The organism is Chryseobacterium herbae (assembly GCF_025154075.1).
Lineage (GTDB): Bacteria > Bacteroidota > Bacteroidia > Flavobacteriales > Weeksellaceae > Chryseobacterium > Chryseobacterium herbae.
The window spans coordinates 729034-786704 of sequence record NZ_JAOAMU010000001.1; the positions used below are offsets into that span (position 1 = coordinate 729034).

Below are 57671 nucleotides of genomic sequence, written 5' to 3' on the forward strand. Positions count from 1 at the left end.
AGATTCTGATATTCCTCTTCGTTATTAACACCATTGACGTAATCCTGTTGTACATGCACAAGCTCATGAGCAATATTATATTCTGTAGAAAGCTTAAGTTCAAGACCGGAAAGAGGAGTAATGGCAGCAACCTCTGTTCCTATCAAAATAAAATCCTTGGTTGTAGTACCGCCTCTGTCAAAAATCCCGATGACAAAACTAATCTGTGGACCATAAAATTGGGGATATACTTCTTTAAAAGACCAATACAATTTTGCCATATCATAATTCTGTGTTGCAATTTCTAAAGTAAGTTGGCGCACACTATTCCAGCGTGGAGTATTTTTATGAATACTTTTCAAATAATCGGAAGCATTCATTTTATCCATCTTTAGAAGAGCTTTCAGAGCAGGACTTGCTTTTTGCAAATAATTTGAATTGATAATTTGAATCTGTTTTAATGAATCCTTAGATTTTTGTACCTGATCATATGCTTTCCAAAAATTGATGACATCATTATTTGATATCGTTTTTTGAGAATAGCCGGATAATGTTGAAAACAAAAATAATAAGGTGATAAAGTATTTCATTAGGATTCTTTGTACCAAGATAAAACATTTAAATATATCACTCAAAATACATTATAATTATCTCTCTTTTAATTGATAATCGTGTGTTTTTATGTTGGATAACCGCAAAGACACTAAAGTTTTCTCACCTCCTTTATGTTGATAAGGCGCAAGGATTTCATCTCCGATAAAATTGAATACCGCCGTCATTGCGAGGAGCACAGCGACGAAGCAATCTCATCATCTTGTTAAAAATTTTTGATTTTCTTGCACCTTAAAAAAAGGCTTGATAGTTAAATCCTTTGCGTCATTGCGTTAATCCAATAAGATTTTGCTTTTCCTAAGGTGGCTTATCGTTGTAAGGCCAACAAACCTTATAGGTTTATATAAAAACAATACTTAAGTTTTCTGCTTTGAGATTGCTTCGTCGCTTCGCTCCTCGCAATGACAAAAATACATTCTTTCAGGAAATCTTGATTTTCTTGCGCCTTATCCATCAGATGATGCTTGAAATTCTTTGCGCCTTGCGTTTATCCAACAACAAATAAACTTTACTTCATCTACACCATTCAAAACATAGCATAAAGTTATTTACAAATCGCTTAAAAACATTAAATTTGCATCTTATCAAAAATTTGATAGTTTTAAAAGCAAAGCAATACTATGACATCACAAGAGATACGTCAAAAATTTTTAGATTATTTTAAAAGTAAAGACCACCTTATCGTTCCTTCAGCGCCTATCGTGTTGAAAGACGACCCTACCCTTATGTTTTCCAACTCAGGAATGACACAGTTCAAAGATTTTTTCTTAGGCTACAAAACGCCTACGGCCCCAAGAATTGCCGATACACAGAAATGTCTTAGAGTTTCCGGGAAACATAATGACCTGGATGATGTGGGAAGAGACACGTACCACCATACCATGTTTGAAATGTTAGGAAACTGGTCTTTTGGTGATTATTTCAAAAAAGATGCTATTGCTTTTGCCTGGGAATTACTGACTGAAGTGTTCGGAGTTCCAAAAGAAAATTTATATGTAACTATTTTCGAAGGAGATGCTTCTGAGAATCTTGAAAGAGATCAGGATGCTTACGACTTCTGGAAATCTCATATTTCGGAAGACAGAATTATCAATGGAAACAAAAAGGATAATTTCTGGGAAATGGGTGAAAGCGGACCGTGCGGACCGTGTTCAGAAATCCACATCGACCTTAGAACGCCGGAAGAAAAGGCTAAAGTTTCAGGACTTGATCTTGTCAACAATGATCATCCACAAGTGGTAGAAGTTTGGAACCTGGTTTTCATGGAGTTCAACAGAAAGGCTGACAAATCTCTTGAAAAGCTTCCTGCACAGCATGTGGATACAGGAATGGGCTTCGAGCGTCTTTGTATGGCACTTCAGGGAAAATCTTCGAATTATGATACTGATGTTTTCACACCGCTTATCGCTAAGGTGGAAGAGCTTTCAGGTAAAAAATATACAGGAATTCTAGAAGACGAAAAAGATATTGCGATCCGTGTTGTGGTAGACCACATCAGAGCCGTTTCTTTTGCAATCGCTGACGGACAGCTTCCTTCCAACGGAGGAGCAGGCTATGTTATCAGAAGAATTTTAAGAAGAGGAATTTCTTATTCTTACCGATTCCTAGGAATGAAAGAACCTTTCCTTTTTGAATTGGTTGCTGTACTTAAAGATCAGATGGGATCAGTCTTCCCGGAATTGGAAAAACAAGGAAAATTAGTTACTGAAGTGATCAAAAGTGAAGAAGATTCATTCCTGAAAACGATTGAAAACGGACTGATCAGAGTTGAGAAATTAATTGAGCAGACAATTGCAGACGGTTCAAAAGTTTTACCAAGCGAAGAAGTTTTTGAATTATATGATACATATGGTTTCCCGGATGATTTAACGAGAATTATTGCAGAGGAAAAAGGTCTTACCATTGATGAAGCAGGATTTAAAGTGGAAATGGAAAAGCAAAAGCTTCGTTCCAAGGCCGATTCTGCTCAGAAAGTATACGACTGGGTAACTTTAGAAACAAAGCCTGAAAACTTTGTAGGCTACGACCAGATTGAATCTGAAACCTACATTACAAGATACAGAAAAGTAGAAAATAAAGACGGAGAATTTTACCAGGTGGTATTAAGCAGTTCTCCTTTCTATCCTGAAGGCGGTGGCCAGGTGGGAGACAAAGGGGTTCTGGAAAATGCTGTTGAAAGCTTTGAAGTTTTAGAAACTAAGAAAGAAAACGGACTGATCATTTCTCTGATCAATGGTCTTCCGAAAGATGCAGGTGCTGTGTTCTATGCTAAAGCTGATGCTACGGATAGAAAAAACTCTCAGGCGAATCACTCTGTCACTCACCTTTTGCATGAGGCATTAAGAGAGGTTTTAGGAACACATGTAGAGCAGAAAGGTTCTTACGTAGGTCCTGATTATCTTCGTTTTGACTTCTCTCACTTCAATAAAATGACAGAGGATGAATTGGCGTTGGTAGAAGAAAAAGTAAATCACAAGATCAAAGAGAGCATTGCTTTACAGGAATTCAGAAGCATTCCTATTCAGGAGGCTTTGGATAAAGGAGCTATGGCTTTGTTTGGTGAAAAATATGGAAACAGTGTGAGAATGATCCAGTTCGGAAGCTCTAAAGAACTTTGTGGTGGAACTCACGTAAAAAATACCATTGAAATCGGTCATTTCAAAATTACTTCCGAAGGTTCTGCAGCAGCAGGGATCAGAAGAATTGAAGCTATTTCCGGGGATAAATCTGAGGAATATTTCAAAAACTTAGAACACCAGATCCTTGAGCTTTCTCAATTGCTGAAATCTAAAGATGTGGTAAGATCCATTGAAAAACTGATCGATGAAAATGCATCTTTAAAATCTGAAGTGGAAGCCCTTAAAAGGGAAAAAGCAAAAGGTGAAATCGGTGAATGGAAAAATGCTTACGAGCAGAAAGGCAACAAACAGCTATTGGTGAAGAAAACTTCTCTGGATGCAGGTTCTGTGAAAGACATTGTATTCCAACTGAAAAAAGAAACCCCAAGTTCAGTAACGATTATTCTTTCCGATGCGGATGGAAAACCAATGATCACTGTGGGAGTTTCTGATGATCTGGCAGGAGAATATCAGGCAGGAGCCATCGTAAAAGACCTGGCAAAAGAAATCCAGGGCGGCGGCGGCGGAAATCCGGGCTTTGCAACAGCAGGAGGTAAAAATCTTGACGGTTTAGAAAATGCTTACCAAAAAGCTTTGAATATTTAGGATTAATCATCCTTTTATCATAAAACATTAAAAACTCCTGAAATTTTCAGGAGTTTTTTTATTTATAACCATTCTAATTATTGATCTTATCTTAACAAACCATTACCTAAACTTAAACTATTTGTTTCCTCCTATTAAAATATAATTCACAATAGACTATTAGTTTTGCTACAATCGAAATTCAAAAAAGTAATTATGAAAATTAACAAAACTATCGGAGCTCTATTCTTCGCTGCTATGGCCTTTCAGAGCTGTAACGATGACAATAATGACGGGCAGGAAACTACTCCTGTCAATCAGAATATTAAAATTGAAAACTTTTCACAGGAACCAGCCTTCGTTTATGGAATGACGGGTTTTGAAAACCTGAATATTACGACTTTGATTTCCAGTTCCGATGTTCTTTCCGGAACACCCAATTTTGTGTTTGCAGGTCAGCCGGACGGAATGGGAATTATGAAAGACCCCAATTCGGATGGTTACTTAATGATTACCAACCACGAGATCACTCAATCTGTATCAAGAGTTTATTTAGATAAAGCATTCAAACCTGTAAAAGGAGAATACATCCTGAACGGGATCGGAGGTATGACCAGATTATGTTCTGCTACCCTTGCGACTCCGGAAACCCACGGATTCAGCGCATTCCTTACTGCCGGTGAATCCGGTGAAGAAAGTATGGTTCATGCCATCAATCCACTGGCAGCGGCTTCTCAGGCATCCGACCAGACAAGAGTAAAACCTGCTTTGGGTAAAGCTTCTATGGAAAATGCAGTTCCTCTTCCTAAAGATATTTCAGGCGGAAAAACGTATATTATGATCGGTGAAGATCAGTCTTATTCTTCATCCCATCAGTCTGCAGGACAGCTGATCATGTATGTTTCCAATACACAGGGAGATCTTGAGAACGGAAAATTATATGCATTAAAGAGAACCAACAACAACTATACGGAAACCGATATGGTAAAAGGAAGTTCTTATGATGTAGAATTTGTAGAGATTTCCAATGCTAAAAATTCAACCGGAGCACAGATCAATCAAAAGAATATTGACAATAATGCGATCCGTTTTTCAAGAGTTGAGGACGTAGATTACAGAAAAGGAGCTGGAAAAGGAAGAGAAATTTACTTTACAGCAACGGGAGAATCTTCAGACGGTGTGACTCCGAAACCGGGATTAACCATGTGGGGAAGAGTGTACAAGCTTGTTCTTAACGACAACAATATGCTGGCAGGAAAACTGGAAGTGGCTGCGGAAGGAGATTCCAATCCGGGACATAACCTGATCAATCCTGATAATCTTTGTGTAACTGAGAACTTCGTTTACATTCAGGAAGACGGGGATTCTTATTACACGGCAGCAGCCCACGATTCTTATATCTGGCAGCTGAATATTGCTACAAAACAATACAAGCCGTGGCTGAATATGAAACACAACAGATTGGATACGGCATGGCAGACCGCGTACAACCAGTCCGGGACACTTCAGAAGTTCGGTTCATGGGAATATGGAGCGATGGTTGACATCTCAGATATCATCGGGGTTCCGAATACCTTTACGGTAAACATCCACTCTCATACATGGCAGAAAGATAAGTTTAAGAATGCTGACGGTGCGGGTGTAAATACCAATAAGGAAGGCGGTCAGATCGTTATCATCAGAAACGTAGAGAAATAGTTTTAGATATCCCATAAAAACCAAAGTATCAGCGGAGAATTTCCGTTGGTACTTTTTCATGCTTATGAAAATATTCTTCAAATATCCGGTACTTGTTATACTATCCATTGTAGCTGTTCTATTTGTTCTTTTTCAGTGTAAAACAGACAAACATCAGCCCATCAATGAAGATCTGAGTGTTGTAAAAAATGAAATAGCCAAAACCAATACTTCCTTTGAAAAACAGATTAATGAACTCATAATTCTTGTTTCAAAGAATGCCGACGAAAAGACCATAAAGAGGAAATTCGAGGAACTGAGAATCACCTATAAAAAAATGGAATGGGCGGTTGAATATTTCCTGCCGAATTCAGTGCGGTTTATCAACGGTCCTGCCCTTTCAGAAATTGAAATGGACGAGCATACCGAACTAGAACCGGAAGGTCTTCAGGTTCTGGAAGAACTCTTCTACCTTTACACTCCCGAAAACAAAGAAGAAACGATTCGGTTTCTGAAGAAGCTGATCAATAAAAGCAATACCATTAAAACCAACTTTCAGGCGATCTCCATCAGTAAAGACCAGGTTTTTGATGCAGCAAGACAGGAGATCTTCAGGATTTCAAGTTTGGGAATTTCAAGTTTCGATACCCCGATATCAGGAACATTTTTGAAGGAAATGCCTTATTCTCTGGAAGCTGTTCAACTGACTTTACAACAGATTTCTACGGATCAGTCAAAAGATAAGGCGCTGAAAAGTATTAACACCGCTATTAATTCGGCCATCACTGCGCTGAAAAAAAATACGGACAGAAATACCTTTGACTATGTTAATTTCATTCCGGATCATCTGAATACAATTTCTTCTTTACTCCTGGAATTTAAAAAGCAGGAAAACATTCCGGACATTGAGGTGACCACTGCTTTAAGTAAAAATGCAGCCACTTTTTTCTCGAAAAATGCTTTCAATCCCAATGCATTTATTCCCGGAAAAGAATTCGCGTTCTCTTATGAAAAGGCGGCTTTGGGCAAAAAACTCTTCAGCGACAAAATTCTTTCCAACAGCAACAACAGAAGCTGCGCCACCTGTCATATTCCGGAAAAAGCTTTTACAGACGGACTTGCCAAATCTATGTCGCTTGACAATGCAGAACTTCAGAGAAATGCACCTTCATTGAATTATGCAGGGTTTCAGCACGGACAGTTCTGGGATATGCGAAAAGATGACCTGGAAGGCCAAAGTTCAGATGTGATCTCCAACAAGGAAGAAATGCATGGTGACCTGAATGTTATTTTGGGTAAAATTAATCAGGATCCGGCGTATCTTCCGGCATTCAAAAAGATTTACAAGACTCAGAAAGCGGAAACCTGGCAGCTTCAGAATGTATTGGCCACTTACATCCGTTCTTTGGCGAAATTCAATTCTAAATTTGATCGATACATGAGCGGAAACCGTTCTGCGATGACGGAAAATCAAAAACAGGGATTCAATCTTTTTGTAGGAAAAGCCCAATGTGCATTGTGTCATTTTATTCCTTTGTTTAACGGAACCGTTCCCCCTAATTTCAAAAAAACGGAACAGGAAGTACTGGGAACTGGTACCAATGGAGAGAACAAGATGTTTGATCAGGATCTGGGAAGGGGAAAATTCCATGAAACTGTAGCGGCATTACAACATTCATTTAAAACTCCTACCCTCAGAAACATCAGCAAAACAGCTCCCTATATGCACAACGGAGGCTATAAAACCCTGAAAGAAGTCATGAATTTTTATAATAAAGGCGGCGGAAAGGGCTTCGGATTTAAAGTGGACAATCAGACGCTTTCTGACGGTCCTCTTCAATTGACAGATCAGGAAATGGATAAGATCATCGACTTTATGGGTGCATTGGATGATCAATAAACGGAGTGGAATTTTACATTTGATTTTTTATTAATAGGTAGATTTTTTCAAACATTAAAAAGTTTAGATATTTGTTCTTCCATAGTTTTTAAGAGTAGGTCTTTCACCAAATTAAGCAGAATGCCGAAGATATGGGAGATATTCTTAATCAATCTTCAAAATATACGCTAAGAATCTTAACTTCTTAATGTTTAAAAACCACAGTTGAAAATCAAGTTTATGTCTTATAACAGTTTTACTCTATTTTTCTATCTGAAACTTAGATGAAATCAATGTATTAACAAATCATAAAAACTTTCTCAACACAAGAAATATTACTACTTTTGACCTAGTTTTTGCATGAAAAGGTTTTTAGTCTTACTGTATTTATTAATATATTTCTTTGGTTACTCTCAATCAAAGATCAGGGTCATTGACGAAACTGACCAAAAGCCTATCTCCAACGCCAAAATTTCCTGCGAGGGAAAAATTCTCGGCTTTACAGATATTCAGGGTACCTTGGAATTTAAAGCATCATGCAGTACCATTGAGATCCAGGCGGAAAGATACGACAAAGAAACAGCAGCCGTAGAAGCTGACATGGAAGTTTCTCTGCTGAAAAAAGCATCAAAAACAACTGATATTGAAGAGGTCGTCATTGAAGACCGGAGTGACCCGAGAGCTATTGAGATTCTAAAAAAAGTGAACAGGCTTTTTAAAGACAATTCACCGAAAAGTTTAGAGTCCTATACATTCAAATCTTACGAAAAAATGTCTATGGACATTGATCAGGACAGTATTACGCAGTTCAATAAGTTTTTTAATGACACCGAGTTTTTCAAGAAAAGAAGAGAGAAGGATTCACTAAATAATATCTCAGCCAAACATATCTTTTCAAAAAGCAAACTCTTCCTGTGGGAAAGAGCCCAGGAGTTTTTATATTCCCAAAAATACGGAGAAAAGGTCAATATCCTGGATAACAGAATTTCCGGCCTCAAGCAACCGATCTACGAAATGATCGCCATGCAGCAAAGCAACAGGGATAAAATTCCGAACCAGATCAAGCAGGAAAACAGAGGACTTTACCGTTTTTTTCTTTCGGATACCATTGAAGTAAGTGGCAGAAAAACTTTTGTGATCCGTTTCCGTGAGGTGAATTACAAAAAACCGGATAAAAGGAGAAAGTATAACGGTGCCATCTATGTAGACACCGAGACCTACGGAATCCAAAAGATTGAAAATTTCAGCAAGAACAAAAACGACGGTATCATTACCAGCACCTGGGTTTTCTACAATAATAAATGGTTTCTCGCTCAGGAAAAAGTAAAACTCAGAATGAGCAGAGTGGCCATGGAAGAGGAAAACAAAGAAAAAACGGAAGAACATCCTGAGAAGAAAGACAGGACCAGTTTCGGGACGTATGCTTTCCTGACTTCCACTTATTTTGATTTCAAATCTCCTATTGAAGAGCAACGTAATGATTTTAAAGGCTATACTTTTTCGGTAAAAAATGCTGACGGACATCTTCTGGACCGATACCGAACCGACCTACTCACAGAAAGGGAAAAAAACACCTACACAACGATTGACAGTCTGGGCAAAAAGTATAATATTGACAGCAAAGCGAAGATTCTGACAGGTCTCATCAATGGGCAGATCAGGGCGGGCATCGTAGATTTCGCAGTGGATGAAATTGTGAATTACAACTTGTATGAAGGCTTCAGGCTTGGTTTAAAAGCAAAAATGAATGAAACCTTCAATCCTTATTTCTCACCGGATTATTATTTCGCATACGGTTTTAAAGATGATAAATGGAAATACGGAATCGGTCTTGATATGAAGACGACACTGGATAAAAATTCATTCTTCAGAATCGAATATTATAATGATGTGACGGCATCGGGCGAGTTCTACAGAAGACTGTGGAATTTTAAGATGAGAATGATGAACTACGGAAATAATATCAATAACGATAAGTATTATCATTTCAGAGGAGCTTCCCTGTCTTATCTGAATGATGTGACGAATGGACTGACATTGGTTTTTGCAGCGAAAAGAAATATTGAAGAAGCTAAGTTTGATTACGAATTCCGAGGAAGAGGCGGTGAATTTGATAATTTTAACACCTTATTTACTTTAAAGTATTCCCCGAACTCCACGAATATCATGACCCCTCAGGGAAAATCCATCATCGATCAGAAATATCCTGAGCTGTATTTCAACTATGAGCAGAGTTATAAAGTTTTGGGCGGAGATTTCAATTATACGCGTTTTGACGCCCTGTTCGTCCACAACTTTAAGACGATGCTCGGAACTACCGGGTTCAGGCTTTACGGAGGAGTGGTATTGGGTGAAGCACCTATCTGGAAGCATTTTACGATGAATGGACTGGCTTCCACGAGAAAGGATTTTAATTTCAACCTTACGTCTTACCTTGGTTTTGCTACGCTGGAAGGAGGAAAGTATTACAATGATAAATTCGTTGCTTATTATTTCACCCATAAACTTCCTTTGTACTTCAAAAGTTTCGGACAGAATATTTCGAGCTTTGATTTTGTATTAAGAGGAACCATTGGAGATATGAAGCATCCGGAATACCATCAGTTCAGATTCAGAAAACTGGATCACCTGTATCAGGAAGTGGGTCTTGAGTGGAATAATTTCCTGTCTAGTTACTTCAATTTAGGACTGTTCTATAGAGTCGGATACTATACCACGCCTAATTTTAAGCAGAATTTTGCGATTCAGTTTAAGCTGAAACTATTAGAATTTTAAAACAACATTTATAAATACATAAAAAACGAAACATGCAGAGAATAGAAATAAAAGCGGAACAGTTTTTTGAATTATTAAGACTGAAAGATACCCCGATGTGGGAAATTTTCGCACAGATGATCGATGGTAATGAAAAGGAAATTATATTTCTTGACAATGAAGATAAGGTCCTTTTTAACTATGTCCTGCCTGCTGATAAGGAAAAACTGGAGGAAGACAGAAAGGAGTTTTCAAAACAGTTCTCAGATAAATTGGCTAACTTCAATTAAAAATCTGATGAATAAAAGTTACCTATTCTCTTTACTCAGTATTCTCCTGTTCAGCCTTGGGAATGCTCAAAACTATAAAAAACCGTTGGTCTCTGCCATCAAAGAAACCGATCTCAGAAAAGATATGTATGAACTGGCAGCCGATCAGTTCTGGGGCCGTGAAGCAGGAACTTTAGATGAATTAAAAGTGTCGATGTGGCTTGCCGATAAAGCAAAAGAAGCTGGAATGAAGCCCGCCGGTGACAACGGTACATTTTTCCAGTTTTTTGATATGTACAGACATCAGGTTATTCCTCAAAGCAATCTGAAAATCGGAAACAACAATCTGAAACTATGGAAAGATTTCCTTGTTGCAGAACCTGTCAATGCAGCGATTGATGCTGAAATTGTATACGCCGGAAATGCAGAACCTGAAGAGCTTTCCAAATTAAATATCAAAGGAAAAGTTCTTGCCGTCAATGCCTCAGATAAAAACATTGACAAGGAAATGACGCTTTTTGTAAGAAGATATCCTGGTTTCGTGAGGACAAAATATTACAACAAAGCTCTTGAACTGGGTGCAAAAGCCATGATTTTCATCACCGATGACATTTCTGAGAAAAGCTGGGTTGAAGTTCTACCTCAAATGACAAGAGGAACCTACGGCGTAGAAGGTTTGAGAGAGAAAGTAACGGATAACATTCCTGTTTTATGGATCAAAAGAGAAAATGCAGGTTGGGTAAAAAACAATCCTAAAATGGCACTGAACCTCATCACAGAAACCTACAAATATCCTTCCGTAAACATCATCGGAAAAATTGAAGGTACAGATCCTGCCCTTAAAGAAGAATATGTTTTGCTAAGCGGCCACCAGGATCATGACGGAATCAGACATCCCGTAAAAAATGACACCATCTACAACGGTGCCGACGATAATGCCAGTACATGCGTTGCGATGCTTGCCATGGCCAGAGCCTATAAAAAACAACCCGGGAAAAGAAGTATTCTGTTTGTTTTCCATGGAGCGGAAGAAAGAGGATTGCTCGGTTCAAGATGGCACGCTGCTCATCCAGTCGTTCCGAAAGAAAAGATCGTAGCCGTTCTGAACGGTGATATGATCGGCAGAAATGACAATAACGAAGCCGCTCTTCTTGGTGGAAATGCCCCTCATAAAAACTCTGAGGAATTGGTTAAAATGGCCGAGGATGCCAATAATGAAAGTACAAAATTCAAATACCTGAAAGACTGGGATTCTCCAAATCACGCCGAGTATTTCTACTTTAGAAGTGATCATTTGCCGTATGCAAAAATCGGGATTCCAGCGATATTCTTCACCAGTGTGTTGCATGATCAGTACCACACGCCTCAGGATGAATCTGAAAATATCAACTACAAAAAGCTTTATAAAATGACGGAATGGATGTACAGGACATCCTGGAAAGTAGCCAATGAAGCTGAACGTCCGAAAGTGATTTCTAATTTTACGCTTGAGAGATAAATGAAAGTATCGGCGGCCCTCCGGGCCGCCGATACTCTTATCTGTCATTGCGAGGAGCGCAGCGACGAAGCAATCTCTTTGCCTTTATTTGTAAGACATTCTGTAAATCTTTTATAACATTCTTTTGTCTTGAAACAAAAGAATCAAAAATTCAAGACCTGGAAACTTCCGCTAAAAATAAATCCTGTTCTCTAAAAATTCTAAAACTTGCGCGGATGTATTATTTCTGCTTCGTTTCGCTAAAAGTCCCGCGCTTCGGACAGTAGAATTTTCTTAACGTTCACAGTATTTATTTTCTTAACGCTCCATTTTCCGAAGTCGGTTTATTGTCGATTATAAAAATCATTATCTATAAATAAAGCAATTGGTGATTCTCAGCAACATTCCACCAATTTAGCAGTATTCAATTTTATCGCAGATAAAATCCTCGCGCCTTTAACAACGTATTACATGAAAAAATAGCGCCTTTGCGAAACCCAACACTATTTCACACACGGTTTTAAATAAGCAAATTCATCAAAGCAGGATCATTATTCAGATAATTAACAAAAAAGTCATACTTCTTCATATTATTGAGCAACGGAGTGAAATCTTCGCTATCCCTCAATCCGATTCCTAAAACAGCAATCCCTTTCTCTTTTGAATTTTTTTGCGTATATTCAAAAAAAGTGATGTCATCATTCGGTCCCAGAACATTCATCACAAAGGTTTTCAAAGCTCCCGGACGTTGAGCAAATCGAACAAGGAAATAATGTTTTAAACCTGCATACAGAAGAGCTTTTTCTTTGATCTCTTCCATTCTTGTAATATCATTATTGCTTCCGCTGATAATACAGACCACATTTTTTCCTTTGATCTGGTCTTTATATTTTCCGAGTGCAGCTACGGAAAGGGCTCCGGCAGGTTCTACGACCACAGCATCTTTATTGTAGAGGGAAAGAATGGTTTCACAGACCATTCCTTCATCCACTAAAGCCATATCGTGCAACACGTTTTTACAAAGCTCGAAATTGAGATCTCCTACTTTCTGTACTGCCGCTCCGTCCACAAAACGGCTGATTTTTTCAAGAAGCACCGGTTTTCCTTTTTCCAGTGCTTTTTTCATACTTGCCGCTGCAGAAGGCTCCACTCCTATGATCTTCGTGTGTGGTGACAGTTCCCGGAATACAGAACAAACGCCTGCAGCCAGACCACCACCTCCAACCGGAAGAAAAAGATAATCAATAGGCTCATCCGACTGCTCAAGAATCTCCAATGCTGCTGTAGCCTGACCATTAATAATATCCTGATCATCGAACGGATGAATAAATATCCCTTGATTTTCTTTACAAAACTTCAGTGCGGCATCTTTAGCTTCATCGAAAGTATCCCCGTAAAGCACAATATCAATATCATCCCCTCCAAACATTTTCACCTGTTCCAGCTTTTGTCCCGGCGTGGGCAAAGGCATAAAAATGGTTCCTTTCACTTTCATCGTGCTGCATGCAAAAGCTACTCCCTGAGCATGGTTTCCCGCACTGGCACAAACCACTCCTTTTGCAAGGCTTTCGGGAGACATCACCGCCATTTTATTGTAAGCACCCCTGATTTTGTAGGATCTCACCTGTTGCAGATCTTCTCTTTTAAAGCTAATCTTTGCATTATAAATACCGGAAAGATGATTATTAATCGCCAAAGGGGTTCTTACCACTACATTTCTGAGTCTTTTTGCTGCTTTATAGACATTGTCCAAAACAGAAGGATACGTTTCTTCCATTATTTTTTTAGATTAATTATTCTCAGGTCTGAGACTGCGGACCGTCTTACCGGCTCTCCACATTTCGCTTTCTCTAAGCTCCGTCAGTTCTACTTCCAGATTTTCTCTGTAATCATGTTTACTGTTGCTGTCAATGGAACGTTGGGCTTCATCTCCTTTCGCAACACTCTCATACAATTCTTCAAATAAAGGAGAAGTGGCATCTCTGAAACGTTTCCACCAGTCTAATGCTCCTCTTTGTGCTGTGGTACTGCAGTTTGCATACATCCAGTCCATTCCGTTTTCTGCAACCAAAGGCATTAATGATTGTGTTAATTCTTCAACGGTTTCATTAAATGCTTCAGAAGGACTGTGCCCGTTTTTCCTCAATACATCATATTGGGCAGCAAATATTCCCTGTACAGCACCCATCAGGGTTCCTCTTTCTCCTGCAAGGTCACTGAACACTTCTTTTTTAAAGTCCGTTTCAAATAAATACCCGCTTCCGATAGCTATTCCCAGTGCAGTTACTCGTTCTCTTGCTTTTCCGGTAGCATCCTGATATACGGCAAAACTGCTGTTCAGTCCGCGATCCTGAAGAAACATTCTTCTCAATGACGTTCCTGATCCTTTGGGTGCAACAAGAAATACATCAACCTCAGCCGGCGGAATAATTCCCGTACGTTCATTAAAGGTAATTCCGAAACCGTGAGAAAAATACAGGGCTTTTCCAGGAGTAAGATGCTGTTTCACTTTTGGCCAGTATTCAATCTGAGCGGCATCACTTAAGAGATAGCAAATAATCGTTCCTTTTTGCAGCGCTTCTTCTATTTCGAATAAGGTTTCCCCTGGTACGAATCCATCTGCTACAGCCTTATCCCATGATTTTGAATTTTTTCTCTGGCCAACAATCACATTGATTCCGTTGTCTTTCTGGTTAAGTGCCTGTCCCGGCCCCTGTACGCCATAGCCGATCACCGCTACGATCTCATCTTTTAATACTTCCTGAGCTTTATGTAATGGAAACTCCTCTCTTGTTACTACGTTTTCTTCTACTCCGCCAAAATTCAATTTTGCCATTTTCTTTAATTTTTATATGTTGTTTATTATAATTTTTTGATTGTTTCTCTTTTTAGCTAGCGTGTGCCGCTACGGTCAGATATGGATTTTTATGGTAATGAACTTCCAGAACGTCTACCTGCTTTTCCATCTGTCTGGTAATTTTCTGTACAGATTCTTCCGTTTCTCTGATGACGATGACAAACTTTTTTACTTTTTCAATATCAGAAGGCCCTGCATTAAAATTCACAATGGAAACTCTTCTCCTTGAAAAAATAGCATTGATCCTGCCGATCAGCCCCAGATAATCTTCTGTGTAGGCTGTTATGGTATATTCCCTGTTTTCTGAATTCATCTTTTTTCTATTTATATTGTTATGTCTTATTATTGGTCAGTACGATCTCTGAAACGCTTTTCCCCTGAGGAATCATCGGAAAAACATTGTGTTCTTTCCCGGTCATGACTTCCAGTAGGAAAGCGCCTTGATGATGAAGCATTTCACTGAGCCCCTCTTCCAGTTCTTCTCTCTCCATTACTTTTCTTCCCGGGATTTTATACCCTTTAGCCACCTGCACAAAATCCGGACTCTGAATATCCACCGAGGAATATCTTTCTTCGTGAAACAGTTCCTGCCACTGCCTTACCATTCCCAGATAACAATTATTAAGAATTAAAATCTTGATATCCGGTTGATACTGCATCAGTGTTCCCAATTCCTGAATATTCATCTGGGCGCCACCATCTCCCATCACCGCAATAACAGGACGGTTGGTGACTCCATAGGCGGCCCCTATTGCAGCTGGAAGGCAGAATCCCATGGTTCCCAATCCTCCGCTGGTAATATTGCTTCTGGAATGTTTAAAGGATGAATATCTGCAGGTCGCCATCTGATGCTGCCCTACATCGCTGACAATAACAGCTTCTCCCTGAGTCATTTCGTTTAGAGATCTAATGACTTCCCCCATGGTAATTTCTCCTTCGGAAGGATAGAGTTCGTGGCTTATCAGTTGTTGATGTTCAATTTCATAGCAGTCTTTAAACTTCTGGTGCCAGTCTCTATGTGCTCCAGGTTCTATCAGCTGTGTCAGAAGGGGCAAAGTTTCTTTGCAATTTCCAAGAATCGGAACCTCAACTTTTACATTTTTATTGATTTCTGCTTTGTCAATGTCCAGATGGATGATACTCGCCTGTTTCGCATATTGATCCAGTCTTCCGGTCACGCGGTCATCAAAACGCATTCCCACTGCAACAAGAACATCACATTCATTGGTAAGGATGTTGGGACCGTAGTTTCCATGCATTCCTACCATTCCTACAGCCTGTGGATGATCCGTCGGGATTGCACTCATTCCTAAGACCGTCCATGCTACCGGAATTCCTGATTTCTCAGCAAACTGTAAAAATTCCTTCTCAGCTTTCCCCAGCATAATTCCTTGCCCTGCAATGATGAATGGTCTTTCTGCATGATTAATCAGGAAAGAGGCTTTTTCAATAGCGTCCATATGGGGAATAGGATCCGGTCTGTAACTTCTCAAAGAATCACAGGGTGTGTACCCTCTGTTGAACACCTTTTGCAGCTGAGCATTTTTCGTAACATCGATTAATACCGGACCTGGTCTTCCGGATCTTGCGATATAGAATGCTTTCGCCAATACTTCGGAAAGTTCATCCGCATCGGTAACCTGATAATTCCACTTGGTAACGGGGCTCGTCACATTCATAACATCGATTTCCTGAAACGCATCGGTTCCCAAAAGATGGTCAAAAACCTGTCCCGTAATGCATACAATAGGTGTGTTATCCAACAGGGCGTCAGCTAATCCTGTGACAAGATTAGTTGCTCCCGGACCACTTGTCGCTAATACCACTCCCACTTCTCCGGACACTCTGGCAAGCCCCTGTGCTGCATGGACCGCTCCCTGCTCGTGGCGGACCAGAATATGTTCCAGCTGATCTTTATAGTCGTAAAGAGCGTCATAGATTGGAATAATAGCCCCACCCGGATATCCGAATATGGTTTTTACCCCTTCCTGAAGAAATGCTTCAAGGATGATCCGGCTGCCGCTGATTTCTGTTTCTGTGGATACATTTAGGTTCTTCATTGTCTTTTTATTGAGTGATTTCATCTGTTACACAGCCTTCTGCGGCTGATGACACGGTGAGTGCATATTTGTACAGTAATCCTTTTTTTACTTTAAGTTCAGGTTTTTGCCATCCTTTCTTTCGCTGTTCGATTTCTTCTTCCGAAACTTTGAGCTGTATGGTGTTGTTGACGGCGTCGATTTCAATAAGGTCGTTATCCTTTACAAAGGCAATCAGACCACCTTCATACGCTTCGGGAGTGATGTGTCCTACTACAAAACCATGAGTTCCACCACTGAATCTTCCATCGGTAATTAAAGCTACACTTCCACCCAAACCTGCCCCAATAAGAGCGCTGGTTGGTTTCAGCATTTCCGGCATTCCCGGTGCGCCTTTTGGACCCTCATGACGGATGACAATGACGTCTCCATGCTGAACTCTTCCGTTTTCAATCCCTTTGATCAGATCTTTTTCTCCATCGAATACTCTTGCTTTTCCTGAAAATTTTTCGCCTTCTTTTCCAGTGATCTTGGCTACACTTCCTTTTTCAGCGAGGTTTCCGTACAGTATTCTCAAATGGCCCGTTTCTTTGATTGGATTGGATAAAGGTCTGATGATCTTCTGCGTTGTAAAATCAAGGCTCGGGACATTTGCAAGATTTTCAGCAATGGTTTTTCCGGTAACCGTTAAACAGTCGCCATGCAGTAAACCTTCTTCCAGTAAGTATTTCATGACAGCGGGCGTTCCTCCACGGTTATGAAGATCCTGCATCAGGTATTTTCCGCTCGGTTTAAGGTCTGCCAGTACCGGCGTGATGTCGCTCATCTTCTGGAAATCATCCTGAGTTACGGAAACACCGACACTTTTCGCCATTGCTATAAAATGCAGAACGGCATTGGTACTGCCTCCTAGAATGATGATCAGACGAAGTGCATTCTCAAAAGCTTTTCGCGTCATGATATCCGAAGGTTTGATATCTCTTTCCAGTAATATTTTAATATACTTTCCTGCTTCCAGACATTCATTCTGCTTTTCATCACTGAGTGCAGGATTGGAAGATGAATACGGAAGACTCATTCCTAATGCTTCTATGGCTGAAGACATGGTGTTGGCCGTGTACATTCCCCCGCATGCTCCTGCTCCCGGACAAGAATTTTTAATCACTCCGTTGAAATCTTCTTCTGAAATTTCCCCAGCAATTTTTTTCCCCAAAGCTTCAAAGGCCGAAACGATATTAAGCGGTTCATTTTTATAGCATCCCGGCGCAATCGTTCCTCCATAGACCATGATGGATGGTCTGTCCAGTCTTCCCATGGCAATAATGGTTCCCGGCATATTCTTGTCACAGCCCGGTAATGCAATGATTCCGTCATAATACTGTGCCCCGCAGATCGCTTCGATACTGTCTGCAATCACATCGCGGCTCACCAGTGAATACCGCATTCCGTCTGTCCCGTTGCTCATCCCGTCGCTTACCCCTATGGTATTGAATATTAATCCTGCAAGACCTTGATTCCAGGTTCCTTTTTTTACCACTTTAGCCAGGTCATTGAGATGCATATTGCAGGTATTTCCGTCATATCCCATACTGGCAATACCGATCTGGGCCTTGTGCATATCTTCTTCTGTAAAGCCTATTCCGTAAAGCATTGCTTTTGCAGCGGGCTGTTCGCTGTTTTGTGTGAATGTTTTTGAATATTTATTTAACATATTATCCTGCATTTGCTGTTCTTATCATCTCTTTGTGTGTATCAACAATTTCATTTTTTTTGGAACTCATACGTGAAGCTTTTACTTAATTTTGGTCCAAAACTACAGCTTGTAATATCTTTTTTATTTTCACTTTTATGAAAATTACAATATTCAACTGTTTGAAAAATAGATGTATTTAATTGATTATCAAATATTTAAACTCTTTAAATTTACAATGACAGAACTCTTACCAGTTTCTGATAAGCCTGCTGTACTTTTCCGCTTGCGGTATCTTCCCAGTTCTTGGTGAAAGGAACATCATCCAAAGAATCCAGCGCTACAATTTCAGCTGCCGTACCACAGAAAAAAGCGGCATCAGCTCCTCTCATTTCTTCAGGCTTAAAGAAGGTTTCTTTAACAGGAATATTCAGTTCATTGCATAACTCAAACACCGTCTGTCTCGTGATTCCCGGCAATATGCTTCCTTTTGCAGGCGTAAATAATGTTCCATCCTTTTCGTAGAATATATTGGCTCCTGAGCTTTCAGCGACATTTCCGTATTCGTCAAGTAAAAGGGCTTCATCATAGCCTTTGTCTTTGGCATCCTGGCAGGCAAGAATAGAATTCACGTAATGTCCGCCTACTTTAGCTTCCACTTTAAAGGCATTAGGATTTGGACGTTGAAAACTTGAGGTCATGATTTTCATTTTGTCTGCGAGATAGCCGTTGCTCCATTCCCAGGCCAACAGAGAGAGGTAGGATTTTTGTCCTTTTGACAGGGACATATTGGGCGAGCAGGTAACCAATGGGCGGATATAAGCATCTTTGAATCCGTTACGTTCCAAAAGCTCATAAGTGAGATCTGTCAGTTCACTGACTGAGTAATCAAACGGGATATACATCAGTTCTGCTGATCTTTTCAGTCTTTCGTAATGTTCTTCTGCTTTAAAAATTTTGGTTCCGTACTCGGTATTGTAGGATTTTATGCCTTCAAAAACGGAATAACCGTAGTGAAGTGATTGTCCATAGAGATTCATTCCTGCTTCTTCGGCCTTGAGGAAGTTTCCATCAAAATACACGATTGTTTTGTCGTTGTAATACATTATATAGGGTTTTAAAAATTAACAAATGGGTATAAAAAAAGCCCTCTCACGATGTGAGAGGGCTCAAATATGTACAGTCATACTCTATCCTTCTCACCAAAGCAAGGGAATAATAATGACGATAATAATTACTGTTAATAACTGATCCATAATTTCTGAAATAAAAAAAGCCGCTTCAATATGAAACGGCTTATATAATTTAAATTAAAATATTTTACAATGCCGCTTCCCTACTGCTGTTTACCACAACAATAATGTTAGAAATGACAATAATATTTTTCTGATTCGTAAAATTCATACTGCAAATGTATTAATTTTTAAATACTGAGCAAGGTTTTTTTAACACTTTTTATTTTTTTCGCAAAACGGCCTGATGCTTACTGCAGTTTCCGCCACATCATGTACTCTTAAAATTTTAGCGCCCTGCTCCAAAACTTTCCAGTGAAGTTTCTGCGTTTCTTCATTGATATCCATTGGAGATTTCCCAAGCGGTTTATAGATAAATGATTTCCTGGAAATACCTATCAATAAAGGAAATTTTCCAAAACCTAAGTATTCAGTTTCCCCTATCATTTTCATCTGATCTTCCACTGTTTTTCCGAAGCCGAAACCGGGATCCAGAATGATATCTTTTACTCCTTTTTCGAGAAGTTCATTGGTCTTTTGAGAAAAATAACGGTTAACTTCCAGAGTAATGTCATCAAATTTCACTTTATCGTGCATCGTCTCATAGGACAGATTTACATGCATCAGAATGTAGGGAAGCTTCGTTTCACCGGCGACGTCAAACATTTGATCGTCGTACTGTCCACCGGAAATATCATTGATCATGTCAATTCCTTCATTGAATCCAAATTTTACGGTTTCAGCATAAAATGTATCCAGTGATATCAATGCTTCCGGAAATTCTTTTTTGATCTGAGAAATTATGTTTCCGATTCTGTCTATTTCCTGTTTGCTGCTCAGAAATTCAGCATTCGGACGTGTAGATTGCGGCCCGATGTCGATGATCTCCGCTCCGTCTTTCAAAAGTTTCTCCGCATGTTCCAGCGCAGATTTTTCACTATTGAATTTCCCACCATCTGAAAAAGAATCCGGAGTAAGATTGAGGATGCCCATGATTTTTGGGGTGTCCAGTTCTACCAGTCTTCCATTACAGTTGAGGGTGTAGTTGTGAGTTTCGGGGTGCGGGTTTCGGGTTTCGGAATTAGAGATCATGTTTATGATTGATAAATGATGATTGATAGGTAATACTATTCTGCAAAATTAAGACTTATTGTGGAATGTTGCGAGTTGTCAGTTGCTAGTTGCTGGTTGCTGGTTTGTTATTCGTTGATAAGAAAATCGGTAGAAATCAATATTTTTTAGACGGGCCTTAAACTTAGAACCTCTTCCTCTCCAAATTTCCCTTGCAATAAACCAGCAACTGTCAATCAACAACCAACTCTCCTACGCTCAAACCCTCTCACCCCGAATCCCACTACTCTAAAACTCTCTCACTCTCAAACTCTCCGACTCTCTCCACTCTAAAACTCTCCAACTCTCCAACTCAAAACCCAAACTCTGACAAAAATCAATTCCCGATTCCCGCTACCTAAAACCGAATTCGTATATTTGGGAGATTAAGAGAATTTATGTCAAAAACATCAGTACAGTTCGGGGAAGTGATCAGTCAGTGTCGTGATCTTTTCAGTAAAAAATTGCAGGATTACGGTGCAGCGTGGAGGGTTTTAAGACCCAGTTCTATTACGGATCAGATTTACATCAAGGTGAACAGGATCCGTACGCTTCAGATGACGGATAAAAAAATGGTGGATGAAAGTGAGGAAGACGAATTCATCGCGATTGTCAACTACTCTATTATCGGACTTATTCAGCTTGAAAAAGGACTTTCTAATGATTTTAATGAAAATAAGGAGGAAGTTTTGAGCCTTTATGATAAATATTCCAATGATGCTCAGGCTTTAATGGAAAGAAAAAATCATGATTACGGTGAAGCGTGGAGAGATATGAGAATTTCTTCCATTACCGATCTTATTTACCAAAAAGTACTGAGAACGAAACAAATTGAAGACAACCAAGGAAAAACCATCGTTTCTGAAGGCCTGGATGCGAATTATTTCGATATGCTGAACTATGCTGTTTTCTGTCTGATCAAGTTCTCTGAAAAAGAAAATATTTCCGAAACCCAAAAATAAAATACTATGATCAAAGGTTTATTACGCTTTATTATTGCTGTTATCTTTATTCTTTCCGGCTTTGTAAAGGCTGTGGATCTGGTGGGATTTTCTTTCAAGATGGAAGAATATTTTGCGCCATCGGTTTTCAATATGCCGTTCCTGGAAAAATTTGCACTGCTGTTCTCGGTCATTGTGGTCGTACTGGAGCTTTTCTTAGGATTTATGCTGCTTTTAAAACTGAAGCTTAAGTTCACTCTTTCAGCGTTAATTGCCCTTTGTATCTTCTTTGGGTTCCTTACTTTTTATTCTGCCTATTACAATGTGGTGACGGATTGCGGATGTTTTGGCGACGCAATTAAGTTTACACCATGGCAGAGTTTTATAAAAGATATTGTGCTTATTGTCGGTCTTATCATCGTGTTTATCCTTTACAGAAAGGAGTTCCGTAAAAAAGATGTGTACAGCAGCGATAATACGAAAGAATCTTCAGGCAAGTTCAGATATGCTCTTTTAGGGCTTTTTTCTGTGATCATGATTTATATTATGGCTCAGGGAATTATGCACGAACCATTGATCGATTTCCGTGATTATAAAATCGGAACGAATATTAAAACTGAAAAGGAAAAAATCAATAAAAATCCTTCTGAATACAAGACTTTTTATTCCCTTAAAAACCAGAAAACGGGAGAAGTTTTAAAAGTAAATCAGGACGATTATATTAAAGAAACAAAATACTGGGCAGAAGGTTCTCCATGGAAAATTGAGGAAGGAAAAAATGAATCTGTTCTGACGAAAGAAGGTTATAAATCTGAGATCGTTAAATTCAAAATTGAAGATCCTACAGGGGTAGATCTTACGGACGAAATCATCAATGCACCGAAAGCGGTTCTTGTATTTTCATATCATCCAAAAGAGGTTTCAGCTGATCTTATTCAGAAAGTTGAGGCTAAAGTGAATGCTCAAAAAGGAGCTGTGATTTACGGTATTTCTACAGATCACAATACTTTTAAAACCATTAAAAATGCTATGATGGACGCCACTGCCATCAAAACTATTGCGAGAAGCAATCCGTTTGTGCTGATCCTGGAGAAAGGGAAAATCGTGGACAAGCAGCCTGCGAAAGACTATGTCGACTAGGACGGTAAAGTGAATGGTGAATTCTGAATCGTGGATTTTGAATTTTGAATCTCGAAACCCGCACCTCAAAACCAGGAACCCGAATCACGCAACCCGAAACAACTGCCAACAATCTAATTTAAACACTAAACTTAAACATACACTTACTCATGCAAAAATCAAATAAATCCATCGCCGGTTATCATCTTTTAATGATCCTTTCTTCTGTAGACGGAGAATTTGCTCCTGAAGAAGGAATGCTGGTTCAGCAATATATGGCAGATGAATTTCCGTTCAGAATGAATCTTGACAATGAACTGGAAACGCTGGCTCTTTTACAGCCTGAAGAATGGAAAGACCACTTTGAATTTCACGCAAGATGTTTCTTCGATGATTCTACGGAAGAGGAGCGCGTAAAATTTGCAGAATTTGCTAAAACCCTGATCAAAGCTGATAATAAAGTCACTGACGAAGAGCACACTTTCTACAAGCTTTTGAAAAATCTGTGGAACTTGGCATAAAACAGACACCAAAAAACAAAGCATACTATGAAAAAATTTTATCTGGGACTATTAATTATGAGTGCTTCTACGATACAATCTCAAAAATTCCCTGCTTTAAAAGCTCCGATTGCTGAAAAGCAGGAACACATCCGGGAAATTCACGGGGATAAAGTGAATGATCCTTATTACTGGATGATCGACTATTTCAAGAAAGGAAAAGATTCCACGAAAGTCGTTGATTATCTGAAGGCTGAAAACACCTATTGGGAAGGCATGATGAAGGATACGGAACCTTTCAGGGAAAATCTTTTCCAGGAAATGAAAGCCCGTATTAAAGAGAAAGATGAATCTGTGCCTGTTTTTGAAAACGGATACTATTATTATACCCGTACAGAAGCCGGAAAACAATACTTCAAATACTGCAGAAAAAAAGGAAGTCTTACTGCTCCAGAGGAAATTCTTCTGGACATAGATAAGCTTGCAGAAGGGCATCCGTATTATTCTGCTTCAGGTTTCAGCATCAGCCCAGATAATAACAAACTAGTCTACGGTGTTGACGATGTTTCCAGAAGACAGTATAAGTTATTCATGAAAGATCTGTCAACAGACAAAACCATTGATTTAGGGATCAAAAATACCGGCGGACGTGCGACATGGGCCAATGACAATAAAACTATTTTTTATACGGAAAATAATCCCACAACTCTTCTGTCTGAAAAGATCAAAAGGCATACTCTGGGAACAGATCCGGGTAAAGACGTTGTAGTGTATGAAGAAAAAGATAAATCCAACTATATCGGTGTCGGGAAAACTAAAAATAAAAAATTTATTCTGATTGTTTCCAATGCTACTACTTCCTCTGAAACCAGGTATCTGGATGCCGATAAACCTGACGGAATATTCAAGGTTTTCCAGCCTAGAATGAAAGATGTTTTATATGATGTGACGGCATTGGAAGATAAATTCTTAATCACAACCAATAAAGATGCCCTGAACTTCAAAGTGATGGAAACACCTTTGGACAAAACGGGTGTTGAAAACTGGAAAGATTTCGTCCCACACAGAAAAGATGTGCTAATGGAAGGAATCAGTGAATTCAAAAATTATCTTATTTTCAGTGAAAGGCAAAACGGGCTGTCACAATTGGTAATTTACGACAGAAAAACCGGTAAAAAAGAATTTTTAAAATTTGATGAACCTACCTATACCGTTTATCCGGCAGGAAATCCTGAATACAACACGGATAATTTCCGGTTTGGCTATACCTCAATGATCACACCAAGTTCTCAGTTTGAGCAGGATTTAAAATCAGGAAAAAGAACTTTATTAAAACAACAGGAAGTTCTTGGCGGTTATGCTAAAGATGAATATACCACCGAACGGCTTTTCGCAACGGCAAAAGACGGGACAAAAATCCCGATTTCCATTGTTTACAAAAAAGGATACAAAAAAGATGGAAGCAGTCCGCTACTACTCTATGCCTATGGATCTTACGGAAACTCTATGGATGCGTCTTTCAGCAGTACAAGACTGAGTCTTTTGAACAGAGGTTTTGCCTTTGCCATCGCTCACATCCGTGGCGGTCAGGAAATGGGAAGACAATGGTATGAAGATGGAAAAATGATGAAAAAGAAGAATACTTTCACTGATTTTATCGATTCCGGAGAATATCTGGTTAAAGAGAAATACACGTCACCTAAACATCTTTATGCTCAGGGTGGAAGTGCCGGAGGTCTGTTGATGGGTGCTGTAGTAAATATGAGTCCGAGCTTATGGAATGGTGTTATTTCACAGGTTCCCTTTGTAGATGTAGTAAACACTATGATGGACGAGAGTATCCCGCTAACCACCAATGAATATGACGAATGGGGAAATCCGAACAATAAGGAAGCTTATTTCTATATGAAATCTTATTCGCCCTACGAAAACATTGAAAAGAAAAAATACCCTAACATTTTGGTAACCACAGGACTTCACGATTCTCAGGTTCAGTATTTTGAGCCTGCAAAATGGGTGTCCAAACTTAGGGATATGAAAACTGATAAAAACATATTATTATTAAAAACAGATATGGCCTATGGCCACGGTGGTGCTTCAGGAAGGTTTGATTACCTGAAAGACGCAGCTCTGGTGTATGCTTTTATGTTTAAACTGGAAGGGATTAATAAATAAACATCACGCAGATTTTGCGAATTTTGCAGATTGACAATGACAGAAAATGAAATTTCATACATTGTTCGAAAATGTATTTTTAATGTTTACAATCAATTAGGTCCTGGCTTGCTTGAATCTATATATCAAAATATACTCATATATGAATTAGAGTAAAATGGATTAAATGTAAAATCAGAAGTTATACTTCCTATTTATTACAACAATAAAAAATTTGATTTAAACTTTAAAATCGATATTTTGGTAGAAGACAAGGTAGTTTTGGAACTAAAATCAGTAAAAGAATTAGAAGCCATTCACTACAAACAACTTTACACCTATTTAAAACTATCTGATAAAAAATTAGGAATGCTAATTAATTTTAATACAACAAATATTATGGATAGTATAAAAAGAGTCGTTAATAATCTTTAAATCTGCTAAATCATTAAGATCTGCGCGAAATAAAAAAATAAATAATAAATTAGATAATTAGGCTATGAGAAGAAAAATAGTTGCAGGAAACTGGAAAATGAATAAAAATGTCATTGACGCACAACAGTTAATGATTCAATTACTGAGCTATAAAAACAATAACACCACCAACTGCGAAGTATGGATTGCACCGCCTTCTTTATATTTAATGATGGCTAAAGATATCTTCGAAAAAGATGAGATCGGTGTATTTTCTCAGGATATGAGCGAGCATGAGAGCGGTGCTTATACCGGTGAACTTTCTGCAGATATGCTGGAATCTATCGATGCTACCGGTTCACTGATCGGGCATTCTGAAAGGAGACAGTACCACGGTGAAACGGATTCTCACTGCAACAGAAAGATCAAATTGGCGCTTGACAAAGGCCTAATCCCTGTATACTGTAACGGTGAAACGCTTGAGCAGAGAAAAGCAGGACAGCATTTCGAAGTGGTGAAAAACCAGACTGAAGTTGCTCTTTTCACACTTTCTGCGGAAGAAATCAAAAAAGTAGTGATCGCTTACGAACCGGTTTGGGCTATCGGAACAGGCGAAACAGCTTCTCCGGAGCAAGCTCAGGAGATCCATGCACACATCAGAAGCATCATCGCTGCCAAATACGGACAGGAAGTAGCTGACGAGGTTTCCATCCTTTACGGAGGTTCTGTGAAGCCGGATAATGCAAAAGAGATTTTCTCTCAGCCTGATATCGACGGTGGACTAATCGGAGGGGCAGCTTTGAAACTGGAGGATTTTTCTAAAATTATTGAGGGATTCAATTCATAGATTTTGGCTAAAGCCAATGGAATTTATAATTTTGATTAAATGGGCTAAAGCCCATTTCTATTGAATTTAAATATATACAATCAAAAACGGCGGCATCTTCGATGCCGCCGTTTTCTTAAAAAAAATCTAATTATTGAATATCGACTACATACATTGTTCCTTTGTCTACTTTTCCGGTTTTAGGAAGGATCTTGGCTTTAGGATTTCCGTTTCCGTCATCTAAAATTCCAAAATCATCATCATTGAAGACAGCCAGTTTATTGTTTCCTAAATAAACGATTCCTTCAAATTTATCGTGCTCATATCCTAATTTTGCGACCAGATCCACGGCTAAAATTTTGGACACCGGTTTGATTCCGGCAGTGGTAATTTCATCCCATGTAGACTGCTCTAAAGCTTTATTATTGATCTTCAATCCGTCAACGGCTGTAATATCAGTTCCGTTCACATCCGAAGCTCCGGCTATATTGATTCTGTATACTTTTTTGGTGCCGCCCTGCGATCCAAAATTCCCATCTCTTTCAATTACTAGGAATTCCGTGCTGCTGATGGCTGTAATATCACATACCGAGTCTGAAGCACCGCCATTTTGCTTGTATAGATACTGTTTCGTCTGTCCTGTCGCAATATCGAAAGTGACAATTCTGGTTAAAGTTGTATTCGTTGCCAAAGCTTTTGTTGGAACGTACATCGTAGACTGTATCGTTCCTACAAGTGTTTTTCCGTCTGGAGTGATGCATAATCCTTCCATTCCTCTGTTGGCTCTTCTTTTGGCTAAAACCGCAGGAAGTTTTCGTGATCCGGTATTGACACCTATCGGGCTGATTCTTTCCAGCTCTACTCCTTCTGCATTATAATGAACGATATGTGGTCCGTACTCATCAGAGACCCAGAATGTTCCATCTGCTGCTGCAACGATACTCTCACTATCCAGTCCGTAATTATCTGTTCCTAAAACATTTCCTGACGAATCGTAAGCTGTTTCTCCAGTACTGCCCATTCCTGCAGGGTTGGGAAGACCGGTGATCGGTTGGCCGGAAGGATTTTTCAGCTTGATATATTTAATGATCTCGATGTTTCCTTCTGCATTAATTTTAAAATGCATGATGGTTGGGGTAAAATTCGGGGCCGGAAATTTTTTTCCGTTCAGATAATCTGTGTTCGGACCACGGTCTGTGATCACATAAAATTCACCTTTTCTTGTAGGATGTGCCGCTGCGCCGGAACCAAATCCACCGTTAATGATATCTACACCATTCACCGTTGCTAATTTGGAGAAAGGGAATTCCTGAGGAAGTTTGGTATAATTGATATCCTGGTTATTCATCTTGTCGTCATCTTTACATGATGCGAGCGCTGTGAATACAATAGCCGATAACAGCAGTTTTCTCATAGTTACTTTTATGCCGCGAAAGTATACATTGATTGTAAACTGATCTTGAATTTAATAATAATTATACCTTAACAATAGGATCTTTAGATGAATTAATTTTAAACACAAGATTAACCTGAATATCAACAACCTTGTCTCCTATTCTTTATTAAATTAAAAAATCACGATCTAAAAAATATCCAACCTTTAAACAAAAGGAATAAACAATAAGATAATTCACAAAACGTATTCAAAAATTTATATGATATATTTGCAGCAGTTAAGGCTGAACATCTGTTCATTAACAGGGAATCAAGTGAGAAGAAATTCAATGCTTGGGCTGTACCCGCAACTGTAAGCTGTTTTAAACTTTAAGTACATGATGCCACTGGATCACCATCCGGGAAGGCGTATTTAAGGAAGCGAGCCAGGAGACCTGCCTTATCTGCATTCACTTCGGAAAGAAATTTTGCATTCTTTTCCGGAAGGAAAGTTTCGGGAATAAAACTTTAATTTAATTATATTATGAAGAAGATTTATCTTTTTTTACTGCTGCTATGTCTACAGCAATTCTCCGCCCAGTTTACAGAAAATGACATCAAATTCTGGGTAGGAACAGGTTCTAAAAAGGCTTATTTCATCGCTGATTTTAATGACAGCGACAATCCTACATCCTATGCCTGGGGTTTCCGTTATGATGCAAATAATCTCACCATGGAACATCTCATCAATGCAATTGACGCAGCAGATCCAAAACTGGAAACTGAAGTGCCTTCAGGATTTCTTTACAGCATCAATTACAATCACCACATTCCAAGTCTGGAAGATTATTGGTCTACATGGTCTGGCCTCACTGCAGAAAACATGCACCTAAACAATGGGGCCAACAATGATCCCCTTGTTGATGGAAAATGGTATGGTGCATCTTTCGGTTATGGATCTACTCCTACTACACCTCCACTTTCCCATCCCTCTCCTCCTGTAGCGGCCTACAATTCTGCATGGTACAATTCTTCACAGATCACCAACTGGATCGGAACGGGAAGCAATACCAGCCTCGTTGTTATCGATTTTGGAACCAGCAGTTCTGCAGGACAAGCTCATTCCTTCGTTTTTGGAATTAAATACAACGGAAACTTAAACGCTGAACAGGCTCTTCAGCTTATCCACGCTCAGGCGTCTTATTTTAATTTTACATCGGGCAGCAACCAGATTGGCACCCTATCTCTCAATAACTTCACAGGAAATGCATCAGGAACCACGACCTGGAAACTTTTCAAAGGAAAAGACCTTTCAAGCTGGAGAGGACAGAACAATCTTGCTCAGATTCAACTGGGTAATAACGACTGGCTGGGTCTTAGCTTCGGACAGAGACTGCCATTTACTCCAAGAGAAGCCTCGAACCTGACTTTAGGTGTTTCTGAAAACAGTAAGAAGGAATTCAGTATCTACCCTAATCCTGCAAGTGATTTTATCAGAATAGAAAGCAATGAAGATCTTAAAGAAGTGAATATTTATTCGGTTTCAGGACAGAAAGTATTGACTGGAAATACAGCAAAGGTGAATATTCAGGCATTGAAAGCCGGGATTTATTTAGTGGAAATTAAAACATCTAAGAATACAACGGTTCATAAGATCATTAAGAAATAGATTAAACGCGTCCCCAAGGCGCGTTTTTATTTTATAACTTAGTCATTGACGTGGTTTTATCCCTTACTTTTGTCTTGAAACAAAAGTAGCAAAAATTCAAGACTGGAATCATCGGCTAAAAATGAATTCTATTCTCTAAAAATTCTAAACTCGTGCGGTAGGTAGGTATGTTTAGAATCAGAATTTGTCCCGCACTCAAACAGTAGAATTTTCTTAACGTTCATAGAAATCATTTTTTTAACGCCTCTGCTTCCTAAGTCAATGGATCACAAATATTAAAACATGTCATCCCAATCAGATATTGGGAATACATGATGACTATAATCTTCCATAACCTTAAAGAAAAGCAGATTGTTATTCCCGCGAATTTTTGCTCGCCTGAAAATCGAAGATTTTCATACAACTTAAGTGCTCTTCTATTTTCAAAGTATTCAACTTCAAAATAACTAAAGTGTTTAAAAACTTTTGTCCCTTTTGTGGTTAAAAAAATAAAAAAAACGCACCGAAACCGGTGCGTTTTTCAATATTCCAAAAAGGAAATTATTTTTTCTCTGTAGATCTCTGTAAAACTTCGTCTACCATTCCGTAGCCTTTCGCTTCTTCAGAAGTCATCCAGTAATCTCTGTCTGAAGACTTTTCTACCCATTCGTAAGTCTGTCCTGAGTGGTGACCGATGATTTCGTAAAGCTCCTGCTTCAATTTAAGCATCTCTCTTAAGTTGATCTCCATATCTGAAGCTACTCCCTGAGCACCTCCTGAAGGCTGGTGAATCATTACTCTTGAATGCTTAAGTGCAGAACGCTTTCCTTTTTCTCCTGCTACAAGCAATACCGCTCCCATTGAAGCTGCCATTCCTGTACAGATTGTGGCTACATCAGGCTTGATGATCTGCATCGTGTCATAGATTCCTAAACCTGCATAAACGCTTCCTCCCGGAGAGTTGATGTAGATCTGGATATCTTTCGATGGATCTGCACTTTCTAAGAATAAAAGCTGTGCAGTTACGATATTAGCCACCTGATCGTCGATTCCGGTTCCTAAGAAGATAATTCTGTCCATCATCAGACGCGAAAATACGTCCATCTGTGCAACGTTCAATCTTCTTTCTTCCATGATATATGGCGTAAGGTTTGTTGGGCCATGCATTCCCATATACTGATCGGTAACCAAACCGTTGTTTCCTAAATGTTTTACAGAGAAATCTCTGAAGTCTTTTTTAATGTCCATATTTCTATTATGTATTATTAACTATTTTCGAAGTTTAAATTACAACTTTTATTCCTAAAATTTTATAGGACTTTTTGTCACAGAATATCAGCGTGATGATCAGCAGAATGTCTGTCTATTTATCTTTTCCTGTCGATGTAGATGCCTTTGATAGGAGAATATTCAATAATATCACTGAGTCTAATGGAAGCCTGTTTCAGCAGTGTGATTTTTTTAATCAGCTCGTAGTATTTTACCTCATCCGTTCCGTTGTATTGGTCCAGCTGTCTTGCTGTTTCTTTGATGAGATAATCGATATACCTGTATTTGTGCAGTAAAACGTCGCCCTGTACCTGTTCTGCTATTTTGTCGCCATAATTCGGGGGATAAATATTTCGGGAACCCCAGTTCTCCAGTTCATCCAATGGCATCAGTGCATCTACTACTTTTGACGTAATTTCTTCGTCCATCAGAGACACAAAAAAGTTCCCGCTTCTCAGCTCATCTTTCTGAATACCGTCTTTCACCTGATTGATGATAATCTCATTCCCTTTAACCAAAAAGCTGTATTGTTCTTCTTCAAAATGCAACAGGATTTCTTCAATCACTGTAATCTGATACTCCTCGTTTTTTTCATTCGTCCTTTTCAAAACAATATCTCCAAACATCAGCATATGATCCACAAGCTTGCTTTCCATAAACAGAACATCATACAGATAAGGGTCTTCTTTCTCCTCATCCAGAGGGACAATTTCAAGCTTGGGCTGAACTTTTTCTTTCTGCTGCTGAACGTGTTGCGTCTGGTTCTGTGTGATCTGTTTCTGAACATCAAGCTCGTTGAAAAGACTCTGCTCCGAAAGTCCGAATTTATTGGAAACCTCCTTCAGATAAACTTCTCTTTTTAAAGCATTCTGAACGAAACCTACAGATTTTACGATATCTCTGATGGCCTCCGCTTTTTTAATGGGGTCGTTTCCGACTTCCTTTAAAAGAATTTCAGCTTTAAAATCAATGAAATCCATCGCTTCATTTTCGATGAATTTTTCTACATATTCCTGCGGATGTTTTCTTGAGAATGAATCCGGGTCGTCACCATCAGGAAATAGCAGAACACGGATGTTCATCCCTTCCGTAAGCAGCATATCAATACTTCTGAAACTGGCTTTAATTCCGGCATTATCCCCATCAAAAAGGATCGTCACATTTTCTGTCAGCCTTTTGATAAGTTTGATCTGTTCCGTAGTCAGAGAGGTTCCTGAACTTGCCACAACGTTTTCGATTCCGGACATATGAAGCGCGATCACATCCATATAACCTTCCACCAAAAGACAGATATTTTTCCTTGAAATCGCCTGTTTACTCTGATTTAAACCATAAAGCACATTAGACTTATGATAAATTTCCGTTTCCGGCGAGTTGAGATATTTGGCGGTTTTTACATTATTCCTAAGAATTCTGGCTCCGAAACCTAAAACCCTGCCCGAAAAACTGTGGATCGGGAAAATAACCCTTTCACGGAAACGGTCGATACCGGATGGTGTATTTTCAGGAAATATGGAAAGTCCGGATTTTTCAAGAATTTCCTTTGTGTAGCCTTTTTCTTCAGCATAAAGCGTAAAGGAATTTTTCTTTTCCGGTGAATATCCAAGCTGGAATTTTCTGATGATATCATCTTTCAGCTCACGTTCTCTGAAGTAAGCCAGACCAATACTTTTTCCTTCTTCGGAATCCCAAAGGATTTCCTGATAATAGGAATTGGCTACTTCATGAATTTTATATAACTGATCTTTTTCCGTCTGTGCATGCTTTGCTTCTTCGGAAAATTCACGCTGATCTTCTTCGATTTCAATACCATATTTTTTGGCGGCATGACGAAGGGCTTCAGGGTAGGTGAAATTCTCGATCTCCATCAGGAAAGAAATGGCCGTTCCTCCTTTTCCGGTGGAGAAATCTTTCCAAATCTGTTTGCTTGGTGAAACGACGAAACTTGGCGACTTTTCATCATGAAAAGGACTGAGCCCTTTGAAGTTAGACCCGGCTCTTTTCAGCTGAACGTACTCTCCTACTATCTCTTCTACCCGTATCGTTGAGAAAATTTTGTCTATGGTCTGTTTGGAAATCATAGTGTAAAATTAAATATTTAGTTTGAAGAAAAAAACTTCCCGGAAAAGAATGATTTATATCACAATTCTTATTTAAATTAATTCTAATTAAAAATAATAAGTTTGCATTGAAAATTTTTAAACATTAAGCATGATTACAACTCAATTCTTTAGACTGCTCAAGCGGTCCAAATTAAGCATGGCCGGAGCTCTCGTCCTCTCAGGATGGGCTTCCATGAATGCGCAGATTGTCTCTTATTATTCATTCTCACAGAATCAGGGAACCTATACGCCATTATCCGTCGCAACCAATATTGCCACTGCTACCGCATCTACCGGAACAGGTCTTCTGGATGAAAATGTCTATACATTGAATGACGTTATTCCCTTCTCTTTTCCTTTTAACGGAACTGCATTTAATTCTGTAAAAGTACACGCCAACGGATTCATCAGCTTTGGAAGTACAACATCCAGCTCTACGGATCCGATAGGTTCGGGAATTTCTTATTCCGGGGTAATCTCCCCTTTGTCTGCAGACCTTGAATCTCTTTTTAATATTAATGGTTTAACGGGATCTATTGATTATGCGGTTACCGGAAGTACTCCGAACCGTGAATTTGTGGTCCAATGGAGTCATTTCAGGCCTTACGGGGCTTCTCCTGCGACTGCTGCCTCTCATCACGACTGGGATTTCCAGGCCAGATTGCATGAAAACGGAAGCATAAAATATGTATACAGCATGAATTCCCAGGGAACGCCAAGTGCAACGAATGCCAAGGTGGGACTCCGTGGAACTTCAAGCAGTGATTATAACAACAGAACGGCTTCCGGAAATGCCACCAGCAACTGGAATAATACGGTAGCGGGAAGCAATTCTTCCGCAGGAATCGCGAGTAACTACAGTTTTCTGGCTGCACAGGGCCTGACTTTTAACTGGACTGTTCCTACTCCATGTATAGCTCCTGCAGCACAGCCTTCCAATTTAGCTTTAACGAATACAGGAATCATCATTAACGGAAGTTTTACAGCGAGTTCTCCGGCAGCTGACAAATACCTTATCCTGAGAAATGTAAACGGAACAGCACCCAATACACCAACCAACGGAACGGTATACACAACGGGAGAAAATACTTCTCTGAATGCCTATGTAGCCTATTACGGAGCGAATACTACTTTTGAGAACAATTACAACCACGGTATCCGCGGAAATAATCAGTATACATACACGGTTTATGCAGTGAATTCAAACTGTACGAACGGACCTTTATACAATACACAGAATCCTGTGAGCAGTTCCATCACCAACTGCCCGATTCCAGTCAATGGGATTACACCCTCCAACGCGAATACTAATTCATTTAATGTGACATGGCCTGTTACTGAAAACGGAAGCGCACTGCCGATTAACACTGTGATTGAAGTCGCTTCGGACAGTAATTTCACTTCTATGGTAGCGGGATCACCTTTCACATTGGGAACTTCTACTTTGTCCCAGCATATTGCAGGACTTCAGCCGAATACTCAGTATTTCATCCGAGGAAAAAGTGTAAGCACACAGTGTCAGAGCTCTTATTCCAGTACGGTAAGCATTTATACAACCTGTACGCCTGTTTCTTCATTCTACGAAAGTTTTGATTCCGTTTCAGGAACCAATAATCTTCCGAATTGTTGGGGTAAAATTCTGACTTCCAATAATGGTTCTACACCAACCATCAGCTTAACAACAACGGATGCCAATTCATCACCCAATAACATCAGCTTTTACGGAAATGGTGCCACGACCACTGAAGCTGCCACGAAAATGATTCTGGTAAGTCCTGAACTGACCAACATCAGCAGCGGAACGCACAGACTTCGTTTTAAAGCGAGAAGAACTTCGGCTGATATCAAAGTTCAGATCGTGGCTTTAACAGGAACCACTTCTTCTGCCAACGTTGAAATCATTGAAACGATACCGTTGACTACGACGTATCAGGAATATGTGGTGTATATCAACAATTATTCAGGAGCCGCTGATCATCTGGGAATTAGAAGAGTGGACGGAAGCACATGGTCTTATATGTATGTAGATGATGTAATCTGGGAACCGGCACCGAGCTGTACTGAACTATCTTCAGTAACATTAAATGCGGAAACCTACAACGGAGCGAATATTTCATGGACGAACGTAAATAATCAGCAGCCAGCATCAGGATATGAATATTTTGTTTCTACAGTGAATACCCCTCCGGCAGACACAAACCCATTTGTAACCTTAACATCAGGAACCACTTCTGTAGCGGTTTCAGGTCTTTCAAACGGTACTTATTATTTCTGGATCAGAAGAATCTGTTCGCCGGGCGAAAAAAGCCCTTGGAAAACAGTAGCATTCTCTACCATTCCTACGACACCTGCTCCATGGAAGGAAGAATTCATGACCACTACTTTCCCACAGGGCTGGACTACCGGAACAAGCCCGCAATCATTTGCACTGGGTGCGGAAAGAGGAGCAACAGGAAACGGAACTACAGCTACCAATCTGTATAAAAACCTGTATGGAAATTCAACAACCGGAACATTCAGCAGTATCAATGTGGGGCCATTAAATGCGGCTAATTATGAGTTAAGCTTCTCGTATAAGCAGACTAACTACAACAGCCCGTTTGCACAGCTACCTACCTGGGGGAACTTTGACGTACAGATCTCTACGGATTTCGGGACAACATGGACCACCATCGGAACGGTAAATAATGAACCGGGTACAGGAAACTATATCAAAAAAACATATTCTCTCGCCGCTTATCAAAACCAGTTTGTAAAAGTTAGAATTAATGCCAACAGGACGGCGGGAGATTTTGATCTTTCTTTTGACAATTTTGAAATCAAGGCTGGAAATTTATCTACCCTTGAAACGGTAAAAGATCAACTCAGAATCTATCCGAATCCGGCCGTATCTTTCGTAAAGATAGATTCTAAGGAGAAAATAAAATCTTTTGAACTGTATACTATCTCGGGGCAGCTTGTAAAAACAGGAGGTCAGGTACAGGAAGTATCACTTGAACATTTAGCCTCAGGAATTTACATCCTTAAGTTAGCGCTAGACAATGGCCAGACCGTTATCCATAAGATCATTAAACAGTAGTCTTTGTATTATTAAATGATGAATCGGCTGGAAGTATCTTTCGGCCGGTTTTGTTTTGATTATAATTTAGAATTAAATTTGTACCGTTAATAAGCGAAGTTTTTATCGCTTTCATTAATCATTTGGATGAAGTTTTTAAAAAGTATTACTATAGCACTGATTTCTACTTTTGCCCTGCTTATTCTATGTATAGAATTTGGAGGGAAATATTTTTTAGATGCAGAAGATCGTAGAATAATCACAGTGACAGTGGGAAGTGCTCCAAAACTTCCGGAAAACTTTATAACCTTTTATAATACAGTCTATCCAAAGTCTTTATCTACAAATTCGTGGGATCTTATGATCAATAATACATTCAGTTCATCTGTTTCAAAAAAAGAATGCCCTTGCAGTCAAACAGCCTATACTTTTTATCCTCACCTAACATTTAAAACACAATCTGTAGTAAAATATTTTATTATTTCAAGGTACATTGAGCATCATTATAACCCAAAAAATTGCCTGAGTTTTAACTTTGATATGTTTGACTTTTTAGAAAACAGAAAGGGAGTCACAATACTCTCAAAGTCTCTATTTAATAAAAAAATTAAAGATTTAAGTCCTGTTGAAATGGCAGAAATACTAAGTCTGTATGAAAATCCTGCTAAAAATAACCGAAATACAAACCCTCAACACTCCAAGGTAAGAACTGCATATTTTTACGATTTATATATAAAAAATTTAAATAAATAATGAATTTCACCATCCATAACATTAAAGAATGGCAGGAAGTTGTCAATAAGATCATTCCTGACTTAAAGCATAACATCCTTCTTTTAAAAGGAAACCTTGGCGCGGGTAAAACAACGTTTACTCAATTTCTTCTCAAAAACCTGGGAAGTGAAGATGAAGTGAACTCTCCTACCTACTCTATTGTCAACGAATACAGTACTCCAAAAGGAAAGATTTATCACTTTGATCTTTACCGTTTAAAAAACATCGAAGAGGTGTATGATATCGGCATTGAAGAATACCTGGATAACGCCTTTCTGTGCATCATAGAATGGCCGGAAGTATACGAAGAAGAGCTCTACGGGCTTAAGTACCACACAATGAGTATCGTGAATACTGGGGATGAAAGAGAAATTTCATTCGAGTAAATATTATGTATCTTTGCTTATAAATTCAATTGAAAAACAACAACCTGTAAGACATAATTTATTTAAAGAATGAGTACTACAAATATTTTTACTCCTTTTACTGAAGAAGAATTGATGCCGAAAGAAGAAAAGTTGGAGGTTATAAAGAAAGGAAAACAGTTCAGTATTGGAATTCCTAAAGAAACCTGTCTTAATGAGAGGAGAACCTGCATTACTCCGGACGCGGTACAGGTATTAGTAGAACACGGTCACGAGCTTATTATAGAAGCTGGAGCGGGAGAAGGTTCTTTTTTTACAGATCTTCAGTATTCTGAATCAGGAGCAAAGATCACCACTGATCCTAAAGAAGCTTTCGGACAGGATCTTATTCTAAAGATCAATCCTCCCACAGAAGATGAGATTGATTATATGAAACCGAATACCTATCTGGTTTCAGCGCTTCAGATCAACCTGAGAGACAAGGCTTATTTCTTAAAGCTGGCAGAGCGAAAAATCAACGCCATTGCATTTGAATTTATCGTTGACGAATACAAACAGCTTGCTTTGGTAAGACTGGTCGGCGAAATAGCAGGAACCGTTTCTGTTTTATACGCATCCGAACTTCTTGCCCTTTCAAACGGCCTGATGCTGGGCGGTATCACAGGAGTAAGACCTGCAGAAGTTGTTATTTTAGGCGCAGGAATTGTGGGTGAATTTGCCACAAAAGCAGCCATCGGATTGGGAGCCAGCGTAAGGGTTTTCGACAACTCACTTTCTAAGCTGAGAAGACTTCACACCCTGGTAGACAGCAGAGTTCCAACCTCCATCATTGATCCTAAAGAATTAAGCAAAGCTTTAAGACGTGCAGATGTAGTGATCGGTGCCCTTCCAAGATTAAATATGACGCCTATCGTTACCGAAGAAATGGTCGCGAAAATGAAAAAAGGCAGTGTCATCATCGATATTACCATAGATAACGGCAAAGTGATCGAAACATCCGAACTGACAACGATGGAAGATCCTTATATCATCAAGCACGGCGTGATCCACTGCGGACTTCCGAACCTAACGTCAAGAATGCCGAGAACCACAACCAAAGCAATCTCCAATTTCTTCCTTTCCTATATCCTGAACTACGATGAAGAAGGTGGTTTTGAAAATATGCTGATCCGCAAAAACGAAATGAAGCAAAGTTTATACATGTACAAAGGAAGACACACCAAAAAAGTGATCTGCGACCGTTTCGGACTTACTTACCACGATATCAATCTTTTAATTTTCTAATGAAAAAAATTAAATTCTTTTTAATAGGCCTTATTCCGGGGCTGATTCTTGTATTTTTTATTCTGAACAAAAAAGGCGCGAGCTGCAGCGGGTATCTTCCCAACAGCCGTGTGATTGCAGAAACCCTTTCCAAGGAATTCAAATATTCTGAAGAAGCTAAGAACGAAATGACTACCTATAAAATTGATGAGAAATTTATAAAAGACAGCATCATTACCAATGGAAAAGTAGATTTCGATAAAAGTCATGCTCAGAAAAAGCCTTGCCCTGACTATGTGATTACGTATCCGGAGAAAAATCCGACGTATGAAATCATTTTTGAAAAATGTGAGGAAACGGTAACGTTGAATTCTTTGAAGAAACTGAAATAAATTTTATTTTTAAACATTAAGGAGTTAAGAAACTTGTTTAAAAAAAGGATAATTAAGGATTTGACAATGTCAAATAATAAGCAGCAAGCTTTATAAAATATCTTTGATATTTTTCTTAATTAATCTCAACAGCTTAAATGTTCTTAATAGTTAAATTAGCTAAATTTAAATATTGATTTTAAACATTAAGAAGTTTAGAAAATTATTTAGTAAGAATGATTAAGAGTTTGAATGTTCTTTAGGTTAAATTAAACTGATTTTAAATAGTAGCATCAAATAATATTTTTTATGGAAGGCAATTACTACATGATCCACGATTATCTGATATTCATTGGAGTATTTGCTATTTTCTTCCTGCTTACGGTCAGTATTTATCTTTTCAGCCAGAACGGCAGATTCAGACAGAAAAACACCCGACTTACCGAAACGAATAAAATCATTGAACAGAAGTTGAATGAAGTCCAGCTGGAGCATATCGGCACCAAGCTGAATCCTCATCTCTTCAAAAATATTCTGAATTCTGTGCAGTCTCATGCTTACCAGACGTATATGTCGCTGGATAAACTTGCGAATGTTCTGGATTATATTTTATACGAAAGCAACAATAAATTTGTCAGCCCTAAAGAGGAACTGAATTTCGCGTTAAGCCTTATCGAGATCAATAAAATAAAGATAAACCCACTTTTTGACTTCAGGATCAAATCAAGAATCAATAAGTCGGATACAGTGTATGAAGAAAAGGTTTTCGCTCCGCTGATCTCTGTTGATCTTATCGAAAACGCCTTCAAACACACTGATTTTCTGGCTCAGGATTCATTTATCTCCATTCATCTGGAACTTGAAAACGGAATTTTCACGATGAAAGTCAGCAACAAAGCTTCTTTAAAAAACATTCTTGCAAAGGAAAACAGTGGCTTCGGAAGCCAGTCTCTGGATCAAAGGCTTAAAATGATCTACAACAATCATTATCAGCTCGAGAAAAGCTCAAAAAACGGTATCTTCACAGCAGAATTAAAAATCAATTTAGGGGAATTTTATGATAAAATGCGTTATTCTTGACGATGAATTACTGGCCATCAGTTATTTAAAACTTCTATGCGAGCAGATCGAAAATGTAGAAGTCGTAAAAGCATTTAACGACCCCAAAATTTTCCTGAGCGAGATAAACAACATCGATTGCAATCTCTGTATCCTGGATATTGAAATGCCGGGAATGACCGGACTTCAGGTAGCCGAAATTATTTCCGGTTCAAAAAAAATCATCTTCACAACGGCTTACAAAGAATATGCAGCCGAAGCTTTTGACCTGAATGTGGTAGACTATGTCAGAAAACCCATCAAAAAAGAAAGACTGATTCAGGCCTTCGAAAAAGCAAAAGAGCTGGTAGACGTTCCCCATAAAAAGGATTTGATCGAATGGAATACCAATATCGGTAGAACAGTCATTTTCACAGAACAGATCGCTTACATTAAAACCTCTGAAATCGACAGCCGCGATAAAGATATCATCCTGAACGACGGAACCACCATCGTCCTCAAAAATCTCAGCTTTAAGACACTTCTCGAAATGCTTCCTTCCAAAGACTTCGCCCAGGTGAATAAAAAGGAGATCATTGCGTTGTCTTCCATCAAAGTATTTTCCACCAACGAAATTATCAGTACGATTCAGTCGGAAGGTGATAATTTCCTGAAACTTCAGATCGGAGAAGCTTATAAAAACTCATTAATGGAGCTCTTCGGAAAGTAGATCTTTCAGACCTTTGCGGTTTCACTGCAAAATGTGATGGTTTCATTACATCCTCCCTTTTATACGACCTTTCCGGTGTATTTTTGCTGCTGATTAAATAATTTTATAATGAAAAATTGTCTGTATGCAGCAGGAATTCTCATATCCGGGCTTTGCTTTTCCCAGGAAACAGGTTCCAAGGTCAAGGCCTCCTTTTTCGATGGAATTGTAGCGGCCGGATATGTGGATCATGGAGCTTTTATCAATTTTACAGGTCCGAATGTAAGCTTTACCCATAAAGGTCTTAAACTGATCGCCGGAATGCTTCCTTCACTGAGAATTAAAGAGGACCGTTCTTCAGGAACCAAAAACAGTTCCGTCACACCAAACCTGGGAGCAGGAATTACCGCGGTTTATAAAAAGATGGTACTTCAGATACCGGTTTATTACAATACGAAAACATCTACTGAAAACGGAGCCTGGAAAGTAGGAATCGGATTGGGATATTCTTTCAGATAGAATTTGAAGCCAGGAAGAGGGAAGCTGGAGGCGGGAAGTTATGGAGGTTTGAAATATAACTGAAATACATTTTTATTAATTTTTAGGATTGCTTCAAGCAAATTCTGAGACAGGTATTATAATAAATGCCTAACAGTAACTTCCAACCTCCCTCTTCCAGCTTCCAAGCCTTTTGCGGTTTTTATTACATTTTTTAGAACATTTATTACATTTTAAGAACAAGAGTATTTAACATCAATATATTCTCATCAACTTTGCATTAAAATATTAGGAATCATGAACTGGGGAAAATATAGAAATTTAATTTTTTACATAGCAACCATTGCCTTTTTTTCCTGCCTGATGTACTTCTTCATTATAGAGGGACAGACGCTGGAGATCAAGGAAAATATAGTGACTAAAACAAGCACCGGCTCTACCTGGGAAAATTTCCAGGAATCTTTTAAAGCCAATCTTCATCATCCGTTGGCATTGCTTCTTGCCCAAATCGTCACCATTATTCTGGTCGCCAGACTTTTCGGGTGGATCTGTATGAAGATCAAGCAGCCTACCGTAATCGGTGAGATGATCGCGGGTATTGTTTTGGGACCGTCACTACTCGGGATGTATTTTCCTGAATTCTCTGCTTTCCTTTTCCCGAAAGAATCTCTAGGTAACTTACAGTTTTTAAGCCAGATAGGACTTATCCTGTTTATGTATATTGTAGGAATGGAGCTGGATTTGAGTGTATTAAGAAAAAAAGCCCATGATGCCGTAGTGATCAGTCATGCCAGCATCATTATCCCATTTGCATTAGGAATAGGGCTTTCTTATTTTGTCTATCGGGAATTTGCACCGGAAGGCATTCAGTTTACATCATTTGCGCTCTTCATTGCCATTTCAATGAGTATAACGGCATTTCCGGTATTGGCCAGGATTGTTCAGGAGAGAAATCTTCAGAAAACGAAACTGGGAACCATCGTTATTACCTGTGCCGCAGCCGATGACATTACGGCATGGTGTATCCTTGCAGCTGTTATTGCGATTGTAAAAGCAGGTTCATTTACCAGTTCCATCTATGTGATCATCATGGCTATCGCTTATGTATTTTTAATGATCAAAATCGTGAGACCGTTCCTGAAAAGAATCGGGGATCTTCAGGCGGGTAAAAACACCATCAGCAAACCGATGGTCGCTATTTTCTTCCTGACACTGATTCTTTCTGCGTATGCTACTGAAGTAATTGGTATCCATGCATTATTCGGTGCGTTTATGGCCGGAGCGATTATGCCGGAAAATGCAAAATTCCGTACGCTTTTCATCGATAAAGTAGAAGATGTAGCTTTAGTTCTTTTACTCCCTCTTTTCTTCGTATTTACGGGTTTACGTACACAAATCGGACTATTAAATGACGGTCATTTGTGGTTGACAGCAGGATTTATCATCTTAACCGCAGTTACAGGAAAATTTATAGGAAGTGCCCTCACAGCAAGGTTTGTAGGAATCAACTGGAAAGAAAGTTTAACGATCGGTGCCTTAATGAATACAAGAGGATTAATGGAACTTATCGTCCTGAACATTGGGTATGATCTTGGGGTATTAAGCCCGGAAATTTTCGCAATGTTGGTTATTATGGCTTTGTTTACCACCTTTATGACGGGACCTGCTTTAGACTTTATTAATTTTATTTTTAAATCTAAAAAAAGCAGCGACGAAGAAACTCATGACGACAACGATTCCAAATACCGTGTCCTGCTCTCCTTTGACAAACCTGAGTCAGGAAGCACTCTGCTGAAATTGGCTCATGATTTTACCAATAAAATGAACGGTAACAAAAGCATCACCGCTGTAAATATTGCTCCGGTAGATGAAATGCACGCTTATGATATCAATGAGTATGAAGATGCTCAGTTTAAAAACGTGATTGAAACATCCCATGATCTGAAACTGGAAGTGACTACCCTTTTCAAAGCTTCCACGGACATTGAAAACGACCTGACCGGGATCTCTAATAAAGGAAATTATGACCTTCTCCTGATCATGCTGGGTAAATCTATGTATGAAGGAAGTTTGTTGGGAAGACTTTTAGGATTTACTACCAAAATCATCAACCCGGAAAAGCTTCTGAACACGGTAAAAGGCAAAGGAAATATTTTCAACAACTCTCCTTTTGATGATTTTACGCTTCAGATTCTTGACAAAACCCATATTCCGGTAGGGATTATGGTAGAAAAGGATTTTAAATCGGCTGATAAGGTGTTTGTCCCGATCTTCAATCTGAGCGATTTTTATCTGCTTGAATATGCCAAAAGGCTGATCAACAATAACAACTCACAAATCATTATCCTGGATGCCGCAGGACAGATCCGCAACAATATTGAGGTGAAGGAACTGATCAGAAGCATTGAGCAGGTAGCACCCAATCACATCACTTTATATAACGAGAAAAAGATCGAGAAAGAATTCCTGAACGCACAGGATCTGATGTTGGTCAGCAGCAAAAGCTGGAAAAACCTGATCGACAGCAAAAGTCTGTGGCTGTCTGATATTCCTTCAACATTGATTATCTCCAATCCATAAGTTTTTAAACATTTTACCAGTGTAACAGTATAACAATGGAGCAGTGTAACAATGTAACAATCTAATAGTGTAACAATTTAACAATGGAACAATATAAGAATATCAGAATATCAGAATCTATGGAAACACTGAACAGGTTGCATAGAATGATATCTTTTATTTAATGAGAAAACATCAGTCCACACAGTCCATATTAACTTCCGTTTCCGGTATTGGTCAGCAAATAATATATTTGATAAGTCTACTCCAAATCCCGTTGACCCATACTGAATCGGAACTGTAGATCCGGCGGTGAAACCTTCCTGCAGAGGGTGTGCTGCCGGGGAATCTGCAGAGTTTTAATTAATGTAACAATGTATCAATCTAGCAGTGTAACAATCTAATAATAAAATAATCTGAGGGATACTATAATCAATTGATAAAAAAATATTTGGGCTATTTGAATCGATTAAATCATTGGTAAATTGCTAGACTGATACATTGCTACATTGTCGAATTATACTATTTCTCATTCCTAAGTTTCAGCAGCTCTTGAAATGATTCGGAAAATCTTTTCTCCTCTTCGGCAATATAATCACCGCTGAAAGGCGCACCACAATCTAAGCTGTTGCTGACATGAATCAATTTCCCTTTTTCAAAATAACCCCGGTTCTCTTCTATTTCTGATTTTTCAAAGTCAAAAGCTTCCGTGTCGTTATTTTCTTTCATGGCTTTGACATCATAATACAGGGGTCGATTGTATTTGTATATTTTCTCAAAAACAAAGGACAGTTTTCCGTTAAGCAGATAATATTCGGTGAGCATCTGGCCCGTTTCTCCGAAAAGTCTTTCCGTTATCTTTTCCAGGCGTCCTTTCTGCTCATAAAATACCGCTTCACCGCCTTCTGCAGATTCCCCTTCTATGTCTTTCTTTTTTATGGAACTCCATTTTGTAATGGAATTGATTCTTTTGAAATTGCTGCGGATAGGTTTAAGCCTGTCGGTCAAGAATTCATTAACAGGAATATCATTTTCGTTGAAAGACTCTTTGATCTTTATAGTATCAGATTTTATGAGATGTGATATTTCCGCAACCTTTTTATAAGTTTCTGCGCGGCTTAAACTTATAGAAGTTACTAATATCAGTAAAGTGTAGAAAAAACTGGTCTTCATGATCATTATGTTTTGGGCCGGTTATTTTACAAATCTAGTTAATCTTTAAATACGAAAGACTTCATACAGAATATGCATTAACTTCCTCTATAAACAACATCTTATGAACTATAAAAACAAGACATTAGTAAAGTTTTCTTATTAAGAAATGAATTAATCAATTTTTTTATTGATCATCCAATTTCCATCACCTAAAATCTCTGGCGATATAATCGTAATTCTACTACAATTTTAAAAATTTAGCTCCGAAAATAGATTTTGAATATCATTTTTTAATAGCTTTATGGCATAATTCACAACTGATTGAAATGGATTTTTTTGAATATAAAGTCCGAAACGGAGATACGCTTTATTCTATTGCCTCCCGGCTGGGTATGACCGCTGAGGAGCTTAAGCTGTATCACAATTCCCGATGTAAAAGAATAGATACGGTATGGTTTGAAAATCTTAATGGAGTTCAGCACCTTTTTGTTCCTTTGAATTTTAAAACAGAAAAGCAAACAGAGGAGGAAAAGAAAAAAATACTGCCTCCTGCCCAACTATCCAATTCGTTCTTTCTCCCTATTTATCATATCACCGAAACCTTTGAGAATCCAATGGAAGATTCTCTTGCAATAGATTACACTGTACAGGTAGGTATCCATAGATGTAAAACTAAAAACCATTATGTCCTGACATTTAACCAAAAGGATTTTAAAACCAATGACGAAATACCTGATGACAAAGCAGGAAGCCTTTCACTCGCCTTTATGGAAAGTATTATGCCAATTGGTTTTAGTCTTTCTGACACAGGAAATATCACCGGATTTGCAGATCATAAAAGCGCAATTGAAAAGTTTAAGGAAAAGCGTACAGATCTGGAGGAGTTCTTTATAGGAGATGTTTCTAAGATCTATTTTGATACATTTCAGGACAATATTTCTGACCGTGAATATTTTTTACGACAGTTCAAATCTACATTGCTTTTTCAAACTTTATTCCCTAAAATGGATTGGTTCCACAAAAGATCCACCTGGTCTGAAAAGTTCTTTTTTATTCAAAACTCCTTTCCTGTTCAATGCTGTATGGAAATTGAATATGAAGATGAGGACTCGGATTTTATCATTACCGTTTTAAGAGGAAAAATCACAGACTCGTGCAGTCTGCAGGAACTAAAACGCGGTATACGGTTTGAAGAAATGGCAGAAGAACCTGTTTCAGGAGAGATCAGCCTTCAATACACCACCCATAAACACCATAAAAACCTGTCCCGGGCAGAATCATCGCTGAGTCTATGGCATGAAGATGCTCTGATCCAAAAACACAATATCACCATAACACAATGATTGTATGAAAAATTATATTATCCAGAAAGGCGACACTTTTGGCTCGCTGGCTCAGAAATTCGGACTGAAAGATGAGGGTATCTTAAAAAACTACCACAACCTCCACTGTTCCGAAGAAGATATTATGCATAAAGATCCCGTTCCCGGAAAATCAATGCTGATCACAGAAGATCCTCAGTTTATGACAGAGGAAAATCAACCTCAGGAAGAGACTGAAAATGTTGAAGAGGAAGAAAATACAGAATCAACAACCGATGAAGACAATTCTCCGACAGCAAAGGATGAACAGTCATCTGAGAAAGGAGAAAAGGATCAGAAGCAAGATAAAAAAGAAGACAAAGAAAACAATAGTGGTGGCTCTAATGCCCATGAAGGGAAATATTTCATTGTACAAAAAGGAACTGTTCAATGTAATCAGGGATTTAAATTTCCCAAATTCAAAGTCACCAGCCATGAAAAACATTACTGGAACGACGCTGAAGGACTGTCTGATTATCTGGCCGTAACCGAAGATGACCTTCAGTTTGAACCCACAGCACAACCTTTCGGACAATGTAAGCTCAAACCTTCATCCGGCGGATACCTTCCATGCGCCTACGCTCCTGCAGGAAAATGGCAAAAGACCTACGAAAAGGTAAAAGTCATGGAGAAAAGCTGTCTCACCGAAATCTCCGAGCTGATGTGCAGTACCGGTGGAAAAATCACCATCCTGAAACACGGCCAGCAAAGTGAAGTGGGCAAATCTCAGGCCTCCAATGCCAATACACAGGAGCAACAGGTTTATAATCCGGTGGTGGATTATGATGAGTTTAAAGAGAAGGTTGAAGACAATGAGGCAGATGCCTGGTAATATTAAAATACATGATCATGGCCAAAAAAGGAGTTTTTAAAATTACAGGTAATAGTTCTCCCAAAACGGGAGAAAAGACACTATACAAGGTTACCGACTGGTATCCTGCCACTCCCTCTTCGCAACGAAAGGAATCTTTAGTTACATGGGAACTTTTCAGAAAAAGAGAGGATGGTAAATTTACTACAACGAATATCAGGAAAAAAGGAACCGGAGAGTTTACTTTTGGAAAAGATGCATACAAATACATTTATCAAATTGAGGGTTATCTTCACAGTCCTGAAGGTCATGAGCCCATGGCTATGATTGTAAAACCTCAGAAGAATGAACAGCAACCTGCTCCAAAAGAAAAAGATATTTTAGGCGTAAAACTTACTTATCAGGATGGTTCTCCGGTTAACAAAACATTAAGCTACATGGATCGCTTACGAGCTACGGCCAAATGTCAGGCTCTTGAAGGTGAATATATCACATTCAGTGTCTGGGAAGATGATGAGGAAAAATCAGGACACCATAAAAACAATCAGTTTATTCTAAAATCTTCTCCTTTGCAAGTAGACAGTAAAGGATATGCAAGGTGGAATTTTACATTGCTCAATACCTATATTTCTCTAGCCAATAAAAGAGAAGATGATAAAAAACATCATGAGTATTATGTAACAGCAGAGTACAATGGCAAGCCGGAAACTTCAGGAAATGTGAATGTCACCAATCCGGAGTATAAAGTTCCAGCTTCTACTCCAAAGAAACCTGCTGCAGCTTCAGTGCCAGAAAAAACCAAACCGAAACCAGCCAAACCAAAACAACAGCCTAAACCTGATACGCCCAAAGGCTCTACCAATTCCGGTTCTCAAAACAATCAACCTGATAAAAAAGGAATTATTAAAAGTATAAAGCTGGTTGATAAAAATGGTAAAGCATTCACCAAAAAACCTAAATTTGGTGAAGACATCAAACTGATAATTGAAGCGAAAGATGTTGTCGGAAAAAAATATACTTTAAAACTTTGGGAGCATGATAATACCGGTGATAATGATTTGGTATACAACAACACCCATACTTTCAAAGCAGAGAGACAGGAAGTAGTGATTAGCCTGAATCCGGAAATGCAAAAGATCGGAGAAACCGGTAAAGATCCTAAAAACCCTGACAGTGGAGAATACTGGACAGGAAACTGGCAGGAAATATTTGCCGAGGTAATCTTCCTTAATATATCTACGAAGTCCAGCACTATTGATGTTGGGATAAAGGAGGTACCGAAGAAGCAGGATGACGGGAAAAGTCCGGCTAAGAAAGAAAAAAAAGATTTAAAAAATGATTCTGTATGTTTATGTAAGCAATACGATTTAATATGGGGTGCAAAAGTTAATTGTGACTTCAGAAAAAAAGTAGTTGAGATCAGTAAAGATCTGTGGGGTGAAGCTAATAAAATAAAAATGGCAAACTATCTAATGGCTATTTTTAAGTGGGAAAGTGGAGGAACCTTCAAACCTGATGTTCCAAATCAAGCAAACTCTGGAGGAACAGGACTAATTCAATTCTTACCTAGTACCGCGAAAATTCTTTTGGGTCATGAGGTCACAATAGAACTAGTAAAAAATTATCACGGACAAAAATATAATAAGAAAACCAAGCAAAAAGAGGATTGGTATTTAAAAAGAGTAAAAGAGTTTGCAAACATGACCGCAATTCGACAACTTGACTATGTAAAAGAATATCTTAAAGATTTAAAAGGGAAAAATCTTGAATTTGTTGATATGTATCTAAGAGTATTATTTCCTGTTTCTTCTGGTTTACCAGATCATGTAGTATTTGCTAATAATCTATCTAAATTAGACAGACCAACTGAAACGGAAAAATTAAAAAATAAACGTGTTGATGCTTATAATGGGAATAAAGGATTAGATATTAATGGTGATGGAAAAATTATGAAATCTGAAATTAAAACAAAAGTTCAACCTTATATTACCGAAGGTCTTGTAAATAAAGAAAATAAATTTGAATGCGGAAATAAAGAAGAATCTACAAAAAAAACAGATTTAGCAGGAAAATGTTTAGAAGGAAATATTGTGGGAGGATTTATTGAAAACAAATTGGTAACCAAAAACAAAATTGATAGCTGTAATAAAAATTCAATGCCTTCTGAAGTAAAAATTATTGTTTTACATCGAACTGCAGGTGGAAAAGCAGCTGGTACATTAAGTCATATGAAAACAGAAGGCTATGGAGCACATTTTGTTGTTGATTATGACGGTACTGTTTATCAAACAATCGGTTTGGATAAAAAAGGTTCACATATGGGAGTAAGGCCTTATGCTGCTACTGTTGAAGCTGGCTGGGGAAATAAAAATAGTATTGGCATAGAAACATGTGGTTATTCATATGATAAAGATGGTAATAAAAGAGTTGGAGCTAAGTATGATAAAATCCCTCATCATCATTGGGAAACTGTTACGGATGCCCAATCCAAATCTATTGCATGTCTATTAAAGTTTTTGTTAAACCACTTTTCACTAGATTTGGATGATGTTAAGGTACACGAAAAACTATGTCAAAAAGAGCCTAACGAAGGACAAGATGTTTATAATGCAATGCTCCCTTATTTTAATAAAAAAGATGAATAACAAAATGAACAAATCATTTATTTTAATACTACTTTCTTTTCTTCTCTTCTTTAATTGTAAAAAAAGTCCCACATCATTATCTCCAAAAGAAGAAAAAATAAAAAATGACACTATCATAAGTAATATTAGTAGCTCATGTAATGAAAACATACAATCTAATATCTACAACTACTTACTATGTTCATCATGGGCTAAGTTGAATGAAGCTGACATAAAATACATTCTTCACTTTGCTAAAGAAAATAGATCTTCTGAGATTATCAATACTATTGAGCCCGAAATGCCAGCATGGGTAAATTCGGATGTTAAGATTAACAATATTGATTATCAGTTACAAGTAAACGCTATGTCTTATTTATATTTAACCGATAAAAAAAGTAAAACACGTAAACTATTAACATTTGATGTAAAAGATGTTCCTGCAATCGAAAAATATTTTGTTAGAAAACTCACTGAAGATGATGATGAAAATTATGAATATAAGTTGAGCAAAGTAAAAAATGATTTAAAAAAAGTAAAAATGGATATTTCTAAGTGGGCTGGAATCTATTCATTTGACAATAACAATTATGATCAATTGTATAAAAAATATACTCTGAATGTAAGTAGTAATGGAATATATTTATACGAGGGTGAATTACCGGGATGTAAAATATATTGTACACCTTACACTATAGATGACAAAATATATTTTTATTATGATGCTGATAAGACAATATGTTCAAATTTTGACACAAGTTTGATTGATAATTTACAAAATGGGGATTTAATTCTTAAGGCTTATGGAAAAGATGGAAAAAAATACATCCAGTCTCCAATTATACCATACTGGGACGATAAATCTTTAGATTTCAAAAAAAACACACCCATTGGAATTAATAAATAAGATTAGGATTAAAACTCTATGGTTTAATGAAAATTAATTGCATCATATTCTTTGAATGATAAAGGAAATTTTAAACAAAAAAAATAATTTGGCAATCTCCAAATTTTAAAATTACGAATAGAATGTACTAACACATGATGAAAAACCTAGTTATTTTATTATCGTTTATAAGCATATTCTCTTGCAAAAAAGCACAAGAGAACATTTCAATACCCTCTTTTTCCCAAGAAATTTCTTTTGATAAAAATTGGAGTGGTGATGTATTAATTTCAGATTTGAATTTTGTAAGCTCTATTGACCCAACTTGCAAATTAAATACTACTTTTTTTGATAGATCAGAAAAACAAGTTAAAGAGGATGATGCAAAATGTGCTTTATCTAAAATTAAATTTGATTACGATAAATTAAATTCTATTAATAAAAAAAATATTATTGGAAAACTTAATTCTAATACAGAATTATTCATTAAAAATTCAGTTCCTAAAAATAATACTGCAGATTTAAGCTATCAAACAACATTGTATGTAGAAAAAAATAAAACGATATCTGATTCAATTATCATTTATCAATCTTTTAATTATTCAGAAGCATTAACTGTAAAAACAAAGTACTACTATCTTGATAAAAGTGAAATTTATTTACTGGATGTTGCAGAAGATGAATCCGGAGGAAATGTTGAAAAATGGGAGCATTATAAAATAAATTCTTCAGCCAAGATATCTTTAGTAAAACAAAAATCTTTTTTGAAAGATAATAATGTTACGAAGACCAATGTTGATTTTTGGAAAGGAGTATATCATTTTGAAGCATCAAACAGAGACGAGGCAAAAACCATTTTTGATATAATGATAAATTCATTGGAGGATATTTCCGTAGATGTAACTGAAGAAGGAATAAAAGATAAATATTCTCAATTAAAAGCTGAAGAAGTTAATAATGGAAAAATTAAAATAAATTACGATAATTCTTCTGGAGATCTGGGCACTATTTATATTGAAAGATCTGACAACAATTACTTTATTTCGGGAAGCCCAATATACTTTATCAATCCTGGGAATAATGAAATGCCTCTGCACAAATTGAAATAATATTTAAAAATAGACATTGAAATTAATATATCAAACATTTTCATTCCAAATGAAAACGATAGTTCTCGTACTATTAGCAGTCACATTACAAAGCTGTAATGGACAGGAAAAAAACAAAACAGAGGAATCAAAAATAGTAATAACCCCTCATAAATCTGAGACATCCAAGGAATCAGAAACTTCTATTAACTTTCTGGATACAAAATACCAGTCAGGAGGTTTTTCATTACCTGACAATCCCAATCCTTATCCAACATATTCATATTCAGATAAAAAAACAGGGATTTTCACTGTTGATTACATCGGTAAAAAGAATGATATACAATATTTTTGGAATTTTAACAACAAAAATGGCTACTTCGCTAACTATGAGAACATTGAAGATCGTGCCCGGGATTCAAAAACAATACAAAATTTCATTTATCAAAAGGATTATTATATTATTGCATCTTATCTACCAAGTAAATACATAAGTTATTTAGGCGAAAATGGAGAATTTGACTTGAAGCCAAATGCTAAAACCACATTTTATCTTAATCAAAATAATAAATGGAAATGGATTGGAGAAATAGAAACATCCAAAATACCTGAAGATATATTATCATTTGATACAAACTTATTACAAAAAGATATTTTTGAAAATGTAAAAATTATTTCTAATGTTTTTGATGGTAGTCATTCTGTTTCAGTAGAAACCGAGGCAACAACTACAGGAATGGCTTCTATTTCTTATGAATTTATTATTAATAAAAATGATGTGACTTTATCATTAAATAGTTATAAAGAAAATAACCTTTGTGAGGGTAAATATATAGGTATTGAAAAAAATAACCAATTAGAAATATATTACTTAGGAGATCAATTATCTTGTGTATCTATTGAACCCAAATTCACTATAAAAAAAGATAAAGATCAGTTTTATATTAAAGGAATTGGTGGTGAAGGAACTTACAACAAATGGGTTCCAATGAAATAAAAAAAAAAAAACTGAATAATAGAGTTTTAATCATGTGATAAATAAAAGATTTGAAAATAAAGATTGGCAGAAACTGTTAAAAAAATAATTGCTGAAGTGATTTTAATCACATATTTAGAATTCAAACAGTAATATTCATTATTTTTAAACCCAATAAATTCAAATTATACTCAATGAAAAAAATAAGTTTCTTCTGCCTTGGTCTTTTAGTTTTTACAGGCTGTCAAAATGAATCAAAAAAAACAGTTAATGAAACCGTAATACTTAAAAAAGACACTGCTACGGTTATAAAACCTGCCGTTGAAAATACTCCGATTACTGAGACCAAAGGAATTCTCACTCAGAAAGAATGTACTGAAAAACAGGTGGACTACGAAACTGAAATGGAATGCATCTTTAAAAATTCCTCTATTGATGAAGTCTACAGGCAAACCATAAAAGATAAAGAAATAGAAAAAGCAGAACTGCTAATAGCTAATCTTCCAAAGGCAAATACAACAAAAGAAATAAATGAAGACGGCCTTGTTTCAATAAGCTACACCGTTGGTCCTAAAAAAACTGAGATTGAATTTCTGTTTGAAGGCGGAGTGACTACGTTAAGCTTAGAACAACAGAATAAGGATGTTAAAAGAACGATTATTCACAGCGCAGATTAAAAATATAATAAAGCTTTGGTCACAGATCAAATGATAATTTAAGCCAAAAATATCATGAGTTTAAAAAATATTTTATACCTTCGCTTGGTGAATTTCAATATCGGAACATATTATTATAGAATTTTTGACTCAAATCTGGGCTAGGATTCTTATGAACATAACTTAAAACCTCGTCCTAGGACGGGGTTTTTTATTTTAAAAAATTTAAAAAGATGAAAATTAGTATTATTGGTGCAGGTTTAATCGGGGGTTCAATGGCTTTAAAATTAAGAGAAAAAGGCATTGCAGATTTCATCTACGGAATCGATAACAATCAGGAGCATATCCGCGAAGCATTGGAACTTAATATTATAGATGCCGGTACAGACCTTGAATACGGCGTTAAAAATGCCGACTTTATCATTATTGCCGTTCCCGTAGACGCGGCCAGAAAGCTTCTTCCTGACGTCCTTGATCTGATTTCCGACGAACAGACGGTGATGGATGCTGGGTCTACAAAAGCAGGGATTGTAAATGCAGTCAAAGACCATCCGAAACGCTCAAGATTTGTGGCTTTTCACCCGATGTGGGGTACCGAGAACAGCGGTCCGGCCTCTGCGGTTTCCAATAGTTTCTCAGGAAAAGCAGGAGTGATCTGTAATAAAGAAGAATCTGCACCCGACGCCCTTCAACTGGCAGAAAAAGTGGCAGAAAGTCTTGACATGCACCTGATCTACATGAACGCAGAAGACCACGACATTCATACTGCCTATATTTCACATATTTCACACATTACATCTTACGCTTTGGCCAATACCGTTTTAGAAAAGGAACGTGAAGAGGAGACCATTTTCCAGCTTGCCAGTTCCGGTTTTTCCAGTACGGTACGTCTTGCCAAATCGCATCCTGAAATGTGGGTTCCCATCTTTAAACAAAACAAAGAAAACGTTCTGGACGTTCTGAACGAGCACATCACTCAGCTGAGAAAATTCAAGGCAGCACTGGAAAAAGAAAACTATGAATACCTGGAAGAACTGATCACCAATGCGAACAGGATCAGAGGAATATTGAGGTAATTAGGTGGTAGATTATAGGTAGCAGGTTGCAGGTTATAGGTGGGCAAAGTTTGAAAGTACAGCCTTTGATTTATTATTGAATGCAAAAAAAAATTTGATAAAAGACACCGAATATGAATAAATTTGTTGTGAAGTCCTATCACCTGCAACCTGTCATCTGCTACCTGTCACCTTCTTAAAACTTCATCATCAGTCCCACTCCATTCCTATTATTCAAAACGTAATAGCTCGGGGTGAATTTTGATGCAGCGGTATTTCTGTAATTATTAATCGCATCTTTCATTTGGGAATGTCCCGCCAGTTTCAGTGTAACCCCAACTCCCATACCGATAAGACCGATGATCAAAGGTACAGGAGATCCTTTTGATTCCCCATTTTTCACGTTGGTATCATTGGCATTGGAAAGATTTAGAAGTCCTCCTACCACGAAACAGACTCCTCCTCCGACAACAAATGCTGTTCCCAGATTATTGACTGTTCGTCCTTTCATATACTCGGAATCCTGCTTCTGAAGAAGATAATTTTTGATATCATACTTTTCGGTAAGCTTAGGGTTTTCTTGTTTCGGTTCAGACCCAATTGCTATCGGAGTTTCGGCCGGTATTTTTTCAATTTCAGTTGGATTAACTTCCTGAATAGCTTTCACAGAGTTTTCATAGAGAAATTCCTCTGCTCCATTCTGAACATTTTTATAAGTCACTTTTCCTTTGCTGAATTTCAGATCTTTATATTGTATGATCGTTCCGGTTTGAGTGGTGATTGTTCCTTTCGGCGAAGTTTCAGGAATACTGATTTGAGAATATACAGCCAAAGAGGCACCGATACACAGCAGTGTAAAGATTTTTTTCATGATCGTTAATTTTTCCGGCAAAAATATCTGTTTTTATCGGAAATGCAAATTTATTTTTAGGTGGAAGGTGACAGGTAGCAGATGGTAGGTAGCAGGTCACGGGTGGCAGAACTTTACAACGCCTTTATTAATTTTGGATGCTTTCATCAACTATTTTGAAAGAATTCTTTAATAAAATCAAAAGCTATATTTTCAAACTTTGACTTCCATCACCTGCCATCTGCCACCTATGATCTGCTACCAAAAACCCTCCGTTCTCCATTAAATATTTAACTTTATTAAAAAACATTTTAACTTTATTAAAAAAAATAGTATTTTCGTAAAAAATTAATTGATGAAACTCCCAACCGTCTGTCCAAGCTGTGACAATACTTTAAATGTAAGTCAGATGAAATGCCCGAACTGCAAAACGGAAGTGAGTGGCGATTACGAACTTCCCGTTCTGCTCAAGCTCAACCGTGAAGAGCAGGAATTTATTCTTAATTTTTTCCTTTCCAGCGGAAGCATTAAAGAAATGGCGAAACAAGCCGGGCTCTCCTACCCGACCATGAGAAACAAAATGGACGATCTGATTACCAAAGTTGGACAACTGAAAACTAACCTGTAAACTCACCATAATGAACTGGAAAACAATTTTTAATCCTTTTGAAAGATTCGATGATAAAGCGCTGCTCGGTATTGGAATATTGACAACAGCTTTGGCCATTTTAATGGGTTACTGGACAGGCACTTATTTCAGCAGTATTTATAAGATTAACAGTTTAGATAAGGTGACATTTCAGGCTGTAGCTGTTCCCACCTTAGTCAGTTTTGTGTCTGCCATAGCTATTCTTTTTATTTTAGGTAAGATTTTAAACAGTAAAACAAGGCTCATTGATATCGTCAATACCGTATTAATTTCACAGCTTTTACTTGTTATTCTGCAGGCTTCGGACAAAATATCCTTTATAAAAGAAGCTCAGGAAAGAGTGATCAGCCATCAGAATCATCCTTCGGAAACCATACCGCTTTGGGATCTTACAGTCATGATAGGCATGGCATCCTTTACCCTTATTATTTTAATTTACAGCATAACCATCTACTACAACGGCTTTAAGACGGCCACCAATATCAAAAAATGGCAGCATATCGTTCTTTTTGCAGCGGTATCCCTGATCATGACTTTGGTATGTCAAATTTTAACATCTAAATACTTCTAAATATCATGAAAATCAAATTCTTACTTGTGCTGGTCTTCCTGGCACATATTTGTCACGCCCAAATCGAAGGAACCTGGAACGGTGAAGTGGATATCCAGACGATGAAACTTCCCGTTGTATTGAAAATTAAAAAAAGCCCGGAAGGATACACTTCCCTGCTTAACAGTCCTAAACAAAGCAAAGATGACATTCCTGTAGATAAAACAACTTTCGGCAATAATGAGCTTAGTTTTGATATTAAAAAAATCAATGCCAGCTATAAAGGTGTTTTCAAAGAAGATCATTTTGAGGGCAACCTGAACCAGAATGGAAAAATACTTCCTTTAAACCTGTTCAGAAATCTTCCGGTTTCTAAAGTTCCTGAAGCTCAGTATCTCAATGGAAAGGCCATTAACAAAGAAAAAATTGATGATTTTCTGAATTATATTGCAGCGAAAAACCAAGGGATCGGGAGTGTTTCTATTTTCAGGAATGGTGTTCAGGAATACCACAAAGATTTTGGGCAATCACAGTTAAAAAATGTGACTTTCGATAAAGAAACCCAATATCAGATAGGCTCTATCAGTAAAATGATTACAGCGGTGATGCTGATGCAGCTGGTAGAAAACGGAAAACTTAAACTGAATGACAAGCTGTCAAAATACTATCCTGAAATTCCCAACGCTCAAAAAATTAGCCTACAGCAGATGCTGAACCATACCAGCGGGCTCGGCGATTATGTAGGGGAACCGAAGGACAACTGGCTTTTCGGAAAAGAGGTTGGAGACAAGGCAATTATTGCAGAAATAAAAAAACAAGGTGTGAGTTTTGAACCTGGAAAGAAAACCAGATATTCCAATTCTGCATACTTTCTTTTAAGCAGAATCCTGGAAAAGCTATCCGGAAAACCTTACAATGTGATTTTAAAAGAGAATATCCTTGAAAAAGCAGGAATGAAGCATACTTTTTCAGTCCTGGACCATCCTAAAAACGTTTTTAAATCCTATAAATTTACGGACGGAAGCTGGAAAGAAGTTGCCGATTTTGATTTCCACAACTGTATTGGTTTAGGAGATATTACCTCTACCACAGAGGATATGAATACTTTTATTGATGCTTTATTCAATGGAAAATTCATTAAAAAAGAAACGCTTGACATGATGATTTCCAATAAAGAAGAGCAGTTTTTCGGAACAGGAATCATGAAAGTACCGTTCTACAACATCATTGCCTATGGACACGGTGGTGAT

Annotated in this window: 45 protein-coding genes, 1 pseudogene and 1 riboswitch (2 of these 47 only partly in view); of the genes and pseudogenes, 33 read left to right on the forward strand and 13 right to left on the reverse strand. The window is 37.9% G+C overall.

The window, feature by feature from the left end; all coding sequences use genetic code 11:
- A protein-coding gene (locus N0B48_RS03050; protein ID WP_259836668.1) for a gliding motility protein GldB-related protein crosses the window boundary here: on the reverse strand, nt 1-569 show its 5' portion. It extends 352 nt beyond the left edge of the window; the window shows 569 of its 921 coding nt (coding positions 1-569); the start codon lies at nt 567-569; its stop codon lies beyond the left edge, outside the window.
- A 642-nt stretch (nt 570-1211) separates the two neighbouring features.
- Here N0B48_RS03050 and alaS point away from each other — a divergent pair.
- The 6 genes from alaS to N0B48_RS03080 all read left to right on the forward strand — a co-directional run bounded on the left by alaS (nt 1212) and on the right by N0B48_RS03080 (nt 11871).
- A complete protein-coding gene (gene alaS / locus N0B48_RS03055; protein WP_259836670.1) occupies nt 1212-3815 on the forward strand; it encodes an alanine--tRNA ligase in 2604 nt (867 codons plus the stop codon).
- A 195-nt stretch (nt 3816-4010) separates the two neighbouring features.
- Nucleotides 4011-5492, forward strand: a complete 1482-nt coding sequence (locus tag N0B48_RS03060; protein ID WP_259836672.1) for a hypothetical protein — start codon at nt 4011-4013, stop codon at nt 5490-5492.
- Nucleotides 5493-5556: 64 nt separating this feature from the next.
- Nucleotides 5557-7371: a cytochrome-c peroxidase gene (locus tag N0B48_RS03065; RefSeq protein ID WP_259836674.1), complete on the forward strand. Its 1815-nt coding sequence runs from the start codon at nt 5557-5559 to the stop codon at nt 7369-7371.
- Between the two features lie 339 nt (nt 7372-7710).
- The gene (locus N0B48_RS03070; RefSeq protein WP_259836675.1) at nt 7711-10125 is read left to right on the forward strand and encodes a peptidase associated and DUF5686 domain-containing protein; all 2415 of its coding nucleotides are present in this window, start codon (nt 7711-7713) and stop codon (nt 10123-10125) included.
- Between the two features lie 32 nt (nt 10126-10157).
- Nucleotides 10158-10394 carry a hypothetical protein gene (locus tag N0B48_RS03075; protein WP_090024216.1) on the forward strand — a complete coding sequence of 79 codons (237 nt, stop codon included), beginning with the start codon at nt 10158-10160 and terminating at the stop codon, nt 10392-10394.
- A gap of 7 nt (nt 10395-10401) precedes the next feature.
- Nucleotides 10402-11871 (forward strand): M20/M25/M40 family metallo-hydrolase, encoded by a 1470-nt coding sequence (locus N0B48_RS03080; RefSeq protein WP_259836678.1) that lies wholly within the window; start codon nt 10402-10404, stop codon nt 11869-11871.
- 499 nt (nt 11872-12370) lie between these two features.
- Here the strand turns inward: N0B48_RS03080 and ilvA are convergent, their stop codons facing one another.
- The 7 genes from ilvA to folP form a co-directional block, all read right to left on the reverse strand.
- Nucleotides 12371-13627, reverse strand: a complete 1257-nt coding sequence (gene ilvA / locus N0B48_RS03085; protein ID WP_259836680.1) for a threonine ammonia-lyase IlvA — start codon at nt 13625-13627, stop codon at nt 12371-12373.
- Between the two features lie 12 nt (nt 13628-13639).
- Nucleotides 13640-14686 (reverse strand): ketol-acid reductoisomerase, encoded by a 1047-nt coding sequence (gene ilvC, locus N0B48_RS03090; protein ID WP_259836682.1) that lies wholly within the window; start codon nt 14684-14686, stop codon nt 13640-13642.
- 52 nt (nt 14687-14738) lie between these two features.
- Complete coding sequence (locus N0B48_RS03095; RefSeq protein WP_051891199.1) at nt 14739-15020, reverse strand: ACT domain-containing protein; 282 nt, start codon at nt 15018-15020, stop codon at nt 14739-14741.
- Nucleotides 15021-15039: 19 nt separating this feature from the next.
- Nucleotides 15040-16767 (reverse strand): biosynthetic-type acetolactate synthase large subunit, encoded by a 1728-nt coding sequence (ilvB, locus tag N0B48_RS03100; RefSeq protein ID WP_259836684.1) that lies wholly within the window; start codon nt 16765-16767, stop codon nt 15040-15042.
- Nucleotides 16768-16774: 7 nt separating this feature from the next.
- The gene (ilvD, locus tag N0B48_RS03105) at nt 16775-18457 is read right to left on the reverse strand and encodes a dihydroxy-acid dehydratase (protein ID WP_259836685.1); all 1683 of its coding nucleotides are present in this window, start codon (nt 18455-18457) and stop codon (nt 16775-16777) included.
- Between the two features lie 212 nt (nt 18458-18669).
- Nucleotides 18670-19542 carry a branched-chain-amino-acid transaminase gene (ilvE, locus tag N0B48_RS03110; RefSeq protein WP_259836687.1) on the reverse strand — a complete coding sequence of 291 codons (873 nt, stop codon included), beginning with the start codon at nt 19540-19542 and terminating at the stop codon, nt 18670-18672.
- 339 nt (nt 19543-19881) lie between these two features.
- Complete coding sequence (folP, locus tag N0B48_RS03115) at nt 19882-20760, reverse strand: dihydropteroate synthase (protein ID WP_442867479.1); 879 nt, start codon at nt 20758-20760, stop codon at nt 19882-19884.
- 416 nt (nt 20761-21176) lie between these two features.
- Here folP and N0B48_RS03120 point away from each other — a divergent pair, with 416 nt between their 5' ends.
- The 6 genes and pseudogenes from N0B48_RS03120 (at nt 21177) to tpiA (ending at nt 26753) form a co-directional block, all read left to right on the forward strand.
- On the forward strand, nt 21177-21740 hold the full coding sequence (locus tag N0B48_RS03120) for a DUF1599 domain-containing protein (protein ID WP_259836688.1): 564 nt from the start codon (nt 21177-21179) through the stop codon (nt 21738-21740).
- Nucleotides 21741-21746: 6 nt separating this feature from the next.
- Nucleotides 21747-22859 carry a BT_3928 family protein gene (locus tag N0B48_RS03125; protein ID WP_259836689.1) on the forward strand — a complete coding sequence of 371 codons (1113 nt, stop codon included), beginning with the start codon at nt 21747-21749 and terminating at the stop codon, nt 22857-22859.
- Between the two features lie 149 nt (nt 22860-23008).
- Nucleotides 23009-23359, forward strand: coding sequence for a tellurite resistance TerB family protein (locus N0B48_RS03130; RefSeq protein WP_259836690.1), 351 nt, complete (start codon nt 23009-23011; stop codon nt 23357-23359).
- Between the two features lie 27 nt (nt 23360-23386).
- Nucleotides 23387-25513, forward strand: coding sequence for a S9 family peptidase (locus N0B48_RS03135; RefSeq protein WP_259836691.1), 2127 nt, complete (start codon nt 23387-23389; stop codon nt 25511-25513).
- 36 nt (nt 25514-25549) lie between these two features.
- Nucleotides 25550-25927 (forward strand): annotated as a pseudogene (locus N0B48_RS03140) (GxxExxY protein).
- A gap of 64 nt (nt 25928-25991) precedes the next feature.
- A complete protein-coding gene (gene tpiA / locus N0B48_RS03145) occupies nt 25992-26753 on the forward strand; it encodes a triose-phosphate isomerase (RefSeq protein WP_034726585.1) in 762 nt (253 codons plus the stop codon).
- Nucleotides 26754-26883: 130 nt separating this feature from the next.
- Here tpiA and N0B48_RS03150 read toward each other — a convergent pair whose 3' ends face one another.
- Nucleotides 26884-28146 (reverse strand): esterase-like activity of phytase family protein, encoded by a 1263-nt coding sequence (locus N0B48_RS03150; protein ID WP_259836692.1) that lies wholly within the window; start codon nt 28144-28146, stop codon nt 26884-26886.
- 245 nt (nt 28147-28391) lie between these two features.
- A riboswitch (cobalamin riboswitch) is annotated at nt 28392-28583 on the forward strand.
- Nucleotides 28584-28650: 67 nt separating this feature from the next.
- Here N0B48_RS03150 and N0B48_RS03155 point away from each other — a divergent pair.
- Nucleotides 28651-29775: a T9SS type A sorting domain-containing protein gene (locus tag N0B48_RS03155; protein WP_259836693.1), complete on the forward strand. Its 1125-nt coding sequence runs from the start codon at nt 28651-28653 to the stop codon at nt 29773-29775.
- A 540-nt stretch (nt 29776-30315) separates the two neighbouring features.
- Here the strand turns inward: N0B48_RS03155 and clpP are convergent.
- Complete coding sequence (gene clpP / locus N0B48_RS03160) at nt 30316-31002, reverse strand: ATP-dependent Clp endopeptidase proteolytic subunit ClpP (protein ID WP_259836694.1); 687 nt, start codon at nt 31000-31002, stop codon at nt 30316-30318.
- Between the two features lie 119 nt (nt 31003-31121).
- On the reverse strand, nt 31122-33104 hold the full coding sequence (dnaG, locus tag N0B48_RS03165; protein ID WP_259836696.1) for a DNA primase: 1983 nt from the start codon (nt 33102-33104) through the stop codon (nt 31122-31124).
- Nucleotides 33105-33234: 130 nt separating this feature from the next.
- On the opposite strand from dnaG, the gene N0B48_RS03170 reads away from it, so the two are divergent.
- From N0B48_RS03170 to N0B48_RS03210, 9 genes are all read left to right on the forward strand, one after another.
- Nucleotides 33235-36204 (forward strand): NIDO-like domain-containing protein, encoded by a 2970-nt coding sequence (locus N0B48_RS03170; protein WP_259836698.1) that lies wholly within the window; start codon nt 33235-33237, stop codon nt 36202-36204.
- Between the two features lie 126 nt (nt 36205-36330).
- Nucleotides 36331-36936 carry a transglycosylase domain-containing protein gene (locus N0B48_RS03175; RefSeq protein ID WP_259836700.1) on the forward strand — a complete coding sequence of 202 codons (606 nt, stop codon included), beginning with the start codon at nt 36331-36333 and terminating at the stop codon, nt 36934-36936.
- Entirely contained in the window at nt 36936-37343 is a 408-nt protein-coding gene (gene tsaE, locus N0B48_RS03180) for a tRNA (adenosine(37)-N6)-threonylcarbamoyltransferase complex ATPase subunit type 1 TsaE (RefSeq protein ID WP_259836701.1), read from the forward strand. Before N0B48_RS03175 ends, tsaE begins: the two co-directional genes overlap by 1 nt.
- A 69-nt stretch (nt 37344-37412) precedes the next feature.
- The gene (locus N0B48_RS03185) at nt 37413-38606 is read left to right on the forward strand and encodes an alanine dehydrogenase (protein WP_034726603.1); all 1194 of its coding nucleotides are present in this window, start codon (nt 37413-37415) and stop codon (nt 38604-38606) included.
- The gene (locus N0B48_RS03190) at nt 38606-38977 is read left to right on the forward strand and encodes a hypothetical protein (protein ID WP_259836704.1); all 372 of its coding nucleotides are present in this window, start codon (nt 38606-38608) and stop codon (nt 38975-38977) included. The genes N0B48_RS03185 and N0B48_RS03190 overlap by 1 nt, the downstream gene beginning before the upstream one ends.
- A gap of 288 nt (nt 38978-39265) precedes the next feature.
- Entirely contained in the window at nt 39266-40036 is a 771-nt protein-coding gene (locus N0B48_RS03195; protein ID WP_259836705.1) for a histidine kinase, read from the forward strand.
- Nucleotides 40014-40724 (forward strand): LytR/AlgR family response regulator transcription factor, encoded by a 711-nt coding sequence (locus N0B48_RS03200; protein ID WP_259836706.1) that lies wholly within the window; start codon nt 40014-40016, stop codon nt 40722-40724. Before N0B48_RS03195 ends, N0B48_RS03200 begins: the two co-directional genes overlap by 23 nt.
- Nucleotides 40725-40832: 108 nt before the next feature.
- Nucleotides 40833-41222, forward strand: coding sequence for a hypothetical protein (locus N0B48_RS03205; protein WP_259836707.1), 390 nt, complete (start codon nt 40833-40835; stop codon nt 41220-41222).
- Between the two features lie 276 nt (nt 41223-41498).
- Complete coding sequence (locus tag N0B48_RS03210; protein ID WP_259836708.1) at nt 41499-43781, forward strand: cation:proton antiporter; 2283 nt, start codon at nt 41499-41501, stop codon at nt 43779-43781.
- Nucleotides 43782-44282: 501 nt separating this feature from the next.
- Here the strand turns inward: N0B48_RS03210 and N0B48_RS03215 are convergent.
- The gene (locus N0B48_RS03215) at nt 44283-44933 is read right to left on the reverse strand and encodes a hypothetical protein (RefSeq protein ID WP_259836709.1); all 651 of its coding nucleotides are present in this window, start codon (nt 44931-44933) and stop codon (nt 44283-44285) included.
- Nucleotides 44934-45241: 308 nt separating this feature from the next.
- Between N0B48_RS03215 and N0B48_RS03220 the strand changes: the two genes are divergently transcribed.
- The 8 genes from N0B48_RS03220 to N0B48_RS03255 all read left to right on the forward strand — a co-directional run bounded on the left by N0B48_RS03220 (nt 45242) and on the right by N0B48_RS03255 (nt 54393).
- Entirely contained in the window at nt 45242-46258 is a 1017-nt protein-coding gene (locus tag N0B48_RS03220; protein WP_259836710.1) for a LysM peptidoglycan-binding domain-containing protein, read from the forward strand.
- A gap of 4 nt (nt 46259-46262) precedes the next feature.
- Complete coding sequence (locus N0B48_RS03225) at nt 46263-47108, forward strand: DUF4280 domain-containing protein (protein WP_259836712.1); 846 nt, start codon at nt 46263-46265, stop codon at nt 47106-47108.
- Nucleotides 47109-47125: 17 nt separating this feature from the next.
- Nucleotides 47126-49732, forward strand: coding sequence for an N-acetylmuramoyl-L-alanine amidase (locus N0B48_RS03230; protein WP_259836713.1), 2607 nt, complete (start codon nt 47126-47128; stop codon nt 49730-49732).
- Between the two features lie 4 nt (nt 49733-49736).
- On the forward strand, nt 49737-50618 hold the full coding sequence (locus N0B48_RS03235) for a hypothetical protein (RefSeq protein ID WP_259836714.1): 882 nt from the start codon (nt 49737-49739) through the stop codon (nt 50616-50618).
- A gap of 134 nt (nt 50619-50752) precedes the next feature.
- Complete coding sequence (locus N0B48_RS03240) at nt 50753-51706, forward strand: hypothetical protein (protein ID WP_259836716.1); 954 nt, start codon at nt 50753-50755, stop codon at nt 51704-51706.
- Nucleotides 51707-51755: 49 nt separating this feature from the next.
- On the forward strand, nt 51756-52682 hold the full coding sequence (locus N0B48_RS03245; RefSeq protein ID WP_259836718.1) for a hypothetical protein: 927 nt from the start codon (nt 51756-51758) through the stop codon (nt 52680-52682).
- A 173-nt stretch (nt 52683-52855) separates the two neighbouring features.
- Nucleotides 52856-53338 carry a hypothetical protein gene (locus N0B48_RS03250; RefSeq protein WP_259836720.1) on the forward strand — a complete coding sequence of 161 codons (483 nt, stop codon included), beginning with the start codon at nt 52856-52858 and terminating at the stop codon, nt 53336-53338.
- Nucleotides 53339-53550: 212 nt separating this feature from the next.
- A complete protein-coding gene (locus N0B48_RS03255; protein WP_259836722.1) occupies nt 53551-54393 on the forward strand; it encodes a prephenate dehydrogenase in 843 nt (280 codons plus the stop codon).
- A gap of 175 nt (nt 54394-54568) precedes the next feature.
- On the opposite strand, the gene N0B48_RS03260 is transcribed toward N0B48_RS03255, so the two are convergent.
- The gene (locus N0B48_RS03260; RefSeq protein WP_259836723.1) at nt 54569-55243 is read right to left on the reverse strand and encodes a hypothetical protein; all 675 of its coding nucleotides are present in this window, start codon (nt 55241-55243) and stop codon (nt 54569-54571) included.
- Nucleotides 55244-55577: 334 nt separating this feature from the next.
- Between N0B48_RS03260 and N0B48_RS03265 the strand changes: the two genes are divergently transcribed.
- The 3 genes in view from N0B48_RS03265 to N0B48_RS03275 are tightly spaced (at most 10 nt apart) and all read left to right on the forward strand, a layout consistent with a single transcriptional unit that may run on beyond the window.
- Nucleotides 55578-55850 (forward strand): DUF2089 family protein, encoded by a 273-nt coding sequence (locus tag N0B48_RS03265; protein WP_259836725.1) that lies wholly within the window; start codon nt 55578-55580, stop codon nt 55848-55850.
- 10 nt (nt 55851-55860) lie between these two features.
- On the forward strand, nt 55861-56442 hold the full coding sequence (locus N0B48_RS03270) for a YIP1 family protein (RefSeq protein WP_259836727.1): 582 nt from the start codon (nt 55861-55863) through the stop codon (nt 56440-56442).
- Between the two features lie 5 nt (nt 56443-56447).
- On the forward strand, nt 56448-57671 hold the 5' portion of the coding sequence (locus N0B48_RS03275) for a serine hydrolase domain-containing protein (RefSeq protein WP_259836728.1). It continues 408 nt past the right edge of the window; the window shows 1224 of its 1632 coding nt (coding positions 1-1224); it begins with the start codon at nt 56448-56450; its stop codon lies off the right edge, out of view.

Bases quoted from the DNA above. Each gene is read 5' to 3' on its own strand.
- alaS (WP_259836670.1), top strand. From the start codon at position 1,212: ATGACATCACAAGAGATACGTCAAAAATTTTTAGATTATTTTAAAAGT.
- N0B48_RS03060 (WP_259836672.1), top strand. From the start codon at position 4,011: ATGAAAATTAACAAAACTATCGGAGCTCTATTCTTCGCTGCTATGGCC.
- N0B48_RS03065 (WP_259836674.1), top strand. From the start codon at position 5,557: ATGAAAATATTCTTCAAATATCCGGTACTTGTTATACTATCCATTGTA.
- N0B48_RS03070 (WP_259836675.1), top strand. From the start codon at position 7,711: ATGAAAAGGTTTTTAGTCTTACTGTATTTATTAATATATTTCTTTGGT.
- N0B48_RS03075 (WP_090024216.1), top strand. From the start codon at position 10,158: ATGCAGAGAATAGAAATAAAAGCGGAACAGTTTTTTGAATTATTAAGA.
- N0B48_RS03080 (WP_259836678.1), top strand. From the start codon at position 10,402: ATGAATAAAAGTTACCTATTCTCTTTACTCAGTATTCTCCTGTTCAGC.
- ilvA (WP_259836680.1), bottom strand. From the start codon at position 13,627: ATGGAAGAAACGTATCCTTCTGTTTTGGACAATGTCTATAAAGCAGCA.
- ilvC (WP_259836682.1), bottom strand. From the start codon at position 14,686: ATGGCAAAATTGAATTTTGGCGGAGTAGAAGAAAACGTAGTAACAAGA.
- N0B48_RS03095 (WP_051891199.1), bottom strand. From the start codon at position 15,020: ATGAATTCAGAAAACAGGGAATATACCATAACAGCCTACACAGAAGAT.
- ilvB (WP_259836684.1), bottom strand. From the start codon at position 16,767: ATGAAGAACCTAAATGTATCCACAGAAACAGAAATCAGCGGCAGCCGG.
- ilvD (WP_259836685.1), bottom strand. From the start codon at position 18,457: ATGTTAAATAAATATTCAAAAACATTCACACAAAACAGCGAACAGCCC.
- ilvE (WP_259836687.1), bottom strand. From the start codon at position 19,542: ATGTATTACAACGACAAAACAATCGTGTATTTTGATGGAAACTTCCTC.
- folP (WP_442867479.1), bottom strand. From the start codon at position 20,760: ATGATCTCTAATTCCGAAACCCGAAACCCGCACCCCGAAACTCACAAC.
- N0B48_RS03120 (WP_259836688.1), top strand. From the start codon at position 21,177: ATGTCAAAAACATCAGTACAGTTCGGGGAAGTGATCAGTCAGTGTCGT.
- N0B48_RS03125 (WP_259836689.1), top strand. From the start codon at position 21,747: ATGATCAAAGGTTTATTACGCTTTATTATTGCTGTTATCTTTATTCTT.
- N0B48_RS03130 (WP_259836690.1), top strand. From the start codon at position 23,009: ATGCAAAAATCAAATAAATCCATCGCCGGTTATCATCTTTTAATGATC.
- N0B48_RS03135 (WP_259836691.1), top strand. From the start codon at position 23,387: ATGAAAAAATTTTATCTGGGACTATTAATTATGAGTGCTTCTACGATA.
- tpiA (WP_034726585.1), top strand. From the start codon at position 25,992: ATGAGAAGAAAAATAGTTGCAGGAAACTGGAAAATGAATAAAAATGTC.
- N0B48_RS03150 (WP_259836692.1), bottom strand. From the start codon at position 28,146: ATGAGAAAACTGCTGTTATCGGCTATTGTATTCACAGCGCTCGCATCA.
- N0B48_RS03155 (WP_259836693.1), top strand. From the start codon at position 28,651: ATGAAGAAGATTTATCTTTTTTTACTGCTGCTATGTCTACAGCAATTC.
- clpP (WP_259836694.1), bottom strand. From the start codon at position 31,002: ATGGACATTAAAAAAGACTTCAGAGATTTCTCTGTAAAACATTTAGGA.
- dnaG (WP_259836696.1), bottom strand. From the start codon at position 33,104: ATGATTTCCAAACAGACCATAGACAAAATTTTCTCAACGATACGGGTA.
- N0B48_RS03170 (WP_259836698.1), top strand. From the start codon at position 33,235: ATGATTACAACTCAATTCTTTAGACTGCTCAAGCGGTCCAAATTAAGC.
- N0B48_RS03175 (WP_259836700.1), top strand. From the start codon at position 36,331: ATGAAGTTTTTAAAAAGTATTACTATAGCACTGATTTCTACTTTTGCC.
- tsaE (WP_259836701.1), top strand. From the start codon at position 36,936: ATGAATTTCACCATCCATAACATTAAAGAATGGCAGGAAGTTGTCAAT.
- N0B48_RS03185 (WP_034726603.1), top strand. From the start codon at position 37,413: ATGAGTACTACAAATATTTTTACTCCTTTTACTGAAGAAGAATTGATG.
- N0B48_RS03190 (WP_259836704.1), top strand. From the start codon at position 38,606: ATGAAAAAAATTAAATTCTTTTTAATAGGCCTTATTCCGGGGCTGATT.
- N0B48_RS03195 (WP_259836705.1), top strand. From the start codon at position 39,266: ATGGAAGGCAATTACTACATGATCCACGATTATCTGATATTCATTGGA.
- N0B48_RS03200 (WP_259836706.1), top strand. From the start codon at position 40,014: ATGATAAAATGCGTTATTCTTGACGATGAATTACTGGCCATCAGTTAT.
- N0B48_RS03205 (WP_259836707.1), top strand. From the start codon at position 40,833: ATGAAAAATTGTCTGTATGCAGCAGGAATTCTCATATCCGGGCTTTGC.
- N0B48_RS03210 (WP_259836708.1), top strand. From the start codon at position 41,499: ATGAACTGGGGAAAATATAGAAATTTAATTTTTTACATAGCAACCATT.
- N0B48_RS03215 (WP_259836709.1), bottom strand. From the start codon at position 44,933: ATGAAGACCAGTTTTTTCTACACTTTACTGATATTAGTAACTTCTATA.
- N0B48_RS03220 (WP_259836710.1), top strand. From the start codon at position 45,242: ATGGATTTTTTTGAATATAAAGTCCGAAACGGAGATACGCTTTATTCT.
- N0B48_RS03225 (WP_259836712.1), top strand. From the start codon at position 46,263: ATGAAAAATTATATTATCCAGAAAGGCGACACTTTTGGCTCGCTGGCT.
- N0B48_RS03230 (WP_259836713.1), top strand. From the start codon at position 47,126: ATGGCCAAAAAAGGAGTTTTTAAAATTACAGGTAATAGTTCTCCCAAA.
- N0B48_RS03235 (WP_259836714.1), top strand. From the start codon at position 49,737: ATGAACAAATCATTTATTTTAATACTACTTTCTTTTCTTCTCTTCTTT.
- N0B48_RS03240 (WP_259836716.1), top strand. From the start codon at position 50,753: ATGATGAAAAACCTAGTTATTTTATTATCGTTTATAAGCATATTCTCT.
- N0B48_RS03245 (WP_259836718.1), top strand. From the start codon at position 51,756: ATGAAAACGATAGTTCTCGTACTATTAGCAGTCACATTACAAAGCTGT.
- N0B48_RS03250 (WP_259836720.1), top strand. From the start codon at position 52,856: ATGAAAAAAATAAGTTTCTTCTGCCTTGGTCTTTTAGTTTTTACAGGC.
- N0B48_RS03255 (WP_259836722.1), top strand. From the start codon at position 53,551: ATGAAAATTAGTATTATTGGTGCAGGTTTAATCGGGGGTTCAATGGCT.
- N0B48_RS03260 (WP_259836723.1), bottom strand. From the start codon at position 55,243: ATGAAAAAAATCTTTACACTGCTGTGTATCGGTGCCTCTTTGGCTGTA.
- N0B48_RS03265 (WP_259836725.1), top strand. From the start codon at position 55,578: ATGAAACTCCCAACCGTCTGTCCAAGCTGTGACAATACTTTAAATGTA.
- N0B48_RS03270 (WP_259836727.1), top strand. From the start codon at position 55,861: ATGAACTGGAAAACAATTTTTAATCCTTTTGAAAGATTCGATGATAAA.